The 57,671-nt window shown below is 67.4% G+C and carries 44 protein-coding genes (2 of these 44 running past the window's edge); 26 read left to right on the plus strand and 18 right to left on the minus strand.

Annotated elements, in window-relative coordinates:
• The 5 genes from EV665_RS10305 to EV665_RS10325 all read right to left on the minus strand — a co-directional run.
• Window positions 1-8: the beginning of a PfkB family carbohydrate kinase gene (locus EV665_RS10305; protein WP_133034030.1), read on the minus strand. It extends 916 nt beyond the left edge of the window; only the first 8 of its 924 coding nucleotides appear in the window; its start codon is at window positions 6-8; its stop codon lies off the left edge, out of view.
• The gene (locus EV665_RS10310) at window positions 9-1,025 is read right to left on the minus strand and encodes an SIS domain-containing protein (protein ID WP_133034031.1); all 1,017 of its coding nucleotides are present in this window, start codon (window positions 1,023-1,025) and stop codon (window positions 9-11) included.
• 2 nt (window positions 1,026-1,027) lie between these two features.
• Window positions 1,028-1,873 (minus strand): carbohydrate ABC transporter permease, encoded by an 846-nt coding sequence (locus tag EV665_RS10315; protein ID WP_064333020.1) that lies wholly within the window; start codon window positions 1,871-1,873, stop codon window positions 1,028-1,030.
• Window positions 1,873-2,757 (minus strand): carbohydrate ABC transporter permease, encoded by an 885-nt coding sequence (locus tag EV665_RS10320; RefSeq protein ID WP_133034032.1) that lies wholly within the window; start codon window positions 2,755-2,757, stop codon window positions 1,873-1,875. The genes EV665_RS10315 and EV665_RS10320 overlap by 1 nt, the downstream gene beginning before the upstream one ends.
• Window positions 2,758-2,826: 69 nt before the next feature.
• The gene (locus tag EV665_RS10325; RefSeq protein WP_133034033.1) at window positions 2,827-4,065 is read right to left on the minus strand and encodes an extracellular solute-binding protein; all 1,239 of its coding nucleotides are present in this window, start codon (window positions 4,063-4,065) and stop codon (window positions 2,827-2,829) included.
• A 188-nt stretch (window positions 4,066-4,253) separates the two neighbouring features.
• On the opposite strand from EV665_RS10325, the gene EV665_RS10330 reads away from it, so the two are divergent.
• Window positions 4,254-5,459 (plus strand): ROK family transcriptional regulator, encoded by a 1,206-nt coding sequence (locus EV665_RS10330; RefSeq protein WP_133034034.1) that lies wholly within the window; start codon window positions 4,254-4,256, stop codon window positions 5,457-5,459.
• Between the two features lie 243 nt (window positions 5,460-5,702).
• On the opposite strand, the gene EV665_RS10335 is transcribed toward EV665_RS10330, so the two are convergent.
• From EV665_RS10335 to EV665_RS10345, 3 genes are read right to left on the minus strand one after another with little or no spacing between them, the layout of a single operon-like run.
• The gene (locus EV665_RS10335) at window positions 5,703-6,479 is read right to left on the minus strand and encodes an SDR family oxidoreductase (RefSeq protein ID WP_133034035.1); all 777 of its coding nucleotides are present in this window, start codon (window positions 6,477-6,479) and stop codon (window positions 5,703-5,705) included.
• A gap of 11 nt (window positions 6,480-6,490) precedes the next feature.
• On the minus strand, window positions 6,491-7,639 hold the full coding sequence (dgoD, locus tag EV665_RS10340) for a galactonate dehydratase (RefSeq protein ID WP_133034036.1): 1,149 nt from the start codon (window positions 7,637-7,639) through the stop codon (window positions 6,491-6,493).
• A 35-nt stretch (window positions 7,640-7,674) separates the two neighbouring features.
• Window positions 7,675-8,445, minus strand: a complete 771-nt coding sequence (locus EV665_RS10345; protein ID WP_064333015.1) for a FadR/GntR family transcriptional regulator — start codon at window positions 8,443-8,445, stop codon at window positions 7,675-7,677.
• Window positions 8,446-8,632: 187 nt separating this feature from the next.
• On the opposite strand from EV665_RS10345, the gene EV665_RS10350 reads away from it, so the two are divergent.
• The 8 genes from EV665_RS10350 to EV665_RS10385 all read left to right on the plus strand — a co-directional run bounded on the left by EV665_RS10350 (window position 8,633) and on the right by EV665_RS10385 (window position 21,063).
• Window positions 8,633-9,616: an arabinose ABC transporter substrate-binding protein gene (locus EV665_RS10350; RefSeq protein ID WP_133034037.1), complete on the plus strand. Its 984-nt coding sequence runs from the start codon at window positions 8,633-8,635 to the stop codon at window positions 9,614-9,616.
• 66 nt (window positions 9,617-9,682) lie between these two features.
• Window positions 9,683-11,215, plus strand: coding sequence for an L-arabinose ABC transporter ATP-binding protein AraG (gene araG, locus EV665_RS10355; protein WP_133034038.1), 1,533 nt, complete (start codon window positions 9,683-9,685; stop codon window positions 11,213-11,215).
• Window positions 11,212-12,162, plus strand: a complete 951-nt coding sequence (araH, locus tag EV665_RS10360) for an L-arabinose ABC transporter permease AraH (RefSeq protein WP_064333013.1) — start codon at window positions 11,212-11,214, stop codon at window positions 12,160-12,162. The genes araG and araH overlap by 4 nt, the downstream gene beginning before the upstream one ends.
• A 386-nt stretch (window positions 12,163-12,548) precedes the next feature.
• Window positions 12,549-14,225 carry a heparinase II/III domain-containing protein gene (locus EV665_RS10365; RefSeq protein WP_133034039.1) on the plus strand — a complete coding sequence of 559 codons (1,677 nt, stop codon included), beginning with the start codon at window positions 12,549-12,551 and terminating at the stop codon, window positions 14,223-14,225.
• Window positions 14,226-14,340: 115 nt separating this feature from the next.
• A complete protein-coding gene (locus EV665_RS10370) occupies window positions 14,341-14,781 on the plus strand; it encodes a hypothetical protein (RefSeq protein ID WP_133034040.1) in 441 nt (146 codons plus the stop codon).
• A complete protein-coding gene (locus EV665_RS10375; RefSeq protein WP_133034041.1) occupies window positions 14,778-17,000 on the plus strand; it encodes a glycosyltransferase family protein in 2,223 nt (740 codons plus the stop codon). The genes EV665_RS10370 and EV665_RS10375 overlap by 4 nt, the downstream gene beginning before the upstream one ends.
• Window positions 17,001-17,005: 5 nt before the next feature.
• Window positions 17,006-18,886: a methyltransferase domain-containing protein gene (locus EV665_RS10380; RefSeq protein WP_133034042.1), complete on the plus strand. Its 1,881-nt coding sequence runs from the start codon at window positions 17,006-17,008 to the stop codon at window positions 18,884-18,886.
• Window positions 18,887-18,972: 86 nt separating this feature from the next.
• The gene (locus tag EV665_RS10385; RefSeq protein ID WP_162853023.1) at window positions 18,973-21,063 is read left to right on the plus strand and encodes a caspase family protein; all 2,091 of its coding nucleotides are present in this window, start codon (window positions 18,973-18,975) and stop codon (window positions 21,061-21,063) included.
• A 34-nt stretch (window positions 21,064-21,097) separates the two neighbouring features.
• Here EV665_RS10385 and EV665_RS10390 read toward each other — a convergent pair whose 3' ends face one another.
• The gene (locus EV665_RS10390) at window positions 21,098-21,367 is read right to left on the minus strand and encodes a LexA family transcriptional regulator (RefSeq protein WP_133034044.1); all 270 of its coding nucleotides are present in this window, start codon (window positions 21,365-21,367) and stop codon (window positions 21,098-21,100) included.
• The gene (locus tag EV665_RS10395) at window positions 21,364-23,658 is read right to left on the minus strand and encodes an FdhF/YdeP family oxidoreductase (RefSeq protein ID WP_133034045.1); all 2,295 of its coding nucleotides are present in this window, start codon (window positions 23,656-23,658) and stop codon (window positions 21,364-21,366) included. Before EV665_RS10395 ends, EV665_RS10390 begins: the two co-directional genes overlap by 4 nt.
• 422 nt (window positions 23,659-24,080) lie before the next feature.
• Here EV665_RS10395 and EV665_RS10400 point away from each other — a divergent pair, with 422 nt between their 5' ends.
• Window positions 24,081-30,875, plus strand: a complete 6,795-nt coding sequence (locus EV665_RS10400; RefSeq protein WP_245507682.1) for a beta strand repeat-containing protein — start codon at window positions 24,081-24,083, stop codon at window positions 30,873-30,875.
• A gap of 142 nt (window positions 30,876-31,017) precedes the next feature.
• Here the strand turns inward: EV665_RS10400 and EV665_RS10405 are convergent, their stop codons facing one another.
• Genes EV665_RS10405 through EV665_RS10415 form a run of 3 tightly spaced genes read right to left on the minus strand, consistent with a single transcriptional unit; the run spans window position 31,018 to window position 35,053 of the window.
• Entirely contained in the window at window positions 31,018-32,706 is a 1,689-nt protein-coding gene (locus EV665_RS10405) for a glycerol-3-phosphate dehydrogenase/oxidase (protein WP_245507695.1), read from the minus strand.
• A 38-nt stretch (window positions 32,707-32,744) separates the two neighbouring features.
• The gene (locus EV665_RS10410; RefSeq protein WP_133034047.1) at window positions 32,745-33,521 is read right to left on the minus strand and encodes a DeoR/GlpR family DNA-binding transcription regulator; all 777 of its coding nucleotides are present in this window, start codon (window positions 33,519-33,521) and stop codon (window positions 32,745-32,747) included.
• Window positions 33,518-35,053: an FGGY-family carbohydrate kinase gene (locus EV665_RS10415; RefSeq protein ID WP_133034048.1), complete on the minus strand. Its 1,536-nt coding sequence runs from the start codon at window positions 35,051-35,053 to the stop codon at window positions 33,518-33,520. The genes EV665_RS10410 and EV665_RS10415 overlap by 4 nt, the downstream gene beginning before the upstream one ends.
• Window positions 35,054-35,269: 216 nt before the next feature.
• Here EV665_RS10415 and EV665_RS10420 point away from each other — a divergent pair, with 216 nt between their 5' ends.
• The 15 genes from EV665_RS10420 (at window position 35,270) to EV665_RS10490 (ending at window position 50,986) form a co-directional block, all read left to right on the plus strand.
• Window positions 35,270-36,379: a hypothetical protein gene (locus EV665_RS10420; RefSeq protein ID WP_064333001.1), complete on the plus strand. Its 1,110-nt coding sequence runs from the start codon at window positions 35,270-35,272 to the stop codon at window positions 36,377-36,379.
• A gap of 4 nt (window positions 36,380-36,383) precedes the next feature.
• A complete protein-coding gene (asnB, locus tag EV665_RS10425; RefSeq protein ID WP_133034049.1) occupies window positions 36,384-38,339 on the plus strand; it encodes an asparagine synthase (glutamine-hydrolyzing) in 1,956 nt (651 codons plus the stop codon).
• Between the two features lie 2 nt (window positions 38,340-38,341).
• Complete coding sequence (locus tag EV665_RS10430; RefSeq protein WP_064332999.1) at window positions 38,342-38,596, plus strand: acyl carrier protein; 255 nt, start codon at window positions 38,342-38,344, stop codon at window positions 38,594-38,596.
• Between the two features lie 13 nt (window positions 38,597-38,609).
• Window positions 38,610-40,136 (plus strand): class I adenylate-forming enzyme family protein, encoded by a 1,527-nt coding sequence (locus EV665_RS10435; protein ID WP_133034050.1) that lies wholly within the window; start codon window positions 38,610-38,612, stop codon window positions 40,134-40,136.
• Complete coding sequence (gene nadE / locus EV665_RS10440; RefSeq protein ID WP_064332997.1) at window positions 40,133-41,119, plus strand: NAD(+) synthase; 987 nt, start codon at window positions 40,133-40,135, stop codon at window positions 41,117-41,119. Before EV665_RS10435 ends, nadE begins: the two co-directional genes overlap by 4 nt.
• Window positions 41,120-41,601: 482 nt before the next feature.
• Window positions 41,602-42,870 (plus strand): ABC transporter substrate-binding protein, encoded by a 1,269-nt coding sequence (locus tag EV665_RS10445; protein ID WP_245507683.1) that lies wholly within the window; start codon window positions 41,602-41,604, stop codon window positions 42,868-42,870.
• A 109-nt stretch (window positions 42,871-42,979) separates the two neighbouring features.
• Window positions 42,980-43,855 (plus strand): sugar phosphate isomerase/epimerase family protein, encoded by an 876-nt coding sequence (locus EV665_RS10450; RefSeq protein ID WP_162853024.1) that lies wholly within the window; start codon window positions 42,980-42,982, stop codon window positions 43,853-43,855.
• Complete coding sequence (locus EV665_RS10455; RefSeq protein ID WP_133034052.1) at window positions 43,852-44,637, plus strand: 6-phosphogluconolactonase; 786 nt, start codon at window positions 43,852-43,854, stop codon at window positions 44,635-44,637. Before EV665_RS10450 ends, EV665_RS10455 begins: the two co-directional genes overlap by 4 nt.
• On the plus strand, window positions 44,634-45,578 hold the full coding sequence (locus EV665_RS10460) for an ROK family protein (RefSeq protein WP_162853025.1): 945 nt from the start codon (window positions 44,634-44,636) through the stop codon (window positions 45,576-45,578). Before EV665_RS10455 ends, EV665_RS10460 begins: the two co-directional genes overlap by 4 nt.
• Window positions 45,575-46,648, plus strand: coding sequence for an ABC transporter ATP-binding protein (locus EV665_RS10465; RefSeq protein ID WP_064332993.1), 1,074 nt, complete (start codon window positions 45,575-45,577; stop codon window positions 46,646-46,648). The genes EV665_RS10460 and EV665_RS10465 overlap by 4 nt, the downstream gene beginning before the upstream one ends.
• Window position 46,649: 1 nt before the next feature.
• Window positions 46,650-47,558, plus strand: a complete 909-nt coding sequence (locus EV665_RS10470; RefSeq protein WP_133034054.1) for a carbohydrate ABC transporter permease — start codon at window positions 46,650-46,652, stop codon at window positions 47,556-47,558.
• A gap of 1 nt (window position 47,559) precedes the next feature.
• On the plus strand, window positions 47,560-48,399 hold the full coding sequence (locus EV665_RS10475) for a carbohydrate ABC transporter permease (RefSeq protein WP_133034055.1): 840 nt from the start codon (window positions 47,560-47,562) through the stop codon (window positions 48,397-48,399).
• Between the two features lie 29 nt (window positions 48,400-48,428).
• Window positions 48,429-49,514 carry a Gfo/Idh/MocA family protein gene (locus EV665_RS10480; protein ID WP_133034056.1) on the plus strand — a complete coding sequence of 362 codons (1,086 nt, stop codon included), beginning with the start codon at window positions 48,429-48,431 and terminating at the stop codon, window positions 49,512-49,514.
• Between the two features lie 31 nt (window positions 49,515-49,545).
• Window positions 49,546-50,112, plus strand: coding sequence for a TetR/AcrR family transcriptional regulator (locus EV665_RS10485; RefSeq protein WP_133034057.1), 567 nt, complete (start codon window positions 49,546-49,548; stop codon window positions 50,110-50,112).
• A 28-nt stretch (window positions 50,113-50,140) separates the two neighbouring features.
• Window positions 50,141-50,986 carry a cupin domain-containing protein gene (locus EV665_RS10490; protein WP_064332988.1) on the plus strand — a complete coding sequence of 282 codons (846 nt, stop codon included), beginning with the start codon at window positions 50,141-50,143 and terminating at the stop codon, window positions 50,984-50,986.
• Between the two features lie 203 nt (window positions 50,987-51,189).
• Here the strand turns inward: EV665_RS10490 and EV665_RS10495 are convergent, their stop codons facing one another.
• From EV665_RS10495 to EV665_RS10515, 5 genes are read right to left on the minus strand one after another with little or no spacing between them, the layout of a single operon-like run.
• Window positions 51,190-52,920 (minus strand): acetyl/propionyl/methylcrotonyl-CoA carboxylase subunit alpha, encoded by a 1,731-nt coding sequence (locus EV665_RS10495; protein ID WP_133034058.1) that lies wholly within the window; start codon window positions 52,918-52,920, stop codon window positions 51,190-51,192.
• A gap of 10 nt (window positions 52,921-52,930) precedes the next feature.
• Window positions 52,931-54,523, minus strand: a complete 1,593-nt coding sequence (locus EV665_RS10500) for a 5-oxoprolinase subunit B/C family protein (RefSeq protein WP_133034059.1) — start codon at window positions 54,521-54,523, stop codon at window positions 52,931-52,933.
• A 7-nt stretch (window positions 54,524-54,530) separates the two neighbouring features.
• The gene (locus EV665_RS10505) at window positions 54,531-55,340 is read right to left on the minus strand and encodes a putative hydro-lyase (protein WP_133034060.1); all 810 of its coding nucleotides are present in this window, start codon (window positions 55,338-55,340) and stop codon (window positions 54,531-54,533) included.
• A 9-nt stretch (window positions 55,341-55,349) separates the two neighbouring features.
• On the minus strand, window positions 55,350-56,117 hold the full coding sequence (locus tag EV665_RS10510; protein ID WP_133034061.1) for a LamB/YcsF family protein: 768 nt from the start codon (window positions 56,115-56,117) through the stop codon (window positions 55,350-55,352).
• Window positions 56,118-56,135: 18 nt separating this feature from the next.
• The gene (locus EV665_RS10515; RefSeq protein ID WP_064332983.1) at window positions 56,136-57,401 is read right to left on the minus strand and encodes an NRAMP family divalent metal transporter; all 1,266 of its coding nucleotides are present in this window, start codon (window positions 57,399-57,401) and stop codon (window positions 56,136-56,138) included.
• Between the two features lie 242 nt (window positions 57,402-57,643).
• Here EV665_RS10515 and EV665_RS10520 point away from each other — a divergent pair, with 242 nt between their 5' ends.
• A protein-coding gene (locus EV665_RS10520; protein ID WP_064332982.1) for a GntR family transcriptional regulator crosses the window boundary here: on the plus strand, window positions 57,644-57,671 show its 5' end (the start). It continues 635 nt past the right edge of the window; the window shows 28 of its 663 coding nt (coding positions 1-28); the start codon lies at window positions 57,644-57,646; the stop codon falls past the right edge of the window.

Here is a 57,671-nt window from a genome sequence, read left to right on the forward strand (position 1 = left end):
GGCTTCACTCATTCACTCCGGGTAATCTTCGTCGAGCGCACCGGCGTGCCGGCATCGGCGACGCGCGCGGCGGCGAAGGCGATCATCAGCCGCTGCGCCGTCGGCAGCATGGCGAAGACGGCGGCAAGACCGGTCAACGGCGGGAAGGCGATCGTCGCCGCGCCCTCGACCGGCGGGCGGCCGGACGCATCGAACATGACGAGCTTCGCACCCGCCTCGACCACGGAGGTCGCCATCGCCGTCACGAGGTCCGTCGTCGCGTCGTCGCTGCGGAAGAGAACCACGCCCACATCGGGCGAGAGCATTTCCATCGGCCCGTGGCGCAACTGGCCGCCCTCCAGCGAGAAGCACGGCAGGCGCGACAGTTCCGTGAAGCCGAGCGCGATGGCCTCGGCGAGCCCTTGCAGCCGCCGCCCGGACGTCACGACGGAGCGCACGCCGGAAAGTTCGGCCAGCGCCGCGTCGATGGCCGGCTCCCGCGGATTCTCCAGGGCATGGATCGCCTGCGCGACGTCCTCGCCGAGGGCGGCGAGGATCGCCAGATGCAGCGAGAAGCTCACCGTCAGGCTGCGGGTCGCGGCGAAGGCCTGCTCCGTGCCGCCATGGCCGATGAGAGAGGGTGCGGTGCGGGCGAGGAAGGAGCCGCCTTCGAGCGTGAAGCCGAAGGTTTCGTCATTGCCGCCGGTCTCCTCGAACCAGCGCAGCACCTCGGCGCTTTCCCCGGACTGCGAGGTGACGAAGACCGTGCGCCCGTCGAGGGCGAGCGGCGCGCCGAGCTGCTCGGAGAGCGGCAGGGCGATCGCCTCGATGCCGAGGCGGCGGTAGAGCGGCTCGACGGCGCGGCCGACGGCCTGCGAGCCGCCCATGCCGAGCAGCAGCAGCCGGCCGGTGCGCTTCAGGCTGGCGGCGGCCCTTTCGGCCATCGCGCCATTGTTGCGGAAGGAGGCGAGCGCATCGGCATGCTGGCGCGCCATTTCCCGATCGATCGCCCTGAGGCCTTCCGGCCGGGATACAGTCGTGTTCATCGTCATCCTTTCACACCGCCGCTGGTAAGGCCCGAGATCAGGGCCCGTTGCATGATGAGGCCGACAAGGACCGGCGGTAGCGCGGCAAGCACGCCAGCCGTCGCGATCAGCCCGTAGTCGGAAACCCGGCCGCCCGCGAGATCGGCGATTGCGACCGTCAGCGTGCGGGCGCGCTGGTCCGAGGTGAAGAGCAGCGCATAGAAGAACTCGTCCCAGCCGAGCAGGAAGGCGAAGAGCGCCGCGGTGGCGACGATCGGCATGGCGAGCGGCAGGGTGATGATGCGCAGCGTGGCAAGAAGGCTCGCCCCGTCCATCATCGCCGCCTGCTCGATCTCGCGCGGAATGCCGTCGAAGCCGGACTTCATCAGCCAGGTGGTGAAGGGCGCGAGGATGGTGAGGTAGACGAGCGCCAGGCCGAAGACCGAATTGAGCAGCCCGAAGGCGGCGAGCGCCATGTAGAGCGGCACCGCGAGCGCGACGGGCGGCAGCATGTAGGTGGCGATGACCAGCGAGAGCGACCAGCCGACCGAGGGCGTGCGCGAGACCGCCCAGCCGGCCGGCACGGCAAGCAGGACGGCGGCGACCGTCGCCATGCCCGCCACGAGGATGCTGTTGAGAAGCGAGGCGACGAAATTGGCGCCCGCGCTGTTCGGGATGGTCGACAGCAGCGTGGCATAGCGCGAGAAATCGACCGTGCCCGGCCACCAGCGAAGCGGGCGCGCCACGAGGTCGGCAGCCGGCGAAATGCTCATCACGAAGAGCCAGAAGATCGGCGCGACGATGACGGCGGCGAGCAGCAGCGCGGCGGCGTGGATGAGGATCGAGGCGAGAAGGCTGCGGCGTTCCATCAGGCGGCACTCCCCGCCGTGCGGCGCACGAGCATGCCGTAGCCGATCGCCAGCACCGTCACGATGAGGGTGACGACGAGGGCGAGCGAGGCGCCGGAGCCGGCGCGCTGGAAGGAGAAGGCCTCCTGGTAGACGAGAATCGACAGGGTGCGCGTCGAATTGGCCGGGCCGCCGCGCGTCATCACCCAGATGATGTCGAACACCTTGAAGGCCTCGATGGTGCGCAGCACCAGTGCCACCATCAGGGGGCCGGCGAGATAGGGCAGGATGACGAAGCGGAAGCGCGCGAAGGGGCCGGCGCCATCAACGAGCGAGGCGGAGGTGATGTCGCGCGGCACGGCTTGGAGGGCGGCGAGCGCGATGAGGGCGACGAGCGGAAAGTTCTTCCAGCAATCGGCGATGATCAGCGCCGTCATGGCGGTGCCGGGCTCGCCGAGCCAGGACCGGTAGCTGTCGAGAAGGCCGACCTGCGTCAGCGCCGCGTTCAGCGCGCCGTATTCCGGATTGTAGATGAGCCGCCAGAGCGTCGCGTTGACCACCGTCGGCAGCGCCCAGGGCAGGATCAGCAGCGCACGCAGCACGGTGCGGCCATAGAACCGCTGGTTCAAAAGCAGGGCGGCCAGAACGCCGATCACCATCTCCGCCGTCACGGAGACGACGGCAAACCAGGTCGTGGCGTAGAGCGCCCGCTGGAAATTGTTGTTAGACAGCATTTTCAGATAGTTGTCGAAGCCGACGAAAGCGCCGCCGGAACCGATCAGCTTGGCGTCCGTAAAGGAAAGCCGCACGGTATCGACCATCGGCCAGCCGATCACGGCGAGCATGATCACCAGCAGCGGCAGCATGAGAAGCCATGCCCGGGTCGTCATCCAGGTGCTGGACATAGCGTCCTCTTCATCGATTTCAGCAAGGGCGAGTGTGCGGGCGGCCGGCGCCGCCCGCAAGGCCGAACCTCAAAGGCCGCTGTTGTCCGCCGCCGACTTCAGCGCGTCCTCCGGCGTTGCCTGGTCGAGCAGGGCCTCCTGAATGGCCTGCTGGAGGGCGGTGGAGAGCTCCTGGTATTTCGGCGTGGTCGGCCGCGGATACATGGCGGCGAGGCCGAGCTTTGCGGCGGCGATCAGCTCTTCCTGGCCGGCGGTGACGGCGGCATCCTCGTAGGACGACGCCCAGATCGGCAGGCTGAGCTTGGCATAGGCGTTCTGCGTCTCCTGCGAGGTCATGTGCACGATATACTTCCAGGCCTCGTCCGGGCTCTTGCTGGTCGTGGTGATGCCGAGGCCCATCGAGCCGTTGACCGCCGAGACCTCGCTCTTGCCTTCGACGCCCGGCGCGGGCACGACGCCGACCTTGCCGGCGACCTTGCTGTCCGCTTCGCTATTGGCCATGTTGTACATATAGGTCCAGTTGAGCGCGAAGGCCGCCTCGCCGTTCTGGAAGACGTTGCGCACGTCCTCTTCGAGGAACTCCTTGGAGTTCGGGTTGGTGAGGCCGGACTTGTAGCTGTCGACCATGTATGTCAGCGCATCGAGACCGCCGCCCTCGGCAAAGGCCGGCTTGCCGTCCTTCAGGAATTCGCCGCCATAGGCGCTGACGAGCGTGGTGTAGTCGCAGATCGCCGCCTCGGCCTGCGACCAGCTCCAGGCGATCGGCGTGGCCAGCAGGCCCTTGTCCTTGATGATCTTCGCCTGCTCGTTCAGCTCGGCCCAGGTCTTGGGCGGCGCCGAGATGCCGGCTTTTTCGAGGATTTCCTTGTTGTAGAACAGGTATTTGGTGTCGAGGATCCACGGCATGCCGTAGGACTTGCCGTCATAGTCGACGGTCGTCCAGGCGCCCGGCAGCACGCCCTTCTTCATCTCGTCGGTGATGCGGGACGAGACGTCGACCAAAACGTTGTTCGCCGCATATTCGGCGGGCCAGATCACGTCGAAGAGCACGACGTCATAACCGCTGCCGGAGCCCTGGGCGAGCACGGTCTTGTCGTGCAGGCCCTCGTAGGGAACGAATTCCAGGTTCACCTTGATGTCGGGGTTCGCCTTGGTGAAGGCGTCCGTCATGGCGCGCACATCCGCCTCGCTATAGGCGGCCTGCGCCATGAAGAGTGCGTTGAGCGTCGTCTCCGCGAAGGCATGCGGGGCGGAAACGCCGGCAACCAGCGCCGCGCCGAGCAAGGTCTTCTTTATCGATTTCAACATGATTGCGTCCTCCTGTTTGGTTCATGCATCCGAAAGCGCCCTGCAGGCACCCCGGTCGTTGCGGGTTCATCGTCGGATCATGGCGGGAGACCCGCCGCCGTTCCCCGGAGCTCTTCGGCTCCTTATTAAGTCAAACTTCTTGACTTAAATGTTCTGTATTATTCAAATGGTGTCAAGAGGGGATGTCGATGAACGAACTGCGGACGATCCGCGCCAAGAGCGGGACCAACCAGGAAGGCACCAGCGCCCATAACCGGCGCGTCATCATCGAGGCCATCCGGCTGAACGGACCGCTGTCGCGCGCCGATCTCGCCCGCGCCACGCGGCTGACCAAGCAGACCATTTCCAATCTCGTCGAAGGCCTCGAAGCGGATGGCCTCGTCGCCTCGGAGGAGGTGGTGCGCGGCGGCCGGGGCCAGCCCTCGACCCCCTACCGGCTCGTGCCGGAGGGCGCCTTCGCGCTCGGCGTGCAGATCGATCGGCACCTGACGCGTCTCGTCGCCGTCGACCTGATGGGACAGGAGGTCGCCCGGGCGGTGGCCAACCTTCCGCCGGGCGGGCCGGTCGAGGGCTGCAAGCTGATCCTTCGCCTCATCGAGACGATGCGCGCCGACCTCACGCGGCGCATTCCCGAATCGGCGCACCGGCTGGCCGGGCTGGGCCTTGCCATGCCGGGGCCTTTCGGCCTTGCGCCCTCCGACGACGAGACCTGGATGATGGCCGAGTGGCAAGCCTTTCCGCTCGTCGAAACGCTGGCGGCCGGCACGGGGCTGGCCACCAGCCTGCAGAACGACGCGACCGCCTGCGCGGCGGCGGAGCGCATGAACGGCTCGGCCGACGGCCTCGACCACGCCGTCTGCATCTATTTCGGCTACGGCATCGGCGCCGGCCTCATCCTCGGCGGGGAACTCTATACGGGCAGCAACCGCAATGCCGGGGAGATCGGCATGGTGCTGTTCTCGCGCGGCGGCGCCCCGTCGCCGCTGGAGCATCGTTCGTCGCTCGCCTCGCTGTTCCAGCATCTCGGCCTCGATTCGGCGACCACGGAGGCCTATGCGGAGGTCGAGCGGCGGACGCTCGCGGACGACCCGCGCATCCTCGACTGGCTGGCGGGCGCGGCGGCCGACATGCGGCAGGCCGTGCACATGGTCGAGACCATCTTCGACCCGCAGACCGTCATCCTCTCCGGCAGCGCGCCGGAGCCGCTGGCAAAGCGGCTGTTCGACGCGATGTTCCCGCTCATCCCCTCCAATGCCGACCGGCCTGGCCGCACGTTGCCGCGCCTGCAACTCGGCATGATCGGCCCCTGGGCCGTCGCGCTGGGGGCGGCGGCCGAGCCGATCCGCCGCGCCTTCGACCCGCGCTTTTCCGCGATCCTAAAAACGGCGTCCTGAAGATTGCCTGTTTCGCAGGCAGCTTTCGCCCGCGCCGCGGCCAAAACGGCTGCATCTGCAGTTTATTTGCACGAGCGTACCGGAATCGCCGAATCAGACCTTCCCTGTGTTCCGGCAAAACCCTACTGGGATATCACTCGCGCAACCCGCGAGCTTCCCCGCGTCATTGGGAGCCAACCGTGGCGCTCGCTGCCCCGCTTCGTGCGGGGCCTCTTTTTTTCAGCCGCCGAAAAATCCGCCCGCTCAGGGGTGATGCAGCACGCTCATCCCGCCATCCACCGTCAGGCAGGTGGCGTTCATGAAGGGGCATTCGTCCGAGATCATGAAGAGCGCGGCCTTGGCGATCTCCTCCGGCGAGGCGATGCGCCCGCCGGGATGCAGCGTCATCGTCTGCGCTTCGGCGGCGACGGGATCGGGAAAGCTGTTCCAGTATTCCACGGCCTTCTGCGTGCGCACATAGCCGGGCGCCAGCGCATTCACGCGAACGCCCTGTCCGGCATATTCAAGGCCAAGGGCCTTGGTCATGCCGATCAATGCGTGTTTCGCCACCGGATAGGGGAAGGTGTGCGGGATGATGGTGAAGGCATGGGTCGAGGCGATGTTGAGGATGACGCCGCCGCCATCCTCGATCATGCCCGGCAGCACGGCCCTGCTGCAGTTCCACGCGCCCTTGAGGTTGATGTCGAAGCAGCGCTGCCAGTCGGCATCCGAAAGCGCCAGCGGCTCGAAGAAGACGTTGACGCCGGCATTGTTGACGAGCGCGTTCGGCCGGCCGATCTCGCCCGCTGCTGCAGCCACCGCCCGCGCGATGGCGTCGGCATCGGTGATATCGGCCGCCGCATGGCCGATCCGGCCGCCGTCGGCACGAAGCCGCCCGGCTTCCGCAGCAAGCAGGTCGCCGTCGCGGTCGATGAGGAAGAGGCTCGCCCCTTCGGCAAGGAAGCATTCGGCCATGGCAAGGCCGATGCCCTGCGCCGCGCCGGTGACGACGATCCGTTTTCCGTCAAGACGTCCAGCCATCTGCGTTCTCCTCACCACTCGGCCACGCTGCCGTCTTCATGACGCCAGACGGGATTGCGCCAGCGATGGCCTTCCTTCGCCCGCTCGATGACATAGGCCTCGTCCACCTCGATGCCGAGGCCCGGCCCCTGCGGGATCGACACGAAACCATCGGCGTAGTGGAACACCTCCTTGTTGGAGACGTAGTCGAGGATGTCGTTGCCCGTGTTGTAGTGGATGCCGAGGCTCTGTTCCTGGATGAAGGCATTGTAGGAGACGGCGTCCACCTGCAGGCAGGCGGCCAGCGCGATCGGACCCAGCGGGCAATGCGGCGCCAGCGCCACGTCATAGGCCTCCGCCATCGCCGCGATCTTGCGGCATTCCGTGATACCGCCGGCATGGGAAAGGTCCGGCTGGAGAATGTCGACATAGCCGTCCGACAGCACCGACTTGAAGTCCCAGCGCGAATAGAGCCGTTCCCCGAGCGCGATCGGCGTCGAGCAATGGTTGGCGATCTCCTTCAGCGCCTCACGGTTCTCCGACAGCACCGGCTCCTCGATGAACATCAGGTTGTAGGGCTGAAGTTCCCTGGCCAGTACCTTCGCCATCGGCCGGTGCACGCGGCCGTGGAAATCGACGCCGATGCCGACATGCGGGCCGATCGCCTCGCGGATGACGGCGATGGTCTCCACCGCCTTCTCCACCTTGTCCCAACTGTCGACGATCTGCATCTCCTCGCAGCCGTTGAGCTTGATCGCCTTGAAGCCGCGGGAAACGACCTCGCGGGCATTGTTGGCGACGTCGGATGGCCGGTCGCCGCCGATCCAGGAATAGACCTTGATCCGGTCGCGCACCTGGCCGCCGAGCAGGGCATGGACGGGTTGGCCATAGGCCTTGCCCTTGATGTCCCACAGCGCCTGGTCGATGCCGGCGAGCGCCGACATGTGCACGGCGCCGCCGCGATAGAAGCCGGCGCGGTACATGACCTGCCAATGATCCTCGATGAGCAGCGGGTTCTTGCCGATGAGGTAATCGGAGAGTTCGTGCACGGCCGCTTCCACCGTCAGCGCGCGGCCTTCCACGACAGGCTCGCCCCAGCCGACGATGCCCTCGTCCGTCTCCACCTTCAGGAACAGCCAGCGCGGCGGCACGATATAGGTCGTAAGCTTCGTGATCTTCATGGACAGACTCGTCTGGGAACAGGAAAGGATATGGATCAGGCGCCGGATGGCGCCGGATGGTTCTTGACGGCGATCGCGAGATCGCGCGCGGCCAGATCGAGCATCTGGAGCGAGCATTCGCGTGCCGCCGTCTTGTCGCGCAGGCGCAGCGCTTCCACGAGGCGCTTGTGGATCTCCACCGCCTCGTCGCAGGCCGCGGCCGCCTCGTTCGAGGCATGCAAGGAGAATTCCAGCGCCGCCTGGATGATGCTGGCAAGCTGCATGAAGATCTGGTTGTGGCTGGCCTTCAGCAGCGCGGCATGGAAGGCGACGTCGGCCTGCGTGAAGGCTTCGAGATCGCCCGCCGCATCGCGCATGCGCTCCCAGGCCCGCTCGATTTCCGCGACGTCCTGCACGGTCGCGCGCTCGGCAGCGAATTCGGCGGCGAAGGGCTCGATGGCGCGGCGCGCATCGAGCACGCAGGTGAGCAGATCGAGCTCGAAGATGCGCGGGCCGATCCATTCCAGCACCTGCTGGTCGAGGATGTTCCACTCCTCCTTGGGGCAGACCACCGTGCCGACCCGCGAGCGACCGCGCACCAAACCCTTGGATTCGAGAATCTTCAGCGATTCGCGGATGACGGTGCGGCTGACTCCGTAGCGCAGGCAAAGCTCGTTTTCCGTCGGCAGGAAACCGCCGATGGGAAAGACGTCGGCGCAAATATCCGAGGCGATCGCCCGCGTGACATTCTTCTGCACCCGGGGACGCCGCACGCCCCCCTCGCCATCGGGTCCGCCCGAGCGTTCGTCCTGTTCCTGCACGATCATTCTCCACCCCATTCCGTCCGCGATGCATATCCGGTTTCGCACCCGATGGCGACGGCCGGTCTCGCCTTGTTGCGGCGCCACTATCATACACTGATATTTCATTCATCATACAAAGGCAATTGACGAATATGATGAAAGACACTACACCAAGGCCCACTGCAGGCGCAGTTAACTTGGGAGAGAGACAATGGGCTTTATCAAAGCAGCCATCCTGGCTGGCACCGTCGCCGTATTCGCCGCAACCTCCGCCTATGCTGCCGACGTGAAGATCGGCTTCATCGTGAAGCAGCCGGAAGAACCTTGGTTCCAGGACGAATGGAAGTTCGCCGACATCGCGGCGCAGGAGAAGGGCTTCACCCTCGTCAAGATCGGCGCCGAGGACGGCGAGAAGGTCCAGTCGGCCATCGACAATCTCGGCGCGCAGGGCGCCCAGGGCTTCATCATCTGCACGCCCGACGTGAAACTCGGTCCCGGCATCGTCGCCAAGGCCGCCGCCAACGACCTCAAGCTGATGACCGTCGACGACCGCCTGGTCAACGCGGATGGCAGCCCGATCGAGGACGTGCCGCATATGGGCATCTCGGCCACCAAGATCGGCGAGGCCGTCGGCGAGACGATCGTCGAGGAGATCAAGAAGCGCGGCTGGGACATGAAGGACGTCGGCGCGATCCGCGTCTCCTACGACCAGCTGCCGACCGCCGTCGATCGCGTCGAAGGTGCGCTCTCGGTGCTGAAGGCCGCCGGCTTCCCGGAAGCCAACATCTTCGACGCCCCGCAGGCCAAGACCGACACGGAAGCGGCGCTCAACGCCTCCACCGTCGTGCTCAACAAGAATGCCGGCATCAAGCACTGGGTCGCCGTCGGCCTCAATGACGAAGCCGTGCTCGGCGCGGTGCGCGCCACCGAAAGCGTCGGCATTGCCGCCGACAGCATGATCGGCGTCGGCATCGGCGGCGCGGATTCGGCGATCAACGAGTTCAAGAAGCCCGCGGCCACCGGCTTCTTCGGCACCGTGATCATCTCGCCGAAGCGCCACGGCTACGAGACCGCGCTCAACATGTTCGAGTGGGTCGCCAACGGCAAGGAGCCGGAAAAGCTGATCCTGACCGCCGGCCAGGTCGCACTGCGCGACAATTACGAGCAGGTTCGCAAGGACCTCGGCATCGAATAATCATCCTCCCAGGATGATGTCAGCCCGGCGGCGCTCCGCCGCCGGGCCTCTTTTCGGGGCGGAGAGATGCAGGACTTCCTTCAATTCAAGGCGATATCCAAGGGATATCCCGGCGTGCAGGCGCTCGCCGACGTTTCCTTCTCGGTGAAGAAGGGCGCGGTGCACGGCCTGATGGGTGAAAACGGCGCGGGCAAGTCGACCCTCATCCGCGTGCTCTCGGGCGACCAGTCCGCCGATACCGGCGAAATCCTGATCGACGGCAAGGCGCAGAACTATCGCTCGGTGCGCGACGCCTTCGAGGCCGGCGTCATCGTCATCCACCAGGAATTGCAGCTCGTGCCCGAGCTGACGGTCGCCGAGAACCTCTGGCTCGGCCGCTTCCCCGGCAAGGCCGGCGTCATCGACCGCACGCGCCTCGTCGGCGTGGTGAAGCAGAAGCTCAAGGATATCGGCATCGACATCGATCCGGCCGCCAAGGTCGCCTCGTTGTCGATCGGCGAGCGCCAGATGGTCGAGATCGCCAAGGCCGTGATGGCCGATGCGCGCGTCATCGCCCTCGACGAGCCGACCTCCTCGCTCTCCTCGCGCGAAAGCGAAATCCTTTTCGCGCTGATCGATCGCCTGCGCGCCGAAGGCAAGATCATCCTCTACGTCTCGCACCGCCTCGACGAGATTTTTCGCCTGTGCGACAGTCTCACCGTATTGCGCGACGGCAAGCTTGCCGCCCACCATCCTGATATATCCAAGGTGACGCGCGATCAGATCATCTCCGAAATGGTCGGCCGCGAGATCGCCAATATCTGGGGTTTCCGCCCCCGCGAGCGCGGCGCCGTGCGGCTGGAGGTGAAGGACCTCGCCGGCCGCAAGCTGCGCACTCCGATCAGCTTTTCCGTGCGACAGGGCGAGATTCTCGGTTTCTTCGGCCTCATCGGCGCCGGCCGCAGCGAGATGGCGCGCCTTGTCTACGGCGCGGACAGCCGCTCGCAGGGCACGGTGAGCGTGGACGGCAAGGCCGTCGCGCCGGACAGCCCGCCGCAATCGATCCGCTCCGGCATCGTGCTCTGCCCGGAGGACCGCAAGTTCGACGGCATCGTGCAGGGTCGCAACATCGAGGAGAACATGGCGATCTCCTCGCGCCGGCATTTCTCCCCCTTCGGCATCCTCCAGCCGAAGAAGGAGGCCGAGCTTGCCGACCGCTTCATCGCCAGGCTGCGCGTGCGCACGCCCTCGCGCAAGCAGGAGATCGTCAACCTCTCGGGTGGCAACCAGCAGAAGGTCATTCTCGGCCGGTGGCTGTCCGAGCAGGGCGTCAAGGTCCTCATCATCGACGAGCCGACGCGCGGCATCGATGTCGGCGCCAAGTCGGAAATCTACGAGATCCTCTATGAGCTCGCCGGCCAGGGCATGGCGATCGTCGTCATCTCCAGCGAACTGCCCGAGGTGATGGGCATCACAGACCGCATCATGGTCATGTGCGAAGGCCGGGTCGCTGCGGATATCGAGCGGGCCGATTTCGACGAGCGCCGCATCCTCGCCGCTGCCCTTCCCGATGTAGCCAATGCCAGCGAACTCTCCAACCAGCAGGTCAAGTCCCGATGACGTCCTTGAAAAAACTCCTCCTCGGCGAACAGGGTCTGGTCGTCATCTTCGCCGTCGCCTTCGCCATCGTGGCCCTGACGGTGCCCAACTTCCTGACCGAGCGCAACATGCTCGGCCTGCTGCAGTCGGTCGTCACCATCGGCATCGTCGCCTGCACCATGATGTTCTGCCTCGCCTCGCGTGACTTCGACCTGTCGGTCGGCTCCACCGTCGCCTTTTCCGGCATGGTCGCCGTCATGGCCTCGAACGCCTCGGGCTCGATCCTCGTCGGCCTTGTCGCGGCGCTGATCTGCGGCGGCGCCGTCGGCCTCGTCAATGGCGTGGTGATCGCCCGCTTCCGCATCAATGCGCTGATCACGACGCTCGCCACCATGCAGATCGTGCGCGGCTTCGCGCTGATCGCCTCGGACGGCCGCGCCGTCGGCATCAACGATCCCGGCTTCTACCAGCTCGCCTTGTCGAAATTCCTCGGCATCCCGACGCCGATCTGGGTCATGGTCGTCTTCTTCATCGTCTTCGGCTTCGTGCTGAACCGCACCGTCTTCGGCAAGAACACGCTGGCGATCGGCGGCAATCCGGAAGCCTCGCGCCTTGCCGGCGTCAATGTCTCGAACATGCGCATCTGGATCTTCACGCTGCAGGGCCTCGTCTGCGCCGTCGCCGGCGTGCTGCTGGCCTCGCGCATCACCTCCGGCCAGCCGAATGCCGCGACGGGCCTCGAACTCTCGGTCATCTCGGCCTGCGTGCTTGGCGGCGTGTCGCTGGCCGGCGGGCGCGCGGCCATGACGGGCGTCATCGTCGGCGTGCTCATCATGGGCATCGCCGAGAACGTCATGAACCTCCTCAACATCCAGGCCTTCTACCAATATGTCGTGCGCGGCCTGATCCTGCTGCTCGCCGTGCTGCTCGACAACCTGCGCTCGGCCGCGGCCGGCCGGCGCACCTAGGCGGTCCCCAGCCAGGCAGCAACGCCAAGGCCGCCCCTTGCATGTCACCGAAGCAGGTTCGGTCGGGATCGAGCAGATCCCGGCCGTCCTTGCCGTCCGGCCGCGTGAAAGACCCAGTTTTGGGCAGCGCGCATATTGACTTTGCCCGGCTTGTCGCTTTCCATGAAGACTTGCTAATTTCGGGTGGACACGGCCATGACCAGGTTCGTAATAGCAAGGTGGACTTCCCTCGCGGCTCTCCTGTCGACGGCTGTTTTACTGAGCGGCTGCGAGACGAGTGCGGGTAAACCCACGGTCTGTACGGTCAAGGGCAAGCCGGCGCCGTGCAAAGTCGCCAAGAAGACGCAGATGGATACGTCGAGCGCCACGCGCGGGGCCAGGAATTATTGATCCTATCCCTTGATGCGGGACAGATCCGGTCTTCGGCCCGGTCATCCGCTGCCGGCAGGCGCTATGCCGAGGCGGTCCTGCGGGTCGCCGGGGATATCCACGCCTCTCCCCTGCTTGAACTGGAGCGGGAGGACGGACGCGACGTCATCCTTCCGACAAGCCGCAAGCTGTTCGACCGTGTCGCGACGCTGGCCGTCGCCGATTGCCTGGTCGGCGGCAGCGCCTTTCGCCGGCGGGCGATCCGAGAGCTGCTGAACGCCGCCGCCTTTGCCGACTGGAATCCTGCGCATTTCCTCGACACCGCCGAGATGACGGCCGGCATGGCGCTCGGCCTTTGCTGGACCCGCCCGCTGCTGACCCGCACCGAACACGACACGATCGTCACGGCAATTGTCGAAAAGGGGCTTTCTCCCGGCCTTGCCGCCGCCGCGGCCGGGGCGCCTTGGATGACGGTCTGCAACAACTGGAACATCGTCTGCTGCACCGGCATGATCGCCGGCGCCGCCGCGATGGACGACATCGACAAGGCTCTCTCACGGGATGCCCTGGCATGCTTCCTGCCGGCGTTGCAGCACGGGCTTTCCGCCTTCGGCACCGATGGTGGCTATGGAGAAGGTCCGGACTATTGGGAATATGCCACCCGCTACGCCGTACTCGCCCACGCCCTCCTCGACGGTCTCGGACTTGCAGTGGTTGTGCCAGCCGCGCTCGCGCGCACCTGGCGATACGGCCGCGATCTCACCGGCCCGAGCGGCCGGGTGTTCAATTTCGGCGACGCGACGGAGCGGCCGCGCCGCGCGCCCGTGCTCGGCTGGCTCGCCCACATCGCGGGCGACCCGGATGCCATGGCCTGGCAGCACGCCGCGCCCGGCGACCCGCACCCTTTCGACCTCCTGTGGTGCGCGCCGGAGACGGAGCCCCTGCCCAACGACGACGCACTCTCGGCCTATGAACCGGCGGGCCTTGCCGTACTGCGCGCCGGCACGACCTGGCTGGTGCTGAAAGGCGGGCGCAACGACGTCAACCACGCCCATCTCGACCTCGGCACCTTCGTGCTGGAAATGGCCGGCCGGCGTTTCGTCAGCGAACTCGGCCGGGAAAACTACGCCCTCCCCGGCTATTTCGAGCCCGAGCGGCGGTTCGGCTATTTTCGCACGCAGGCCGCGGCCCACAGCACCTTGCTGATCGATGGCACGCCGCAGTCGACCGCGGCCTTCGCACGGCTCCTCGGCACGGGACGGGAAGCTGGCCGTCGCTTTGCCGCCTATGCGATCGGCGATGACGGATGGCCGATCGGCTGGCGTCGCGGCGTCGTTCTTGAGGACCCGGGCACCGTCTTCATCGTCGATGAACTGGAGCAGGAGGGCGCTGCCACCCCGGCAAGCACCTGGCAGGCCTACACGGAAGCCTCGGCAGCGCTCGACGGCCCCCGTGCCCTGCTCACCCTCGACGGCGCGGACGTGGCGGCGGAGATCCTGGCGCCGGCCGGTCTCGGCTGGTCGTTCGAGCCCGCCCCTTCCCCCGCCGGCGAAAGCAGCAATGCCGCCTTCGGCCGGCTGTTCTTCGCCGTGCCCGCGGCCGCCGGAACGCAATCCGTCATTGTCCGGTTCGCCGCCGGCCGGTCTTCGCAATGGCATCCCTCCGCCATGGCCGACTGGCCGCTCGACGCCTGATCCCTCGCCCCCCGCATTTTCCGCCTGCCCTTCGTTGACAGCGTGCAATCCCGGCAATAGCCTTGATCCATCGGCGCTTTCAGGCCCGCCCCGGCGGGATCGAGGGGGAGGCGAAATGGGGATCTTCGGCTGGTTGCCGCACCGCGGCCCTAAGCCCGCCACACCGGACGACGCGCCGGAGCAAACCCTCGCCATCTACGCCTCTCAGCCCGCGCAGACCGCGATCATCGTCACGCTCATCGGCATCGAGGCCGAGCAGATTGACGAGATCATCGACGTGACCGCCCGCCGCTTCGGCAAGAAGCACAAGATCGTCTATCTCACCGACAGCCTCGACTTCATGCGGTTCCGAGACAGGAACGCCATCTTCGAATACTTGCCCTCCGCTCTCGAACAGAAGCTGCATGCCGCCGAGATCTGCTGGAACGCCTATCTCGCCAGGCGCTGGCGCCTCCTGCTGTCGAAATGGCAGCCGGTGCATGTCATCAGCTACGGCCGGAACATCGACGCCTTCCTTGCCGCAGCGCCCCCGATGACGGTGCGGACCGATCGATGAGCGCGGCCCTCGATGTCCTCTTCGTTGCGGATGTACGCTTCGAGGGAGGAACGTCGACCGCGCTCGCCGTCGAGATCCGCACGGCGGCGCGGGCGGGCCTGCGTACGGGGCTGCTCGCCATCAAGGGACCGCTGCTCGGCCTGCCCTTCCCCATGCATCCGGACCTGCGGCGCCTGATCGACGAGGGGCTGACCGAGCGCATCGACCCCGACATGCGCCTTCATGCCCGCCTCGTGCTGATCCACCATCCGACGATCATCGAGAACCGCCCGACGCGACCGCTGTCGATCACCTCGGACAAACTGCTGGTCGTCCTGCACCACCCGATGTACGACGGATGCGGCCGCCGGCAATACGATCTCGACCGCGTCGTCGCCCATGCCTGCGACGCCTTCGGCAGCGACGTGTTCCTGGCGCCGGTCAGCGCCGTCGTGCGCGACAGCCTTCCGCAGCGCCTGCCACCCTATGCGCACATGCTGGAGGAGGACTGGGGCAATCTCATCGACCTCGACGACTGGGCGGCGAAACCGGCCCGCCAGCCCGCCTATCCCGTCGTCATCGGGCGGCATTCGCGCCCCGACCCGCTGAAATGGCCGACCGCCGAGGAGGTGCTGCTCGCCTATCCGGCCGACGGCGCGCGGTTTCGCGTGCGCGCGCTCGGCGCCGATGCCTTCCTTGCGGAAAAATACGGCACGATCCCGCCCAACTGGGAGCTGGTGCCCTTCACCTGGGACGATGTCCCGGCCTTCCTCGGCACGCTCGATTTCTACGTCTATTTCCATGATCCGGCCTGGTCGGAGGCCTTCGGGCGGACGATCCTCGAAGCGCTCGCGACCGGCCTCGTCGTCATCCTGCCCCCGCATTTCGCGCTGCTGTTCGGCAAGGCCGCGGTCTATGGCGAGCCGGCCGATGTCGAGCGTCTCATCGACGGCTTCGTGCGCGATCCGGAGCGTTACCGGTCACAAAGCGAGCAGGCCCGCCGCTTCGTCGAGAACAACCACGACGCGGCGATCTACGCCGATCGCCTCGCTCGCATCATGGCGGCACCGGACAAGGCGGTAGCGCCGCAGGGCGGCGGGCTTTTCCCCGCCCTGCCGCAGCGCAACGTGCTCTTCGCCTCCAGCAACGGCATCGGCGTCGGGCACCTCGCCCAGCAGCTCGCCGTCGCGCAGCGGTTGCCGCCAGGCCTGACGCCGGTCTTCGCCACCATGTCCTATTCCATGAAGGCGGCCGTGCAGCAGGGTTATCAGGCGCATTTCCTGCCGCACCACCGCATCCTCGACGCCGACCCCGAGGACTGGAACACCTGTCTTGCCGAGGAACTGTTCGAGCTCATCGCCCATCTACGCCCCGCCGTCTTCGCCTATGATGCGACGGCGGTCTTCGAGGGCGTCACCCGGGCGCTCGGCGCGTTTCCCGATATCTTCAAGATCTGGGTGCGCCGGCCGCTCTGGCGGGAATCCCACCGGGTGTTCCTCGACTTCTCCGACCGCTTCGATGCGGTGATCGAACCGGGCGAATTGGCGGAGACCTTCGACCATGGCCCGACGGCGGCCTGCCGCAAGGAAACCTTCCTCGTGCCATCCGTCCTGCATCTCGATCCGGCCGAGCGCATGGCGCGCCAAAGCGCGCGCGCCGCCCTCGACCTGCCCGAGGGCATGACCGTCGTCGCCGTCCAGCTCGGCTCGGGCGCCAATTTCGACATGCGGGACCTACGCAATGCGCTGCTTGCCGAAGTGCTGCGCCGTCCCGACACGATCGCGCTCGAAATCCGCTCGCCGATCACGCCCGAGGCCGCCGGCCTCGAAAGGCTGGGCGAGCGGCACCGGGTCGTCGAGCTCTTCCCGAGCTTCCGCTTCAGCAACGCCTTCGACGCGGCGATCACGGCGGCGGGCTACAACACGTTCCACGAACAGGTGCTCGGCGCCATCCCGACGCTGTTCGTGCCCAACGAGGCCGACGAGATGGACCTGCAGGCGAGCCGCGCCCGCTGGGCGGAACTCACCGGCCGCGGCTGGCTGATGCGTCGCGACTACGACCTCGGCTTCGCCGCCGCCCATGTGGAGCGCCTGCTGGACCCCGTCGAGCGGGAGAACGTGGTGCGCCGCTGCCGGTCGATCGCCTGGACCAATGGCGCGCGGGACATCGCCCGCTATGTCGAGGACCACGCCCGCATCGTCCGGACCGACTGGGACATCACCAAACTCGGCAGCCTGTGAGGACGATGGTGGCCCGGCCAACCTGCAACATCTGCGGCAGTTCGGTCTTCGGGGATACCTATGGCGAGAAGGACAGCGCCTTCCTGCGCCGGAACGTGCGCTGCGAGGGCTGCGGCTCGCTGGAGCGTCACCGGCTGATCTTCGAGGTGCTGCGCCTGCGGGGCCTCCTGTCGGGAAACCGCCGCATCCTGCACCTTGCCCCAGAGGAGTGCCTCGCCACCCTTTTCCGAAGCCGCTTCGGCAGCCGCTATCTCGGCGCCGACATCGACCCGGGCCAGTTCCCCTTCGCCGTCACCCGCCTCGATCTCTGCCGCGATCTTCCGACCCTCGCGCCGGCCTCCTTCGACATCGTTCTGCACAACCATGTGCTCGAACATGTCGCCTGCGACTACCGCACCGTCGCCGCCGGCCTCCACCGGCTGGTGAAGCCCGGCGGCCTGCACATCTTCAGCATCCCCTTCCTCGAAGGCGGCTTCCGGGAGGCGCTGGACGGGCAGACCGGCGCCGAGCGCACGGCGCGCTTCGGCCAGGCGGATCACATGCGCATCTTCTCGCCGGGGGATCTCGCCGCCACGCTCGGCTCGGCCCTGCCGCTGCCCGCAGACTATGATGCAACCCGCCTCGTTCCGGCAGAACGGCTCCGCGCCATCAACGTGCCGGAAGCGGCCTGGCGCGGCTTCAACAACAATGCCGTCTTCCTCATCGAAAGGCAGGAGGACGGGCAGACCCTGGAGGCCCCGACCCCGGCAACGCAACCCGCCAGCCCCGCCCCCCGTCCCGCTCGCCCCGACGGCGTCCTGTTCGTCTCGGCGAACGGCATCGGCCAGGGCCATCTCACGCGCCAGCTCGCCGTCGCGCGCCGGCTGAAGCACCGCCCGTCCGCCTTCCTGACCATGAGCTACAGCGCCGCCATCGTGCGCGACCTCGGCTTTCCCGTGCATTTCGTGCCGCATCACGGCCTGACGGGCGAGGAACCCGCCGCCTGGAACGACCGTCTCGCCGCGGAAATCGGCCTGCTGCTCGAAGCCCACCACGCGACCACCCTCGTCTACGACGTCAACTTCGTCTTCGACGGGGTGATCAAGGCCCTCGGCGAGCATAGCGGCGTGCAGGCCGTCTGGATCCGACGCGGCATGTGGCCGGCCCACCATGCCGGCTATATCGGCGCCGGCGCGCATTTCCCCATCGTCGTCGAGCCGGGCGACTATGCCGGCGAATGCGACGGCGGGCCGACCGTGGCAGACCGGGCGAAGACCCGGCTGGTGCCGCCGATGCTGCTGATCGACCCGTCCGAGCGCCTGGAACGGGCCGCGGCCCGACAGGCGCTCGGCCTGCCACAGGAGGCGACCGTCATCCTCCTCGACCTCTCCCGCTCCGCCAATCCAGACCTCGCACGCCTTCACGCCCGCCTGCTGGACGATCTTCTCGCCCGGCCGGACCTGCATGTGGTGGAATTGCAGTCGCCGCTGACCGGAAGCACCGCCGCACGCCATCCCGAACGGCACCACCGGGTCACGCTCCACCCGGCCTATGCCAATAGCCGCGCCTGGGATGCGGCCATCGTGCGGGCGGGCTACAACACCTTCCACGAAAACATCGCCGGCGGCATTCCGACCCTCTTCGTGCCGGACGAAAGCCCGGACATGGACCGCCAGGTCGACCGGGCCCGCTGGGCCGAGAGCCGCGGCGCTGCCTTGCTGCACCGGATCGGCGACGGGGAAGCGCAACGCGCCGCCGCCCTCGACCGATTGCTTCGCCTTGACATTCGCGCCGGGCTGACCGCCTCTTGCGCCGCCATCGCCGGCGCCGGGGATGGCTGGCGGAACGGCGCGGAAACGCTGGCGCGCATGCTGGAAGGCAGTTTCGACGAGGGCGGCGTAGAATAACACCAGGCCCCATCCCGTCTTGTCCAGTATCGGGCCACGGGACTATGCTAACGTCCCGCCGGGATCTTCATGGGGTGGCGATGCTCATGCAAAGATTGTTTCTCTGTCTCGCGCTTCTTCTTTCGATGGCGACCGCGGCCTTCGCCGCCGGGGACAACCGCGTCGCGCTGGTGATCGGCAACGGCAAATATGCCGATCTTCCGCACCTGCCCAATGCGCAGAGCGATGCGAAGCTGATGGAGAAGGCGCTTTCCGCGGCGGGCTTCAAGATCGTCTCGGTCATCGACGGCGACCGCCAGCAGATGGTCCGCGCGATGAAGAGCCTGGCCGAGGCATTGACGCCGGAAACCAATGTCGTCGTCTATTATGCCGGCCACGGCATCCAGTTCGCCGACGAGAACTACCTGATCCCGACGGACAGCCAGCTCACCTCCTCCTCCGACCTGCCGCTCGAAGCCTTCAGCCTGAAGATGATCACCGAGCAGATCGAGCGCGTGCGCCCGCGCATCGCCGTGTTCATCATCGATGCCTGCCGCAACAATCCCCTGGAGACGAGCCGCTCGGCGGGCGCGGCGGCCAATGACGGCGCCACGCGCGGCCTTGCGCGCGCCACCGGCCCGCTCGGCACCTTCATCGCCTTCGCCACGGCGCCGGGAAAGGTCGCGACGGACGGCACGAAGGGCAACAGCCCCTTCACGCGGGCGCTTGCCGACTTCATCACCGCGCCGGGCCTGCCCATCGAGCAGGTCTTCAAGCGGGTGCGCGAGCGCGTGGTCGAGGAGACCGGCGGCGAGCAGGTGCCGTGGGACAATTCCTCGCTGACCAAGGACTTCTTCTTCACCGAAGCCCTGCCGGACGTGCCGAAATTCTCCGCGGAAGCGACGAAGGATGCGGAAGCCTGGCAGGCCGCATCCGATGGCGATACGACCGCAAGCTACCAGTCCTATCTTGCCGCCTTCCCGCAAGGCCTCTTCGCCGACATCGCCGAAATGCGCGTCGAAGCGCTGGCGGAGGCGAACAGGCCGAAGGAGGAGAAGGAACAGGAGGTGGCGGCCCTGCCGGTCGACCGCAGCATCAATGCCGCCGAGGACCTCCTGATGTGGAACGGCATCCAGGCGAACGGCACCGCCGACCAGTATCGCGGCTATCTCGAAAAATTCCCCGAGGGCGTCTTCGCCAAACTCGCCCGGCTGCGGCTGGAAGATGCGACGAAGGGCTCCGACGAGACCGTGCCGGCGATCTCCGGCCGCGTGACGGCGAACTATGAGGAATTCGCCCAGAACCCGCTCTACCCCGAGATCACCGATTGCGACCGCGAGGCCGGCCATGTGCAGGAGATCGCGGACCCCGCCGTCGGCGTCTATTTCAAGCAGATCAGGCCGGAAACCGCGGTCCCGGCCTGCATGACGGCACTGAAGCAGTTTCCCGACAGCCTGCGCATCCTGATGAACTACGGCCGCGCCATCGATGCCGCCGGCCGGCATGACGAGGCGCGGGAAATCTACCGCACCGGCGCCAGCGCCGGCTTTCCGATCGCCTACCGCTCGCTGGGGGACGTCTATCGCGACGGCCGCGGCATCGAGAAGAACCTGACGGAAGCCCGCTACTGGTATGTGCTGGGGGCGGCGAAGAAGAACGTCTTTGCCGAATTCAACCTCGCCCTGATCTACGAGAACGGCCTCGGCGTGACGGCCGATCCACAGAAGGCGGCCTACTGGCTCTGGCGCGCGGCCAAGCAGGGATTCGCGCCGGCCATGGAGAAGCTCTCGGCCTATTATCTCGACGGCAAGGCCGTGCCGAAGGACGTCGCCCAGGCGGAGATCCTGCTGACGGGCGCGGCGGAGATGGGCCATATCTATGCCGAGCTCCGGCTCGGCGACCTCTATCTCGACGGCAGCGCCCTGAAGAAGGACCCCGCTGCGGGCGCGCAGTGGATCTCGAAGGCGGCCCGGCAGGGCTACAACGAGGCGCAGTTCCGCCTTGCCACGCTCTATCTCGACGGCAACGGCCTCAAGAAGGATGCCGGGCAGGCGCTCAACTGGTTCACGCTGGCAAAGGCCAACGGCGTCGAGCGGGCGGGCGAGATGGTGGCGACGCTCGGCGAAAAGCTCGGCGGCAAGGCGGTCAGGAACGCCGAAAAATTCGCCGCCGACTTCCAGCCCGTCGCCGTCAAGTAGGCGGCAGGTAGAGAGGGTCTTCAGGGGCGTTTGCCTACGAGGCGAGGGAGTAGCGGGTGCGCATCGTGCGCGCGTCCCGGCCGTCGATGCGGATCGCGCCTTGCTCGGCCAGCGCGTTCAACTCCCGCAGCACGAGGGCATGGGCGAGGCCGAGGCGGCGGGCGAAGGTGCGGCTGTCGCTTGCGACGCCCGTGCGCACCGCCGCAAAGAGCGCGGCCTGGATGCCCGTCAGCCGCGGATCCTCGCCCTGCAACCGGGCGACGAGCGCCAGGAAATCCCCGGCCTCCTCCGCTTCGCCGCTCACGCGGCCTCGCGCTTGCGGAACGAGACCATGATCGACTTGGAGGTCGGCGTATCGCTTTGCTCGCCGGCGCTGGAGAGCGGCACCAGCACGTTCAGTTCCGGATAGTAGCCGGCAATGCTGCCGCGCGGGACATCGTAGGGCACGAAACGGAAGTCGCACGCCACGCGCTCGATCCCGTCGTCATGCGCGCCGATGACGTCCACCCGGTCGCCGGCCTCCGCCGCCATCGCCTTCAGGTCCTCGGGATGGATGAAGATGACCTGCCGTTCGCCGTAGACGCCGCGATAGCGGTCGTCGAGGCCGTAGACGGTCGTGTTGTACTGATCGTGCGAGCGGAACGTCTGCAGCGCGAAACGCCCGCCGGCCTTGCGCGCCCGCTGGTGCACGGTCTCCTCCGGCAGCGGGCCGAAGAAGAAGGTGGCCTTGCCGGCCGGCGTATCCCATTCCCGGTGCGCGGCGGCATTGCGCAGGAGGAAGCCGCGCGGCTTGCGCAGCCGCGTGTTGTAATCCGCAAAGCCCGGAATGGTCGCCTCGATATGGTCGCGGATGCGGTCATAGTCCTCCGCAAGCGCGCTCCAGCGCACGATGCCGCTGCCGACCGTCGCCTCGGCGATGCCGGCGATGATCGCCACTTCCGAGAGCAGATGCGGCGAGGCGGGCCGGTTGATGCCGGCCGAGCCATGCACCATGCTCATCGAATCCTCGACGCTGATCAGTTGCGAATTGCCGTTGGGCGCAAGGTCCATCTCCGTGCGGCCGAGGCAGGGCAGGATGAAGGACACCTCCCCCGGCATCAGGTGCGAGTGATTGGGCTTCGTGGCGATGTTCACCGTCAGCTTGAGGCGGCGCAGCGCCGTTTCCACCAGCGCGCTGTCCGGCGTCGCGCGGGCGAAATTGCCGCCGAGGCCGATGAAGGCTTCCGCCGAACCATCCAGCATGGCGCCGATGGCCGACAGCACATTGTGCCCGTGCCTGCGCGGCGGGGAAAAGCCGAACTCGCGCTCCAGCGCATCGAGGAAGGCTTCAGGCGGCTTCTCGTTGATGCCGACCGTGCGGTCGCCCTGCACGTTGGAATGGCCGCGCACCGGGCAGAGGCCCGCCCCCGGGCGGCCGATATTGCCGCGCAGGAACATGAAGTTGGCGATCTCGCGGATCGTCGCGACGGAATGCACATGCTGCGTCACGCCCATCGCCCAGGTGCAGATGACGCGCTCGGCCTGCATGTAGACCGCCGCCGCGCGCTCGATCTCGGACCGCGTCAGGCCGGACTGGTCCTCGATCTCGGCCCAGCCGGTCGCCTCGACCGCGGCACGGTAGGCGGCAAAATCCACGCAATGTTCGGCAAGGAAGGCATGGTCGAGCACCGGCGGCAGACCGGCCGCCACCGCCGCATCCTCCGCCGCGAGCACCGCCTTCGCCATGCCCCGCACGGCCGCCATGTCGCCGCCGAGCTGCGGCTGGAAATAGTGGCTGGCAATGTCGGTCGAGCCGCCGCGCAGCATCTCGATCTTGTCCTGCGGGTCGGAGAAACGCTCCAGGCCGCGCTCGCGGATCGGATTGAAGACGACGATGCGCGCGCCGCGCAATGCCGCCCGGCGCAGGTCGCCCAGCATGCGCGGATGATTGGTGCCGGGGTTCTGGCCGATCACGAAGATCGCATCCGCCGCCTCGAAGTCCTCGAGCAGCACCGTGCCCTTGCCGACGCCGATCGCCTGGCGCAGCGCCACGCCGCTCGCCTCGTGGCACATGTTCGAGCAATCGGGAAAATTGTTCGTGCCGTAGAGGCGCACGAAGAGCTGGTAGAGATAGGCCGCCTCGTTGCTGGCGCGGCCGGACGTGTAGAATTCCGCGCGATCGGGATTGTCGAGGCTCTTCAGGATGTTGCCGATTTCCCTGAAAGCATCGTCCCAGGCGACCGGCAGATAACGGTCGCTCGCCGCGTCATAGCGCATCGGATGGGTGAGACGGCCGTGGAGCTCCAGCTCGTAGTCGGTCAGCTCGCGCAGTTCCGAGACGGTATGGGCGGCGAAGAAGGCGGGCGAGGCGCGCTTTTCCGTCGCCTCCCAGGCGACCGCCTTCACGCCGTTCTCGCAGAATTCGAAGGAGGAGCCGTGCTCGGGATCACCCCAGGCGCAGCCCGGGCAATCGAACCCGTCCGGCTGGTTCGCCTTCAGCATAGTCATGGCGCCCGACAGCGGCGTGCCGCTCTCCAGAAGCCTTTTGCCACAGCTCTTCAACGCCCCCCAGCCACCGGCCGCGGAGGATTTCTTTCCGATGAAACGCGTATCCATGGGTCATGGTATTTGCCATTCGTCAGGATTGATCAAGGGGCCAGTTCGAATGGCTTGATAGAGAATCCCTATCAATGCCGGCCGCGTGAGAACCTGGTGGGCGGCGGGACGGCGCCGCCTCGCCGCCCCTGTCTTTCGGCCGTCGCCGAAACCGGCTGGACCCAGCCGGAACATACATCCCGGAGGCGTTCCAAGGCCTCTTCCGGCCTCTTTGCGGGTGCTCCATGCCGCCCGTGAAACGGCCTGCGGAGGAGCCTCTTCCTCCGCCGTCCTGCGCGCGAAAACACCTCGCTATCCCGCGGAAATCCCGGCTTTCCGGCCCGGCCTGCAGGTACAGGTTCAGGCAAGCTCGCCGCTGTATCGAAAATCAGCCGAATGGTGAATTTGCTGTTCTTCCGATTCCATACTTCAGGACTTTGCCCATGACGTCGATCGTACCCTCCCTGAGCATCGCCCAGATCAAGCAACTCTCCATTTCCGCGATCCTGGCCTGGACGACCGAGGACGTCGCTTCGCTCTCCACCAGCCAGCTCAACGCCTTCTCCGCCAAGCAGATCGCGGCGCTGGAGGTGGAGGACATCGAGGTTCTCAACACGCGGCAACTGAGCGCCATCTCGCAGAGCGCCATCATCGGCCTGTCGCTCGACCAGCTCGGCGCCCTCGACAAATATGCCATCGAAAGCCTGGCGCCCTCCCAGGTCGCCGCCCTCACCACGTCCCAGGTGAAGGGCCTGTCGTCGGAGCAGGCGGAGGCGTTGACGGTCTCGCAGGTCCGCATGCTGAGCGCCGCGCAGCTTGCCGCCCTCGACCCGGAGGATATCGCGACCTTCTCCACCGACGACATGGCGGCCATCAGCTACAAGGCCGTGCAGCTCCTGCGCACTGCGGCCATCGCCGCCCTTTCGCCCGAGCAGATCGGCGCCCTGACGCCGCTCGCCATCGCCGGCTTCACGCCCGCCCAGACCACCGCGCTGACCCCGGAGCAGATCGCAGCGCTCACGACGGCACAGGTCGCGCTCCTCAAGCCGGCACAGATCGCGGCACTCAGCGCCCAGGCGGTCGCCGCCTTCGGCGAGGCCCAGATCGCCGCGCTCAGCACCAGCGCCCTGACCGGCCTCAAGCCGACCCAGATCAACGCGATGAGCACCGCGCAGATCGAGGCGCTGACCCCGACGCAGGTCCGCGCGCTCAGCGGCCAGCAGCTCACGGCCATGGGATCGTCCGGCCTTGCCACCTTCTCCAGCCAGGATATCGCCGCGATCTCCAGCCGCGCGATCCCCGCCCTCGGCATCGGCGTCATCGCGGCGCTTTCCGCCGAGCAGATCGAGGCCCTCAGTCCGTCCGCCATCCAGGCCCTGACGGTGATGCAGGTCAACGCCCTCCGTCCCGACCAGATCGGGCTCTTCTCCTCCGCCCAGGTGCGCGGGATGAACATGGCGCAGATCGGCGCGCTCGGCGCCGACGACATCGCAGCGCTCTCCAGCGACGCCCTTGCCGCCATCAGCAATGCCGCGCTGAAGGGGCTCAACACCACCGCCATCGCCGCCCTTTCGCAGGAGCAGATCGAGGCGCTGTCGACGAGCCAGATCAACGCGCTTTCCGCAAAGCAGATCGCCGCGCTCGGCGCCGCCGGCATCGCCGTGTTCTCCACGCTCCAGATCGCCGCCGTCAGCAGCAGCGCCGTTCCCGGCCTGACGACCGTCCAGATCGCCGCCCTCGATCTCGACCAGGTCGAGGCGTTCTCTCCGCTGCAGGCCAAGGCGCTCACCGCGGCACAGATCGCCGCGCTCGAGGCCGACGACCTCGCGGTGTTCTCGGCCGCCGACATCGCCGCCCTCTCGGCAAGCGCGGTGGCCGGCCTCACCACCGACACGATCGCCAGCTTCTCCACCGACCAGATCGCCGCGCTCAACGTGAAGTCGATCCCCGGCCTCACGACGCAGCAGATCGCCGCCCTCGACGCCGCGCAGGCCGAGGCGTTCACCGTCGCACAGGTCAAGGCGCTGACGGCCCGGCAGGTCGGCGTCGTCTCTCCCGAGGCGCTGGAAACCTTCTCCACCGCCGATATCGCCGCCCTTTCGGTCAGCGCGCTTGCCAGCCTCGGCAGCGACGCCATCGCCAGCCTCTCCCCCGAGCAGATCGCTGCGCTGACGACCGGCCAGATCGCGGCCCTCAAGTCATCGCAGCTCGCCGCGCTCACCACCGAGCAGGTCGAGGCCTTCACCCCCAGCCAGGTCCGCGTCATGAGCGCCGCCCAGCTCGCCGCGCTGGCGCCGGACGCGGTCGCCACCTTCTCGACCGCGGACATGGCGGCGATCAGCAACCGCGGCATTTCCGGCCTCAGCACCGCCGCGATCGCGACCCTTTCCACCGAGCAGATCGCCGCCCTCAGCGCCAGCGCGCTCGGCAGCCTGACGGGCACGCAGATCCGCGCCCTCGACGCGGAGCAGATCGAGGCGCTGTCTACGGCCCAGGTCGCGGCCCTCGGCGCAACGCAGATCGCAGCCCTCGGCCCCGAGGACATGGCTGTTCTCACCGAGGCGCATATCGCCGCGATCAACGCCAAGGCCATATCCGGCCTCAACAGCGAGGCCATCGCCGCGCTCTCCACCGACCAGATCGCCGCCCTCGGCACCAGCGCCATCGCCGCCCTGAAGGCCACGCAGATCGCCGCCCTTTCCCCCGAGCAGGTCGAGGCCTTCTCACCCGTGCAGGTCCGCGTGCTCAGCGCGCAGCAGATCGCGGCCCTCGGCGCGGATGATCTTGCCACCTTCTCCACGGAGGACATGGCGGCGATCAACGCCAAGGCGATGCAGGGCATCACCTCCGATGCCTTTACCGGGCTTTCGGACGAACAGGTCGGCGCACTCTCGACCGCGCAGATCGCCGGCCTCACCGCCAAGCAGTTCTCCACGATGGACGGCGCGTTCCTCGCCTTGCTCACCACCGACCAGATCGCGGCCCTCAGCGCCAGCGTCATCGCCATTCTCTCGCCCGGCCAGATCGAGGCGCTGAGCGCGGAGCAGATCGAGGCCCTCACCCCGGCGCAGGTCAAGGTGCTGACCGCCAACCAGCTTTCCGCATTGACCGCGGAAGACATCGCCACCTTCTCCAGCGCCGACCTCGCGGCGATCAGCAGCCGGGCGATTTCCGGGCTCGACACCGACGTCCTGTCCGGTCTTTCGGCCAGCCAGATCGCCGCCCTCGACCGCTATACGATCGCGGGCATGAGCGCCCGGCAGATCGAGGCCCTCTCCTCCGCCCAGATCGCCGCGCTCACCACCGGGCAGATCGCCAGCCTCACGCCCACCCAGGCCGGCGCCCTCGAGGCGGAAGACATCCGCGCGCTTTCGACCGCCCAGATCGCCGCCCTTTCTTTCCGGGCCATTTCCGGCCTTGGCGCGGGAACCGTCACCGCGCTCTCCTCCGATCAACTCGCCGCCCTCAGCACGAGCAGCATGACGGGCCTCACCAGCAGCCAGCTCGATGCGCTGACCTCCGCACAGGTGAGCCAGCTTTCCACCGCACAGCTCCGGGCCCTCAGCGCCGCGCAGCTCGCCGGGCTTTCCGACGATATCGATGTGCTCTCCACCGCGCAGATCGCCAGCCTCAACCCGGCTTCGATCAGCGGCCTCACCACGGGCCAGATGGCGTCGCTCTCTGCCGACCAGGTCGCAGCCCTGACGACGGCGCAGATCGCAGGGCTCAACGCCGGACAGGTCGGCGCGCTCAGCGTCGCCGACATCGCTTCGCTGACGACCGCGCAGATCAATGCGCTCAGCGGGGTCGGCATTTCCGGCCTGACCGCAAGCCAGATGGCGGCGCTGACCACGGCCCAGATCAACGCCCTCAACAACCGCCAGATGGCGGCATTGTCCTCCGCGCAGATCGCGGCGCTCGGAACCGACAAGGTCGCAGCGCTCACCACGGCGCAGATCGCCGCCCTCAATGCCGGCAGCATCGCGGGCTTCACCTCCCAGCAACTCGCGGCCCTCAGCACCGCCCAGGCCGAAGCCCTGACAAGCGCGCAGGTCGGCTCCCTCAAATCCGACCAGATCAGCGAACTCGGCACCGACGACATCGCCACCTTCTCGCTGAAGGATATCGGCATGATCAGCTCCAGCGCCGTCGCCGGCCTGTCGCCGGCGGTGCTCGCCGCGCTCTCGACCGCACAGATCGCCGCCTTCAGCACCGCCGCCATCGGCGCGATGAGCGCCCAGCAGCTCGCCGCGCTTTCCACCGCGCAGGCCGAGGCGCTGACCAGCCAGCAGGTCGCCGCTCTGAACTCCACCCAACTCAGCGCCTTCGGTGCCGATGACCTCGCCACCTTCTCGACGCGGGATATCGCGGCGATCGGCTCGAACGCCATTGCCGGCCTCTCCACCGAAACGCTCGCGGCCCTTTCGACCGCCCAGATCGCCGCCTTCAGCGCCGCCGGCATCGGCGGCATGACGGCACGGCAGTTCGAGGCGCTCAGCGTCGCCCAGGCCGAGGCGCTCACCAGCACCCAGATCGGCGCGATGAACTCGGCACAGCTTGCGGCACTCGGGGCAGACGATATCGCCACCTTCTCGACCCGCGAGATCGCCGCCATCGGCGCAAACGCCGTTTCCGGCCTTTCGACGGCCGCGATTGCCAACCTCTCCACGGCGCAGATCGCCGCCCTCAGCACCGCCGCCATCGGCGGCCTTGCGACCCGGCAGATCCAGGCCTTCACCAGCGCCCAGCTCGGCGCCCTGTCGTCCGCCCAGGTCCGCGCGCTCGATGCCCGGCAGATCGCGATGCTCGGCACGGAGTATATCGCCGGGCTCTCGACGGATCAGGTCGCCGCCCTCAGCACGGCCGCCATTGCCGGCCTTTCCACCGACCAGATCGCGGCGCTCTCCACCGCCCAGGCCGAGGCGCTGACCAGCCAGCAGGTCGGCGCCCTCACCTCGCGCCAGATCGCGGCCCTCGACCTCGAAGACCTCGACACGTTCTCTGTCGCCGACATGGCGGCGATCAGCTCCAGCGCCATGTCGGGCCTGTCGACCGACATGCTCGCCTCGCTGAGGACGAGCCAGATCGCCGCCCTCGGCCCGGCCGGCCTTGCCGGCATGACGAGCAGCCAGATCGCCGCCCTTTCCACCGACCAGGTTGGCGCGCTCACCACGGCCCAGCTTGCCGCCCTCGGCTCGCGGCAGACCGCGGCGCTCAGCACGGACGACATCGCCGCCCTTTCGCCGGCGCAGATCGCCGCCCTCGGCTCGGCCGGCGTCGCCGGCCTCACCACGAGCCAGATCGCCGCTCTTTCCACCGGCCAGGCCGAAGCGCTGACCAGCACCCAGATCGCCGCGCTCAGCTCCACCCAGATCGCCGCCTTCGGCGCCGATACGCTGGGAACCTTCACTAACGCCGAGATGGCCGTGATCACCTCCGGCGCGGTCTCCGGCCTGTCGCCGGCGACCATCGCCGCCCTGACGACGGCCCAGATCGCCGCGCTGAACGGCGCGGGCCTGACATCCACGCAGATCAATGCCTTCAGCAGCGACCAACTGGAGGCGCTAACCAAGACCCAGCTCGCCGCCTTCGGCTCGGCGCAGGTCGGCGCGCTCGGCACGGACGACATCGCCGTGCTTTCGCCCGAGCAGATCGCCGCCCTCGGCACCGCCGGCATCGCCGCCCTCTCCACCGCGCAGATCGCGGCGCTTTCCAGCAGCCAGGCCGAGGCTTTGACCAGCAAACAGGTCGCCGTGCTGAATTCACACCAGATCGCGGCGCTGGAGGCCGAGGACCTCGAGCTGTTCTCGACCGCCGATCTCGCCGCGATCAATTCGCGGGCCATTTCGGGCCTGTCGACGGCGATGCTCGCCACGCTCAGCCCCGAGCAGATCGCCGCCTTCAGCCCCTCCGGCATTTCCGGCCTGTCGAGCGCGCAGATCGGGGCGCTTACCGCCGATCAGGTCGAGGCGCTGACGAGCGCCCAGGTGGGCGCCCTGACCTCGCAGCAGATCGCCGCGCTCGATGCGGACGATCTCGCGCTGTTCTCGACGGCCGACATGGCCGCGATCGGCTCCAGCGCGATTGCCGGCCTGTCGCCGGCCGTGCTCGCCGGCTTCTCGGCCAGCCAGATCGCCGCGCTCAGCGCCGCCGGGATCGGCGGGCTCACCACCAGCCAGGTCGCCGCCCTGACGTCGGCGCAGGTCGCCGGCCTTTCCACCCAGCAGCTTGGTGCGCTCAGCTCGAAACAGGTGGCCGCGCTCGATGCCATCGACGTCAGCGCGCTGACACCCGCCCAGATCGCGGCGCTCAGCACGAGCGGCGTTGCCGGGCTCACCAGCACGCAGACCGCCGGCCTGACGCTGGAACAGGTCGAGGCCCTCACCACGAGCCAGATCGCCGCTCTCGGTTCGTCGGCCCTTGCCGGCCTTTCGACCGAAGCGCTCGACACGTTCTCGCACGGCAAGCTCGCCGCCATCAGCGCCAGCGCGATCAAGGGCCTGCCGCCGGGCTACATGGCAACGCTCTCCGAGAGCGAGATCGCCGCCCTCAGCACGGCGGCGATCACCGGCCTCAGCAGCGCCCAGATCGCCGCGCTCAGCACCGCGCAGGTGGAAGCCTTCTCGCTTGCCCAGATCGGCGCGCTGAGCCTGCCGGGCATTGCCGGCCTCACCTCCGCGCAAATGCAGACCATCTCCACCGAGGAGCTGGCGGCGATCGGCACGGCGGCCATCCGCGGGCTTTCGAGCGGCACGATCGGCGCGCTGTCGACGGCCTCGATCGCCGCCCTGTCGACGGCCCAGGTCGCCGCCCTCACCTATGGCCAGATGTCGGCGCTCGGTCCCCAGCAGGTGGGGGCGCTCTCGTCCGACCAGATCGGTGCCCTGACGGCGACGCAGGCCGCGGCCCTCGGGGCCGACGATCTCGCCACCTTCTCGACCGAGGACATCATCTCGCTGAGTTCGAACGCGATTTCCGGCCTCAGCACGGCAACGCTCGCCGGTCTTACGCCCGAGCAGGCCGCCGCCTTCACGCCCGGCCAGCTTGCCGCCATGACCTCCGCGCAGATCAATGCCCTGCCGCAGGGCGGCGGTGCGGGCGTGCAGAGCTTCGCCTTCTCCGCCATGGGCGGCGAACCGGCACCGGTCGCGGAAGACACCGGAACAGGCGAGCCGCAGGCCGAGAGCGACGCGCAATCCGAGATCGCGTCGATCATCTCGTCCTACCTCGCGGTCTGACCGATCTGCCGGACCTGAAAACGCGTTCGCCCCGGCAAGCCGGGGCGAAATGCATTTCCACCGACTGTTCGGGTCGCTGCGGTGGCCTTGACGGCCTTCGTCGCGCGGATTCGCGCTCTCTCCTCGCCGGAGCTTTTGGGGATCACGTCAGCTCAACGCCATGATAGGTCTTCAGCCGCGCCCGAACGGCGGCGATCTCATCGGCGCGGCGGGCCGCGTCCCAGCCGAGCGCCTCGCTTGCCTGGAGGGCGAGCGCCTCGACCAGCCGGGCCGTCAGGCGGCCGGTCACGGCCAGCGTCGTGCGGCGGAAGGCAAGGTCAGCAAGGGAACCGACCTGCTCGTGGCGCAGCAGATAGTCCATCTCGCCGGTGCTGTAGTCCGCAGCGTCGGGAAGCGGCGCATCGGCGGGAAACGCCGCGACATGCGCCGCGACGATCCGCGCCGTCGTGCCGTAGTGCGCGAAAAGGTCCGCGATGCGCTTTTCCGCAAGCCCCGTTTCCTGCGCGAGACCGGAGATCCACGCCTGCCTTGCCGCCTCGGTCTTCGGGTAATCGCGCCCGCCGCCGATGGCGAGGTCGCGGGTGGAGACCCTGCGGCTGGCGGACAGGCGCTTCAGCAGCATGTCCGCCACTTCTTCCGCATAACCGCGGAAGGTCGTCCACTTGCCGCCGACGAGCGAATAGACCGGATAGGGCCGGCTGGCGGTAGGTTCGAGGATCGGCGTCGCGTGGTCACGGGTGATGAGGCCCGGATCCTTCGCATCGGAGGCCGGCAGCGGACGGATGCCGCTATAGACATAGACGATCTGGTCGCGGGAAAAGCGAAGCTTCGGCAGGAGCCTGCGCAGGCTTTCGAGCAGGTATTCCACCTCGTCGGGCTCGCAGCGCACCGTGTCGGGATCGGCGGCCTTGATATCGGTGGAGCCGGCAAGGGCGCGGCCGAGATATTCGAAGACCAGGCAGATGCGCCCGTCATCCGCCTCGAAATAGATCATCCGCCCCTTCAATTCCTTCAGCAGGTCCGGATGGTCGAGCAGGATATGCGACCCCTTGGTGCCGCCGATCATGCGCGAGGGTTCGCCGAGGATGGCATTCACCTCGTCGATCCAGGGACCGGCCGCATTGACGACGATCTTCGGCCGCACGGTCGCCGCCGCCTCGCCGGCAAGGCTCTTCACCGTCAGTGCGCCATCCTCGGCGCGTTCCAGCCGGACATGGTTGAGGGCGACGGAGCGCGGGCTGTCGGCAAGGCCGTCGCGCACGAGTTCGAAGATCAGGCGCTCGGGATGGGTGACGGTGGCGTCGTAATAGGTGCCGGTCGCCACGATGTCGGGCGTCAGCGCCGGCAGGTCGCGCAGCGAGGCGGCCCGGCTCGCCGTCGAATGCCGCGGCATGACACGGTGGCGCGCGCCGTAGAAGTCGTAGAGCATCAGGCCGATCTTGACGAGCAACGCGCCGCGGCTGCGCGGGGCGCTCTTCGAGCCGAACAGCGTGCGCAGCGCCGCGCCGACGCCCTTCGTCCAGGAGAAGATCGGGATCAGCGTCGGCAGCGGTTTGACGTAATGCGGCGCATTGGCGAGCAGCAGGTTGCGCTCCAGCGTCGACTGCGCGACGAGGCGGAATTCACCCGTCTCGAGATATTTCAGCCCGCCATGGATGAGGCGGGAGGGCGCGGCGCTGGTGCCGGCGGCATAATCGTTCTTCTCGACCAGCAGGCAGTCGAGCCCCTGCGCCGTCAGGTCGCGGAAAAGGCCCGCGCCGTTGACCCCCGCCCCGACGATGAGCACGTCGAGTGTGCCGCGCGCCGCCATCGCCGCCATTCGTTCGCCCATGCCGCCGGGAAAGGCGGCGGCGCCTGCCGCATTCGCATTCATGTACTCTTGCCCATTTTCACGATTTCGAGATTGACGCCGGCGTCCTTCAGGCGCGCCCTCACCGCTTCATCGACCCGGTCCGTCGTCAGAACGACGTCGAAGGCGACAAGGTCGCCCAGGACGTTGAGGGCGACCTTGCCGAATTTCGAGGAATCGACGAGCAGGATCTTGCGGCTCGACGAGGCCATCATCGCCTGCTTGACCTTGGTGACCTGGGCGTCCTGGATGAAGGCCGTCCCGCCGTCGATGGCGGAGGCGGAACAGAAGAGGACGTTCGCCCGAAGGCTTGCCACCGCCTTCTCGCAGGTGATGCCGATATAGGCGTTGTAGTTGTGGTGGTACTTGCCGCCGAGGCTGATCAGTTCCACCTCCTCGGCCTCGATCAGCTTGCCGGCCGAGATGTAGCTGTTGGTGATGACGGTGAGCGGACGGGCCTCCGGCAGGAGGCCCGCGAGCGCGCAGGCCGTCGAGGAATCGTCCAACATCACCGCCTGCCCGGCCTCGACATAGGCCATGGCGGCGCGGGCGAGCGCCTCCTTCTCCGTCCTGCCCACCGTCTCGCGGTAGCGGAACGTGCTCTCGTAGAGGCCGGAGGGCTGGACGGTGACCATGCCGTGCAGCTTGCGCAGCACGCCCTGCTGGGCAAGCGCATCGATATGCCGGTGGATGGTCATGCGCGAGACGCCGAAATGCTCGACGAGATCCTCGATGCGCGCCTGGCCGGCCCGCATGATGTACTCGGCAATCTCCTCGCGTCGTGCTTCCGCCTTCATCCGTCCGCTTCCCTCGACCGTTTTGCGAGATCCTCGATGGCCTGCCAATGTGGCGCCATGCCGTCTGCAAGCCGTCTATAGACATCGTAGCGCCCGGCGAGCTGCGCGCTCCGCACCCCGTCCGGCCGGTAGGAGCGCAGGATCCGGGTCGTCGCCGCCGCGCCGGCCTCCGGGCTTGCATAAAGCCCCACCGCGGCACCGGCGACGAGCGCCGCGCCCCAGGCAGCCGCCTCGTCGGCGGAAGAGACGTCGACGACGAGCCCCGTCGCATCGGCGAACATCTGCGCCAGAACCGGGCTGCGCGCCCCGCCGCCGCTGATGCGCATGCGCTCCACCGGCACGCGAGACAGGAGGTCGTCGATATGGACCTTGTGGTTGAAGACGATGCCTTCCAGCACGGCCTTCAGGAGATCGCCCCGCTCGTGCCAGCCGTGCACGCCGAAGAAGCCGGCGCTCGCACCACTGCCGAAGGGCGAGCCGAAGAGGAAGGGATGGAAGACGATATCCGACGGCTTTTCCATCGCCCGGTCGAGCTCCGGCCGCAGCAGCGCGTGGATGTCGGCCCCCTCGCGCGCGGCCCTTTCGGTGAGATCCCGGCAGAAATTGTCGAGGAACCAGTCGTAGTTCGCGGTGGAGGCCGGGGAGATGGCCATGGAGTTCCACCAGCCCGTGCGGATGCCGTTGCGGCAAAACCAGCGCGGATCGACCATCGGCTCTTCGGTGACCAGCTCGTTGATCGAATAGGTGCCGGCGACGACGGCAAGCAGGCCCGGCGCATGGCCGCCGATGCCGAGCGCCGAGGCCGTCACGTCATGCAGGCCCGCGGCAACGGGCGTGCCCTCGATGAGGCCTGTCGCTGCCGCCGCGTCGCGCGTCACCGTGCCGATGATCTCGTCCGGCCGGGCGACCGGCGGAAGGGCGGGCCAGAGGTCACCGAGGCCGAAGACCTCCAGCGCCGCCTTGTCGAAGGCCTGCGTGCGCACATTGGTGAAGCTCGTGCTCGCCTCGGTGAGATCCGTGCCGACGACACCGGTCAGGCAGAAGCGCAGCCAGTCCTTGCAGGTGATGACATGGCCGATGGCGCGGTAGCGCTCCGGCTCGTGCTGCCGGATATGGGCGAGCAGGGCCGAGGGCGCGGAAGCGTGTGCGGTCTGGCCGGTCAGCGCCAGCGCGCGCTGCGCCACGCCGTCCTTCCCCCAGGCTTCGACGATCGCGCCGGCGCGGCTGTCGAGCGAGAGGATGCCGGCACCGAGCGGGCGTTTTTCGCTATCGAGCAGGTAGAGGCCGTCGCCATGGGCGGTCGCCGCGACGGCCTTGATGTCGCCCGCCGGGCGGCCGCTCTTCTCGATCGCCTCGCGGATCGCCTCGGCGGTCGCGGTCCACAGGCCCGCCATGTCGCGCTCGACATGGCGCGGCTCGGGAAAGGATTGCGGCACGCGCCGCCGCGCGACGGCGATCGGCGTGCCGTCCTCCTCGAAAATCACCGCCTTGGTGACCGTCAGGCCGTTATCGATGCCCAGAAGCAGCGCCATGGTTCTCTCCGTCCGTTCCGGCTTGCACGCAGGGTGAGACGATCCTGCAGGCGACTTGTAACGTATTATATTGTTATTATATCGTCAATAAATGTTACAAAGGGGCCGCGCCTTGCCCCGCGTTACCACCCTGAAGCGCATTCTTGACCTTTTCTTCACACTCCTCGCGTAAGCAGGGCGGGACGAGGCCCGGAATGGGGGGCCGGGTGGGTATCGATGTCGAGCGTGCGTTCGTTTGAAGCGGGGGATGTGGATGCGGTCGCAGACCTGTTCCAGCGCCTGCTGCGCAAGACAGCCGAGCCGGCGAACGACGACCTGAAAACCTATCTGCGCACCCTCTTCATCGATTTCCCCGCTGCCGAACCGGATTTGCGCTCGCGCGTGCATGTGCGCACGGATGGCAGCGTTTCGGGTTTCCTCGGCGTGCTGCCGGTGGAGATGGAGTTCGAGGGACGCCGACTGAAGGCGGCCAATTGCGGCACATTCGCCTGCGACGACCGCGAGGAAGACCCCTTCGCCGGTGCCCGCCTCCTGCGCGATGTGCTTGCCGGTCCGCAGGACCTCTCCTTCACCGAGACCTCGAACGATGTTTCCACGGATATGTGGCGCTCGATGCGCGCCACGGTCCTCGGCCCTCACAGCCTCGAATGGCTGCGCATGATAAAGCCGGCTTCCTTCGCCCTGAAGGCCGCCGCGGGGCGGCTGTCCGCCTTGAGACTGTTCAATCCCCTGGCTCGCGCCGCGGATGCGATCCTCTGCCGGCGTGGCGAAAAACAGAACTGGTCGCACTATATCCCGCTTGCCGGCAAGGCCGATGCCTTCGTCGACGAGGCGGTGAGCGATGCGGAATTTGCCGACCTGTGCCGGCAGTTCGTGCGCCATTTCCCGCTGCGCCCCGCATGGGACACGCCCGTACTGGAAACCATGCTCGGCCATGCCACCCGCAAGGCGCTGCATGGCGAGCGCATCCAGCATGTCGTCAAGACGCGGACCGGCAAGGCGGTCGGCCTCTATCTCTACTACGGCAATCCCGGCGACATCGGCCGCACGGTGCAGATCATGGCCGCGCCCGGCCAGGAGGCCATCGTCATCGACCGCCTGATGCGCGATGCCCATGCGCGCGGCCTCGTCGCCATTCGCGGACGCACGCAGCCAACCCTGCTGCAGGCGATGATCGGCAAGAAATGCGCCTTCCTGCACACGTCCTCGACCATCGTGCATTCGCGCGACCCCGCGCTGCTCGACGCGATGGCGAACGGCAGGGTGTTCCTCAACGGTCTTGCCGGTGAAGGCTGGACACGCCTCATCGGCGATCGGTTCGGATAAGACCATGTGCGGGATCGCCGGATATTTCGGGGGAAACATCGCGCCGGAACGGGGCGCGGACCATCTGCGCCGCATGGTCGCCGCGCTTCGCCATCGCGGGCCGGACGGTGAAGGCATCCTCCTGCGCGCCGATGCGGGCCTTGCCCATACCCGCCTTTCCATCGTCGGCCTTGCCGACGGCGCCCAGCCGATGGCGACGGAGGACGAGGCGCTCGCACTGTCCTTCAACGGCGAGATCTTCAACTATGTGGAACTGCGCGACGACCTGACGGCGCGCGGCCGCAGCTTCCGCACCACGTCGGATACCGAGGTGCTGCTCGCGGCCTTTGCGGAAAGAGGCCCTGCCTGCCTGCCGGATTTCAACGGCGACTTCGCCTTCGCCATCCATGATGCGAAAAACCGCCGGCTGGTGCTTGCCCGCGACCGCATGGGCGTGCGCCCGCTGTTCTATACGCAGCACGAAGGCGCGCTGTTCTTCGCCTCCGAGATCGCCGCGCTGCTGGCCCTGCCCGGCATGGTGGCCGAAATCGACCCCGTGGCGCTCGACCAGATCTTCACGCTCTGGTGCCCGATCCCGCCGCGCACCGCCTACCGCAACATCTTCGAACTGCCGCCCGGCCATCTGATGACCGTCGAGGACGGCCGCCAGACGGTTCGCCCCTGGTGGCAGCTCTCCTTCCCCGATCGCGGCGACATCCAGCCGGCCGGACGGTTCGAAAGCCAGGTCGAGGAGTTGCGCGCGCTGCTTGCCGATGCCACGCGCCTTCGCCTGCGCGCCGACGTGCCCGTCGGGTCCTATCTGTCGGGCGGTATCGATTCCTCCGTCATCGCCGCCCTTGCCGCACGCACCGTGACGCGCGGCCTGCGAACCTTTTCCCTGACCTTCCGCAGCGAGGAGCACGACGAAAGCGCCTGGCAGCGGCAGATGGCGGCGACGCTCGATGCGCAGGCCGACAGCGTCGAATGCACGGCGGAGGCGATCGCGTGCCACCTGCCCGCGGTGATGGGCCATATCGAGCGGCCGATCCTGCGCACCGCGCCCGTGCCGCTCCACCTGCTCGCCGCCAGAGTGCGCGAGCGCGGCATGAAGGTCGTGCTGACCGGCGAAGGCGCGGACGAGATCTTCGCCGGCTACGATCTTTTCCGCGAGGCCCGCGTCCGGCGCTTCTGCGGCCGGCAACCGGCCTCCGTCCACCGCCCCCGCCTCTTCCAGCGGCTCTATCCCTATCTTCCCGGCCTCAAGCAGCAGACGCCGGAATATCTCGCGCGCTTCTTCGCCTTCGGCTCGGAGGCGCTTGACGATCCGCTCTATTCCCACCGCCCGCGCTTCCGCTCCACCGCCGCGGCGAAACTGTTCTTCTCTCCCGGCCTCAAGGAGGCGCTGGGCGACTACGATGCTGCCGAGGACCTTGCGGCACAACTGCCCGCCGACTTCCGCCGCTGGCATCCCCTGCACCAGGCGCAGTATCTCGAAACGGCCTTCCTCCTGCCGGGCTACATCCTGTCCAGCCAGGGCGACCGGGTGATGATGGCCAATGCCGTCGAGGGGCGGTTCCCCTTCCTCGACCCCCGGGTCGTCTCCTTCGCCGCCGGCCTTGCCCCGGATGCCAAGCTGCTCGGCCTTCGCGAGAAGCACATCCTCAAGGAAGCCGCCCGCGGCCTCGTGCCGGCAGCCATCATCGACCGCCCGAAACAGCCCTACCGCGCGCCGGACAGCGAGAGTTTCGCCGCTCCGCACACGCCTGCCTATCTCGACGCCGTGCTGTCGCCGGAACGCCTTACCGATAACGGCCTGTTCAATGTCCCGGCCGTCGGCAAGCTGAAGGAGAAGGTCCTCAAGGGACAGGTCTCCGGTTTCCGCGACAACGCGGCCTTCATCGGCATCCTGTCGACCCAGCTCCTGCGCGGCACCGACGCCACACGATCCACAGAAACTGCATCCAGCATTAGGATAAGCTGACCATGTCCGACGAGACCAAAGCCGCAATCCGTACCTTCATCGTGGAAAACTTCCTGTTCGGCGACGACAGCCATCCGCTGCCCGCCGACCTGTCGCTGATCGACAACGACCTCATCGATTCCACCGGCATCCTGGAGCTGGTCGGCTTCCTCGAAGAACGCTTCGGCGTGCAGGTCGCCGATGCCGACATCGTGCCGACCAATCTCGACACGATCGAGCGCATCGCCGGCTTCATCGCCCGCAAGCAGGCGGCCTGACGGCAGGCCGGCCATGCGGATCGAGCGTTACCTCCAGGACAGCGCAGCCCGCGACGGCGCCCGGACGGCGATCGTCTCCGGCGAGGTGCGGCTGGACTATGCCCGTTTCCTCGATCTTGCCACCCGCATGGCCACGACGCTGCGCATGCGCGGCGTCGGACGCGGCGACCGCGTTCTCGTCCTCCTCGACAATGGCTGGCAGACGGCCGTCGCCGTCTTCGCCACCTGGATCGCGGGCGCCGTCATCTGCCCCGTCAATCCGGCGACCAGAAGCGCACGGCTCGCGCAGATCGCGCGCGACTGCACCCCTGCGCTGGTCTTCGTGGAAAGCCGCCTTGAGAGGCTGCTCGACGAAACGCCCGAGATCGCCGCGTCACCGCGTATCGTGACAGGCGGCAGCTTCGATGCCGCGCTCGAGGCCGCGCCGCTCGCAGCCGAGCCCCTGCCCGACACCGATCTCGCCGCGCTGATCTACACGTCCGGCTCGACGGGCGAACCGAAGGGCGTGATGCTCGCCCATGACAACGTGGACGCCGCCGCCCGCGCGATCACCGCCTATCTCGAAAACACCGCCGCCGACACCATCCTCGTCGTGCTGCCCATGTCCTTCGGTTATGGGCTCAACCAGCTTGTCACCGCCACGCGCTGCGGGGCGACGCTGATCATCGAGAAATCCTTCGCCTTCCCGCAGGCGATCTTCGAGAAGATCCGCGACGAGCGCGTCACCGGCTTCCCGCTCGTGCCGGCCATGGCGGCCATGATGATGCAGGCACGCGACCTCGACGCGTCGCTCTTTGCGAGCCTGCGCTACGTGACCAGCGCCGCCGCGCCCATGCCGCTCGCCCATCTCGACTGGCTGCGCGCCTTCCTACCGCAGGCGAAGCTCTATTCCATGTACGGCCAGACCGAATGCACCCGCGCTAGTTGGCTGCCGCCGGGCGAGATCGATGCCCGGCGCGGCTCGGTCGGCATCGCCATACCGGGCGGCCGGGCCGAGGTGGTCGACGAGGCCGGCGAGACGGTGGCACCCGGCACGATGGGCGAGCTGGTGATCAGCGGGCCGCATGTCATGCGCGGCTACTGGCAGAACGAGGCCGCGACGCGCCGCGCGCTGCGGCCCGATCCGCACACGGGGATCCTGCGCCTCCACACCGGCGACCTCTTCACCGCGGATGCGGACGGTTATCTCACCTTCGTCTCGCGCATGGACGACATCATCAAGTCGCGCGGCGAGAAGGTCGCACCCAAGGCCGTGGAGGACGTTCTCTGCCGCATGCCGGGCGTGGCGGAAGCGCTCGTCGTCGGCATCGCCCACGAGGTGCTCGGACAGGCCGTCAAGGCGGTGATCGTCGCCTCGGACCCGGCCCTCACCGAGCGCGACGTGCTGCGCTTCTGCGCCCGCCATCTCGAGGACCACATGGTCCCCAAGCAAGTCGAATTCCGGGAATTCCTTCCCAAGACCGATTCCGGCAAGGCAAGCCGCCGGCTCGCCGCCGAACCCGCCACCACGACTGGCCAAAAGACAGGATCGCCTGCATGACCACGCCGAAGTCCCACACGCCCTCCTTCGCCCCGCTCGTACTCGATCCCGCCGCGGAGGTGGAGCGCATCACCGGCTGGATGCGCGACCGGCTGCGCCTCGACCTGCGCAAGCGCGGCCTGGTGCTCGGCCTTTCCGGCGGCATCGATTCCAGCCTCTGCGCGGCGCTGGCCGTCAAGGCGCTCGGCGCGAAGAACGTCTTCGCGCTCTTCATGCCGGAGAACGATTCCGACCCGGAAAGCCTGCGGCTCGGGCGCAGCGTCGCCGAGACCTTCGGCATCGAGAGCATCGTTGAGGATATCGGCCCCTCGCTCGCCGCCATGGGCTGCTATGAGCGCCGCGATGCCTTCATCCGCGAGGCCGTTCCGGAATACGAGGCCGGCTGGGCCTCCAAGATCGTCTTCGACAACCCGATGACCACAGGCGGCTACAACATCTCCTCGCTCGTCGTGCGCTCGCCCGACGGCGAGATGCGCAAGGTGCGGCTTTCGGCGGGCGCCTATCTCGGCATCGTCGCAGCGACGAACATGAAGCAGCGCACCCGCAAGCAGCTCGAATACTACCATGCGGACCGGCTGAACTTCGCCGTGCTCGGCACGCCGAACCGGCTGGAATACGACCAGGGCTTCTTCGTCAAGAACGGCGACGGCGCCGCCGACATCAAGCCGATCGCCCATCTCTACAAGTCGCAGGTCTTCCAGCTCGCCGCCCATCTCGGCGTGCCGGCCGACATCCTCTCACGCCCGCCCACCACCGACACCTATTCCCTGCCGCAGACGCAGGAGGAGTTCTACTTCGCCCTGCCCTACGACAAGATGGACATCTGCCTCTACGGGCTGGAGAACGCCGTGCCGGCGGCCGAGATCGCCACGGCCACGGGCCTCAAGGCAAGCGACGTCGAGCTGGTCTGGACGGACATCGCCGCCAAGCGCAAGGTCGCCCGCTACCTGCATTGCCCCCCGCTCGTCTTCGACGGGGCGTAACCGGCATCTGATCCCGGGCTTTGATGGTGCATTGATCTGTCCGACCTGGAAGGGTGCGGCCGCGCCAGAACGACGGAATCAACCGCCGGCCTGACGGGATGCCGGCGGCCGCGGAGGAGGCTGTCATCGTCGCTTTCCGGCGGCATACGCTACCGCCGCTCGCTGATCGCCCCGCAGCCGGCGACCCCGTTCTCCGTCCGATCCCGCACCATGACCGGCCGGCCCGGCAGCCGGCCCTCCCGTCTAGGCGGTGCGAACCTTCTCGTTCGCCCGCATCGGACAGATCGCGGCGTGGTCGAACCTGATCATAAAGGCCGTCCAAGCCATGGTCGTTCGGGTCGGGCTTGGGCCGTAGGAGCCTTCGTCACGACAGCCCTTCCATTGTCCGCCGCATTCTCTTCAGCGGTTTGCCACCTGCTTTACTTTACCGACCAGACGGTATAGTAATCTCCCGTGCTTAACGCGGTGTGGGAGGAAACACAGTGCAGCTCGATGGATTTCTGAGAACGACGGCCCTTGTCGGCGCCGTCCTGTGGGGCGGCTCGGCGGCAGCGGCGGAGGTATCGATCTTCTGCAGTTCGGCCGGCGCCGAGCTCGAGCTTTGCCAGTCGGCCTCCGAGGCCTGGGCGAAGGAGACCGGCAACACGGTCAAGATCAACAAGATGCCGGCGAACTGGGGCGAGGCCCTGCCGCTCTACCAGCAGCTTCTCGCCGGCAAGTCGGGCGACATCGACGTGCTGACGCTCGACAACATCTGGGTCGGCGCGCTCGCCGCCCACCTCGTCGACCTCAAGGAGAAGGTGCCGGCGGAGGAGCTTTCGGCGCATTTCGAGGCGGCGCTCGCCGACAGCACCATCGAGGGCAAGCTGCTCGCCATGCCCTGGTTCGTCGATGCCGGCCTGATGTTCTACCGCAAGGACCTGCTCGAAAAATACGGCAAGGCCGAACCGAAGACCTGGGCGGAACTGACCGAGACGGCAAAGTCCATCCAGGACCAGGAACGCGCCGCCGGCAACAAGGACATGTGGGGCTATGTCTGGCAGGGCCGCGCCTATGAAGGGCTGACCTGCGATGCGCTCGAATGGGTCGCCTCCTATAGCGGCGGCACCTTCATCTCGCCGGACGGCGAGATCACCGCGAACAATCCGAAGGCCGTCGAGGCGCTGGAGCTCGCCCGCACCTGGATCGGCGGCATCAGCCCGGAAGGCGTGCTCAACTATGACGAGGAAGGCTCGCGCGGCGTCTTCGAGGCCGGCAACTCCATCTTCCACCGCAACTGGGGTTATGTCTGGGGCACCAGCCAGGCGGAAGGCTCCTCGCTGCTCGGCAAGGTCGGCGTGATGGCGCTGCCGGTCGGGGCGGAAGGCGAGAAATCGAGCGGCTGCTACGGCGCCGGTCTTCTGGGTGTGTCGAAATATGCCGACGACGTCGATGCCGCCGTCAGCCTCGTGCAGTACCTCACCAGCGCCAGCGAGCAGAAGCGCCGCGCCTTGCAGGGCTACAGCCCGACGCTGAAAGCGCTCTACCAGGACGGCGAGATCCTCGAAGAGAACCCCTCACTGCGCTTTGCCGAGAAGGCCTATGCGGAAAGCGCCTCGCGACCGTCGCAGGTCACGGGCGCCTCCTACAACCGCGTCTCGCAGCGCATCTTCAACGGCGTGCACAACGTTCTGAGCGGCAAGGAAAGCGCCGCCGACGCCCTCGCCAAGGTGAGCGGCGATCTGGAGCGGCTGAAGAAGCGCGGCTGGTAACGGTCCGGACGCCTTTCCCGGGAAAGCCGGGAAGGCGCCGTCTCTGTTTTATGCGGTTCCGGAAGCGAGATTGCCGCCGGGACTGTTCTGGAAACTCAAGGAAAAGACAGTGAATATCGCGATCGCACCATGCTGCTGGGGCATCTACTGGCCCACCGGCAACGACCTCGGCTGGACCGACTACCTCGACCGCATCGTCGCGGCCGGATACCGGCATACCGAGCTCGGCCCCTACGGCTACTTCTCCACCGATCCCAAGGTGCTTTCGCACGAACTGAACCGCCGCGGCCTCTCCGTGGTCGCGGCGGCCCATGTCCACACGCTGGCGGATGCCGCCACCGCGGACGCCCTGGTCGAACGGACGCACCAGATCTGCACGCTGCTTTCGGCCGTCGGCGGCACGCATTTCATCCTGATGGACGAGTCGGAATTCTACCCGAAGGACCGGATGGGCATCGTCGACGAGGACGGCTGGCGCGCCGTCGTCGAGCAGACCCTGCTTTCCGCCCGGATCGTGCGCGACTACGGCCTGCACTTCAGTTTCCACCCGCATGTCGGCACCTGCGTCGAGCATGAGGACCAGATCGAAGGGCTTCTCGCGGAGACCGATCCGGATCTCGTCGGCCTCTGCCTCGATACCGGGCACCACGCCTATTGGAAGGCCGATCCGAAGGCATTCTTCCTGCACCACAAGGCGCGCATCAACGCCATCCATCTCAAGAACGTCGACGGCGCCTTCCGCGAGAAGGTGCTGGCGCAGAACATCCATTGCGACCGTGCCTTCGAGGAGGGCATCATGACGGATCTCGACCGCGGTGCGGTCGACATCGCCGATTTCATGCGGACGCTGCTGGCGAGCGGTTATGACGGCCCGCTGGTCGTCGAACAGGACCTTGCGCCGAGCCATCCCGAGACGCCGGAGGCGATCGCCGCGCGGAACTTCGCGTTCGTCTCGGCTTTGCTTGCAGAGCAGGCCGGCCGATGAAGACCATGATCCACGACACGCCCGAGGCGATCGGCACGCATCTCGCGACCCGCATCCTCGCGGAAATCGGCGCCGCCAATGCCGCCGGCCGGCCCTATGTGCTCGGCTGCCCGGGCGGGCGCAGCCCGATGCCGGTCTACCAGGCTCTGGAGCGCCAGCTAACCGCCGCTCCCGTCGATTGCTCCCGCCTCGTCATCGCGATGATGGACGAATACCTGCTGTCGGGCGGCGATGGCCTCAGTCCGCCCGCCGCCTCCGCGCATTACTCCTGCCGCGGCTTCGGCGCGCGCGAGATCGTCGAGCGTATCAACCGGGCACTGCCGGATGCCCTGCGCATGCCCGAGACGAATTTCCGCATGCCCTCCCTCACCGATCCCGCGGCCTATGACGGCGAGCTCGCGGCCCTTGGCGGCATCGACCTGTTCCTGCTCGCGTCCGGCGCCGGCGACGGCCATATCGCCTTCAACCCGCCGGGTTCCGCCCGCGACAGCCGCACGCGCATCGTCACGCTCGCCGAGCAGACACGGCGCGACAACCTTGCGACCTTCCCCGACTTCCGCGGCATCGAAGAGGTGCCGACCCACGGCCTCACCATCGGCATCGGCTCCATCGCCACGCTGTCGAAGGCCGTCGCGATGATCGTCTGGAGCGACGGCAAGCGCGAGGCCTTCCGCCGCCTTTCGGCCGCGACGGCCTACGACCCGTCCTGGCCGGCGACCATTCTTGCCGAATGCCGGAACGGCGAGCTCCATGCCGACGCGGCCGCCGGGGCGCGGCCATGACACGGCACGCGATCGGCATCGATGTCGGCGGCACCAAGACGAAGGCCTGCATCATCAGGCTTTCGGACGGCGCGGTCGTCGCCGAGCGCACCGAGGCGACGCTTTGCCAGAACGGCGGCGGCGCCGTGCTCGACCTCGTCGGCGATCTCGCGGCGGCCATGCAGGATCGCGCGAACGCGCAAGACCTCGACATCGCAGCCCTCGGCATCTGCCTGCCGGAACTCGTGACGCGGGACGGCGAGCCGGCCTCAGCCTGGAATTTCGACTGGCGCGGCCTCGATTACCGCGCCCGCCTTGGCGCCTTCGCCCCCTTGCACATCGACAGCGACGTGCGCGCCGCCGCCTTCGCCGAGGGCTGGATGGGCGCCGGCAGGGGTGTCGACCCCTTCGTCTACGCCACCATCTCCACCGGCCTTTCCCATTCGCTGGTCATCGGCGGCGCGCCCTATGAAGGCGCCCGCGGCTTCGCCATCCATTTCTCAGGCAGCGATATCGTCGCCTTCGACGGCGAGGGCCGCGCGGTGCGGCACAATCTGGAGCTCTTTGCCGGCGGCAAGGCGCTCGGCGAGCGTTACGGCGCGCTCACCGGCCGCCCCGACGCCTCGGCGCGCGCGCTGTTCGAGGCGGAGGCGACGGACCCGCGGGCGGCAGCGATGGTCGCCGATGCGCTCCTTTCGCTCGCCTCCTATCTCGGCCAGCTCGTCAACACGCTCGACCCCGCCATGCTCGTCCTCGGCGGCGGCATCGGCAGCGACCCCAAGGTGACGCCGCGGCTTGCGGCGCTGACGCGCGGCTTCATCTGGGCGGAGGGAGCGCGGGACATGCCGATCGTGCCGAGCCTCATCGGGGACACGGCCTGCGCCATCGGCGTTGCGGCGCTCGCGGCCCGGGCGAACGGCACGATCGCGGAAAAGACAATCAGCAAGATGGAACGGCCATGAGCGGTATAGATCTCATCAATGTCGTCAAACGGTTCGGCGCGCTGACGGTCATCGACGGCGTGGACCTTGCGATTGCCGAGGGCGAGTTCGTCGTCTTCGTCGGTCCTTCGGGCTGCGGCAAGTCCACGCTGCTGCGCATGATCGCGGGGCTGGAGGAGATCTCCGACGGCGAGCTGCGCATCGCCGGCAGCCGCATGAACGAGACGCCGCCGGCAAAACGCAACATCGCCATGGTCTTCCAGTCCTACGCGCTCTATCCGCACATGAATGTCGAGCGCAATCTCGGCTTCGCGCTGGAGACCGCCCGTCTTCCCGCCGCCGAAATCCGCGAGCGCGTGACGAAGGCGGCGAAATTCCTCAAGATCGACCACCTGCTCGACCGCCGCCCGGCGCAGCTTTCCGGCGGCCAGCAGCAGCGCGTCGCCATCGGCCGCGCCCTCGTGCGCCAGCAGAAGCTCTTCCTGTTCGACGAGCCGCTGTCCAACCTCGATGCGGACCTGCGCATGGAGATGCGCGTGGAGATCGCCCGCATCCACCGCGAGGTGAAGGCCACCACCGTCTACGTCACGCACGACCAGATGGAGGCGATGACACTCGCCGACCGCATCGTCGTGCTGAAGGACGGCCGCATCGCACAAGTCGGCACGCCCATGGAGCTCTACGAGCGCCCGGCAAACCGCTTCGTCGCGGGCTTCATCGGTTCGCCGCGCATGAATTTCCTGCCGGGCATGCTGGTGCGCGAGGGCGAGGAGAGCGTGCTGTCGCTTGCCGGCGGTCGCCATCGCCTCTCCGCCCACGACTATGCGGGCGATGTCAGCCTCGGCATCCGGCCGGAAGACCTGATCCTCGGCGGGGGCGAAGCAACGCTGGAGGCCGAGGTCCTGCTCGTCGAGCCGCTGGGCGGCGAATCCCTCGTCCATCTCAATGTCGGCGACGGCCGCTCGATCGTCGCCAAGGCGCAGGGCAGGCCGGAGATCCGGCCGGGCGCCACCACGGTCGTCGGCTGGAACCACGCGCGCGCGCATCTCTTCGACAAGGACGAGCGCGCTCTCAACCCGAGGGGGGCGTGACATGGCGACGGGAGCGATACGCATCGGCCTCAATGCCAAGCGGGCGCGCACGGCCTGGCTGTTCCTCGCGCCGAGCCTTCTCGTGCTCTTCGCCGTGGCGCTCTGGCCGCTCGGGCGGACCTTCCTCTTCTCCTTCACCGACGCCTTCCTCACCGAGCCCGACATCTACGCCTATATCGGCCTCGAGAACTATTTCACGCTGTTCGAGGATCCGCTGTGGTGGCAGTCGGTCCGCAACACGCTCTATTTCACGGTCGTCTCGGTCTCCATCGAGACGGCGCTGGGGCTTGCCATCGCGCTGCTGCTGAACGCCCACATGTCCGGCCGCGGTTTCATGCGCGCGGTCATTCTCATTCCCTGGTCCATTCCCGTCGTCGTCAGCGCGCGCATGTGGCAGTGGATGCTGCACGACCAGTTCGGCATCCTCAACCATGTGCTGAAGCTCATGGGCGTCATCGACCACGGCATCGCCTGGACGGCCAATCCCGATCTCGTCATGCCCGTCATCATCGCCGTCGACGTCTGGATCACCACGCCCTTCATGGTGCTGCTCATCCTCGCCGGCCTGCAGATGCTGCCGAAGAGCATCTACGAGGCCGCCTCGATCGACGGCGTGTCGGAATGGCGGCAGTTCACCGCGCTCACCCTGCCACTGCTTGCCCCCAGCATCGCCGTCGCCGTGCTCTTCCGGCTGCTCGATGCGCTGCGCATGTTCGACCTCAGCTTCGTGCTGTCCTCGAACAGCGACGACACGAAGACCGTGTCGATCTATGCCCGCGAGGTGCTGGTCAATTTCCAGGACATGGGCGTCGGCTCGGCGGCGAGCGCCGCGATCTTCCTGATGATCGCCGTGGTGACGGCGATCTACGTGACCGTCTTCCGGCTCAACCGCAAGCTCCTGGGGGTGTGACATGGTGCGCAGTGCAACGGGCAGGCGCCTTCACCGCATCGCGATCTACGGGCTCTTTGCCGTGGTCGCGCTCTACACGCTGTTTCCCTTCTACTGGATGATCGCCTCCTCGCTGAAATCCGGCCAGGCGATCTTCGACGTCACCTTCCTGCCGGACCTGAAGTTCAACAATTACGAGGCGATCCTGTCTGACGGCGTGTTCCTGCGCAGCCTCCTGAATTCCCTCGTCGTCGCGGCTTCCGTCGTGGCGCTCTCGCTGGGGCTGGCGATCGCGGCGGCCTATGCGCTGGGCCGCATCGATTTTCGCGGCCGCTCGCCGATCATGTTCCTCTTCCTCGCCGTCTCGATGTTCCCGCAGATCGCGCTGCTCTCCGGCCTCTTCGAGATGATCCGCTGGCTCGGCCTCTACAACACGCTCGGCTCGCTGATCTTCGCCTACATGATCTTCACGCTGCCCTTCAACATCTGGGTGCTGACCACCTTCATGCGCAGCCTGCCGCGGCAGATCGAGGAAGCGGCGATCATGGACGGCTGCTCGCCGCTGCGCATCGTGCGCTGCATCTTCCTGCCGATGATGGGGCCGGCGCTGATCTCGACGGGCCTGCTCGCCTTCATCGCCTCGTGGAACGAGTTCCTCTTCGCGCTCACCTTCATCCTGACGGACGAGAACCGCACGGTGCCGGTCGCGATCGCCCTCATCTCCGGCTCCAGCCGCTACGAGTTCCCCTATGGCGCGATCATGGCCGCGTCGACCATCGTCACCGTGCCGCTGATCGTGATGGCGCTGCTCTTCCAGAAATACATCGTCTCCGGCCTCACCGCTGGGGCGGTCAAGGGTTAGGCCCCTTTCGGGGCAGAAAGGTCTTTTCCATGCATATCGTCCGTGTCGGCCTCATCGGACTTGGCGAGGTGAGCCAGCTCATGCACCTGCCGATCCTTGCCGATCACCGCCACCTCTTCGAGGTCGCCGGCGTCTTCGACGTCTCGCCGAGCCTCACCGCCCATTGCGCCGGCCGCTATCCGGGCGCGCGCGCCTATGAGAGCGCGGAAGCGCTGCTCGCGGCGTCCGATATCGACGCCGTCTTCATCCTGACGCCCGACCAGACGCACCGCCACTATCTCGCCCTGGCGCTGAAGGCCGGCAAGGACGTCTTCCTCGAAAAGCCCGCCTGCCTGACGCTCGGCGAGATCGACGACGTCCTGCCGCTCGCCGAAAAATCCGGCCGCCTCGTCTTCGTCGCCTATATGCGGCGCTATTCGGCAAGCTTCCTGAAGGCCAAGGAGATGATGCCGGCACAGGAGGCGCTGCGCTATGTGCGCGTGCGCGACCTCATCTGCGAAGGCCCGTTCTTCATCCGCCAGACGCGCAACATCTTCTATCCCGATGATCTCGACGGCGGCTTCCTCGCGCAGTCCCGCGCCGAGACCGAGGCGCTGCTGCGCGACGTCGCCGGCAAGGACGCCTCCCCCAGCCTGATGCGCGCCTACCAGGTGCTGACCGGCCTCTCCTCGCACAGCCTCTCGGCCATGCGCGAGCTGATCGGCCTGCCGCAGCGGGTCATCGCCGCCCACCACAAGCAGAACGGCGAGCAGATCGTCGCGCTCTTCGACTACGGCCATTTCACCGCGATCTACGAGGCGCTGATCGACAATGTCGCGCGCTTCGATGCCCGCATCGAGGTCTATTCCGACCGCCGCCGCCTCAGCTTCGGCTACGACACGCCTTACATCCGCAACCTGCCGACCACGCTGGAGGTCACGGATTCAAACGACACCGAGACCGAGACCCGCACCTTCGGCCCGAACTACACCGATCCCTTCGCCATCGAGCTGCGCGCCTTCCACGACCACCTGGTGAACGGCACGACACCGAAGACGACGCTCGACGACTCCCGCCAGGACCTCGCCCTGATGGCCGAAATCGTCGGTCGCCTGCGCGAAAGTTCGTCGCTATAGCGGGAAGACAGCAACAGCATCGGGGTTCGACATGGCAAGACGTGGTACCGCACGGGAACGCATCCTCAGCGCCGCCGAGGAGATCGTCGTCAACGAGGGCGTCTCCTCGCTCACCTTCGACAAGGTGGCGGAGGTGACAGGGCTCTCCAAGGGCGGCATCCTCTACCACTTCGCCAGCAAGGATGCGCTGGTGCGCGCCATGGTCGAGCGCTTCGTCTATCGCTTCGAGACGGGTCTTTCCGGCATCGAGGGCGAGGACGAGGAGCCGCATGGCCGCTACACCCGCGCCTATGTGAAGGCGACGATGGGCGGGGCCGCCAGCACCGGCGACCAGTACGACCGGCTCGGCGCGAGCATCACGGCGGCGCTGTCGAACTTTCCCGACCTGCTCGAAATCGTCCACCAGCAGAACATCCGCTGCCAAGCCGCCGTCGAGACGGACGGCCTCGATCCCGTCGAAGCGACGATCATCCGCCTCGCCATCGAGGGCATGTGGATGGCCGAGGTGTTCAACGTCATGCATCTCGACCCCGCCATGAAGCAGGCCGTCATCGACCGGCTGATCGCGCGCACCCGTCCCGCGGGCGCCACCCCTTAGCTTGTCATCATCTGAAAAGGAGTTTTCCATGGGCTACAAGCCGTCCCCCCGTCCCGTCTTCGACCGGCCGAGCCACATTCCCTATGCCGGCGTGACGCGCCATCTGTGGGGCGAGGAGAATGCCGGCCTCGTCGACGACTGGATCTATGCTTCCACGGAAAACATCCACCAGATCGTCTTCGGCATGCAGCCGGGCGGCTGCTTCAAGCACACCGATGCCTTCCGCACCATCTTCGGCGCGGACGAGCTGCTTTACGTGATCAGCGGCACGCTCGGCCTTGCCAATCCGGAAACGGGCGAGGTCTGCATCGCCAAGCCCGGCGAGGCGCTGTTCTTCCGCAAGGACACCTGGCACCACGGCTTCAACCTCGGCGAGGAACAGGTGCGCGTGCTCGAATTCTTCGCCCCGCCGCCGGCCAAGGGCACGTCCGGCCCCTACGCCCGCACCAAGCCGCTGCTTTCGGAAAACCGCTACATCCAGGACGAATTTCTCGGCCGCTGGCCGATGGAGGCGGCGGCACAGGAGAAGGCCCGCACCATCCATCCCAAGCGGGATGCGGACATGCTCTGGAGCCTCGATGCCGAGACGCAGGGCGCCTATACCGGCTTCTACTGCGCAACGGACCAGCTGACAGTCGGCAAGACGACGGTGCTCGGCGGCAAGCGCACCCGCATCGAGCGCCACAAGGGCGACGAATGCCTCTATGTCGTCTCCGGCGTGCTCAACATCCACATCCCGGATGCCGAGGGCCAGGCCTGGTTCGAGCTCAATCCACGCGACGGCTTCTACATCCCCGCCGGCTTCGACCACCAGTATTTCAACATGTCGCACACGCCCTGCGAATTCGTCTTCGGCGTGGCGCCGGATTTTTGATTGTAAAGTGGGCTCTCGAAGACCGAGAGCCGTCAACTCGATGATAAACATCTCCCCAAGCACTCCGTCATCCTCGGGCTCGACCCGAGGATCCGCGCGGCACCCGCGGCTGTGGATGGTCGGGTCAAGCCCGACCATGGCGGAGGAGAGGTATGCGGGTTTTGTCACTGACAGGCTGCCGAAAACCGGGAGCCGGCATCCAATCAGCCTTCGAACACCATCAGCACGTCGCCGGCCTGGACGTAGTCGCCTTCCTTCACGCGCAGGCGGAGCCGGCCGGCCTTGGGGGCGAGGACCTGTGTCTCCATCTTCATCGCCTCCATGACGGCCACGAGGTCGCCTTCCACGACGGTGGCGCCGTCGGCGATCTTGAAGGCCTGCAGCGTGCCGGAAACCGGGGCCGTTATGCCGTCCTCGGCGGGCCCTCCGCCCTTGCCCGCGGCCGATGCACTGCCCTGCCCCGCCGCGCCGAGGCCGGCGAGCAGCAGGCTCGGCAGGGCGAGCGACACGCGCCTGCCGTCGATTTCGAGATGGGTGCGGACCAGCGTCGGATCGTCGATCGGCTCCGGCCGGGCCATGGCCTCGGGCATGGCGGCGAAATCGGTCTCGATCCAGCGGGTATGCACCTTGAAGCCGTCCGTGCCGATGAAATCCGCCGTGTCGATGGCGGCGCGGTGGAACGGCAGGACCGTCGCCACGCCCTCGATGCGGAACTCCTTCAGCGCGCGGCGGGCGCGGCGCAGGGCCTCCTCGCGCGTCGCGCCGGTCACGATCAGCTTGGCGACCAGCGAATCGAAGACGCCGGGCACGGTGGAGCCTGTAACGACGCCGCTGTCGAGGCGCACGCCCGGGCCGGAGGGCGGATCGAACACGGTGATGGCGCCGGGCGTCGGCAGGAAGCCGCGGCCGGGGTCTTCCGCGTTGATGCGGAACTCGATGGAATGGCCGCGCGGCTCCGGCGTTTCCAGCACGCGCAGCGGCAAGCCCTCGGCGATGCGGAACTGCTCGATGACGAGGTCGATGCCGGTCGTCTCCTCCGTGACGGGATGCTCGACCTGGAGGCGGGTGTTCACCTCCAGGAAGGAGATCGTGCCGTCGACGCCGAGCAGGAACTCCACCGTGCCGGCGCCCGAATAGCCGGCGGCCGCGCAGATGGCCCTGGCGGCGGCGTGGATCTTCTGGCGCTGCTCGTCCGAGAGGAAGGGCGCCGGGGCCTCCTCGATGAGCTTCTGGTTACGGCGCTGGGCCGAGCAGTCGCGGGTGCCGAGCACCAGCACGTTGCCGTGCTTGTCGGCGATGACCTGCGCCTCGATATGGCGCGGCCGGTCGAGGAAACGCTCCAGGAAGCATTCGCCGCGGCCGAAGGCTGCCGTCGCCTCGCGCACGGCGGATTCATAGAGGTCCGCGACCTCCTCCATCTTCCAGGCCACCTTGAGGCCGCGTCCGCCGCCGCCATGCGCCGCCTTGATGGCGACCGGCAGGCCGTGCCTTTCCGCAAAGGCGACGACCTCGGCCGCCGAGGACACCGGGCCGTCGCTGCCGGCGACCAGCGGCGCGCCGACGCCCTGCGCGATGCGCCGTGCCTCGACCTTGTCGCCGAGCGCTTCGATGACATCAGGATCGGGGCCGATCCAGATGAGGCCGGCGTCCTGCACGGCGCGCGCGAATTCGGCACGCTCGGAAAGGAAGCCGTAGCCCGGATGCACCGCATCCGCGCCGGCGCGCCTTGCGACCGCGATCAGCTTCTCGATGTCCAGATAGGTTTCCGCCGGGCGCACGCCGCCGAGGCCGTAGGCTTCGTCGGCAAGGCGCACGAACAGCGCGTCCGCATCCGGATCCGCATAGACGGCGACCGACTGGAGGCCGTGATCACGGCAGGCGCGCACGATGCGCACGGCGATCTCGCCACGATTGGCAATCAGCACTTTCTTCATGGCAGTCCTCCTAGCGGGTCGCGGCGATGTCGGCGAAGGGGCCGATCGGGCGGAAACGGATTTTTGCATTGATCGGGATCTGGCCGGCAAGGTCCAGATGGTATTCGGCGACGGCGCCGATGACGGGATAGCCGCCGGTCAGCGGGTGGTCGGCCAGGAAGAGCACCGGCTGGCCGCTGTGCGGCACCTGGATGGCGCCCGTCGCCGTGCCTTCGCTCGGCAGTTCCGCGCTGTCCTTGCGCTCCAGCGGCACCTCGCCGGCAAGGCGGATGCCGACGCGGCTCGATTGCGGCGTGACCTGCCAGAGCTGGCTTGTCAGCGTCTCGATGCCCTTCTGCGTGAACCAGTCCGTGCGGGGGCCGAGCACCACGTCGAGCGTCACCACGTCGCCGGCCGAGGGCAGGTCGAAGGCGCGGAGTTCATCCGGCGAGACGCTCGCAAGCCCCTCCTTGCGGCTCTTCAGCGCCAGCACCGCCCCGGCCGTGACCGGCTCGGGGCCGACGACGGCCAGCGTATCGGTCGCCGCGCTGCCGAGGACCGGCGCGACATCGAAGCCGCCGCGCACGGCAAGATAGGCGCGCATGCCCGCCTTCGGATGGCCGATCGTCACGACGTCGCCCGGCTCCAGCGCGATGGGCTGCAGGATCGAAAAGTCGCGGCTGCGGCCGTCCGCATCACGAACCGTCACGGGACAGGCGGCGCCGGCAAGGCCGATCACGGCGCGTGCCGTGCTTTCGAAGGAGAAGCCGCCAAGGGTGAGTTCGAGCGCCGGCGTGTTGGCCGGATTGCCGACGATGCGACCCGCGGCATTGAAGGCGGCGCGGTCCAGCGCGCCGGAGGCCGAGACGCCCTGCCCCGTCTGGCCGAAACGGCCGAGATCCTGGAAGACCGCCGGCATGGGCGCGGCCAGCACCTTGAACTGCGGCGCATCCGCCGCCACGGTGCGATCCGCCTTGGCGACGGGCTCCGGAATGCTGACTGTCCGGCCCGCGGCCTCCATGTCGAAGAAGCGCACGCGATAGCCGGGCTGGAACAGCGCGCCGGGCTCGCGGTCGATATCCCACATCCTGACCGGCGTCGTGCCGATGATCTGCCAGCCGCCGGGACTCGCCTGCGGGTAGACGCCGCTGAAGGCGCCCGCAAGGGCGACAGAGCCGGCCGGAATGCGGGTGCGCGGGCTCTTGCGCCGCGGCACAGCGAGGACCGGATCGCCGCCGACGAGATAGCCGAAGCCCGGCGCAAAACCGCAGAAGGCCACGGTGAATTCGCTTTCCGTGTGCCGGCGCACGACCTCCTCGACGCTGAGGCCGGTCAGGTCGGCGACATCGCGCAGGTCCTCGCCGTCATAGCGTACGGGAATTTCGACCAGATGCTCCGACGGGGCGATCTTCGCCGACAGGTCGCGGGTCCCGATCCGGGCCGCCAGATCCGCAGCCGCCATCCTTTCGGGACGGAAGCGGATCATCAGCGTGCGTGCGGCCGGCACCATCTCCTCGATACCGTCGATGGGATCGGCCTGCAACGCGGCGAAGAGGGCGAGCGTCTCGTCGAGATCGGCAAGCTCGACGAGGATGGTGGTCAGGCTGACGGGAAGAAAGCGCATCGGACCCTCACGCGTGATAGGCGGAATCGGGGATATCGGTGATGAACATGTGGCCCGGCGCATGGGTGATGGCGAAGGGCACGCCGGACGCCATCACGGCCGCCTGCGGGGTGACGCCGCAGGCCCAGAAGACCGGCACCTCGCCGGGCTCGATGCGCACCGCATCGCCGAAATCAGGCTTTGCGAGATCGGCAATACCGATTTCCTCGGGCGCCCCGACATGGACCGGCGCACCATGCACGGCCGGGAAGCGGCCGGAAATGGTGGCGGCGTCGGCGACGCGCGAGGCCGGGATCGGCCGCATGGAGACGACCATGTTGCCCTTGAGCCGGCCGGCGGGCCGGCAGGCCCTGTTGGTCAGGTACATCGGCACATTGGTCTTGTCCGTCATGTGGCGGATCTCGATGCCCGCCTCGACCATCGGCGTCTCGAAGGTGAAGGAGCAGCCGATCAGGAAGGCGACGAGATCGTCGCGCTCCGCCCAGGCGGCTGACGCGTCCGGCGTTTCCTCGGCGAGCCTGCCATCGCGCCAGATGCGGTAGAGCGGCAGGTCGGTGCGCAGGTCCGCGCCGGGCGCAAGCAGCGTCGTCGGCGAGCCGGGATCGGAGACGTCGAGCACCGGGCAGGGTTTCGGATTGCGCTGCGCATAGAGCAGGAAATCGAAGGCCCAGTCGCGCGGCAGCACGATCATGTTGGCCTGGGTGAAGCCCGGCGCGATGCCGGAGGTGGGCGCGACGAGCCCACCCCGATAATCGGCCCGCGCCTTGCGGGCGGCCGTGGCGTCGGCGTGGTCCAGGAAGGCGGTGGGGATCGTCATGGCGCGCCCTTACGACTTGTCGGCGAAGGAGCGGATGGCGATGCCTTCCACCTCGAACCGGCGGCGGATCCCCTCTGCGATGGCGACCGCGCCGGGACTGTCGCCGTGCACGCAGATCGACTGTGCCTCGATGCGGATCGTGCTGCCGTCGATGGCTTCGAGCGTGCCCTCGCGGGCAAGCTGCACCATGCGGTCGGCGATCTTCGCCGCGTCGTGCAGCACCGCGCCGGGCTCACGGCGCGAGACGAGCTCGCCCTTCGGCGTGTAGGCGCGGTCGGCGAAGGCCTCGGCGACGACGGCAAGGCCGGCCTTGCGGGCGAGGTCGAGGATCGGCGCATTGGCAAGGCCCATCAGGACCAGCGCAGGATCGACCGCCTTGATGCCGTCGATGACGGCCTGGCCCTGTCTGGCGTCATAGGCGATGCGGTTGTAGAGCGCGCCGTGCGGCTTGACGTAGCGCACCGTCGTTCCCGCCGAGGCGGCAACGCCCTTGATCGCGCCGATCTGGTAGATCACGTCGGCAATCAGCTCCTCCGACGTGGCGTCGAGATCGCGCCGGCCGAAGCCGACACGGTCCGGATAGGAGACATGGGCGCCGATGACGACGCCGTTCTTCGCGGCCGCCTGGACCGTGCGGTAGATGCCGGCCGGATCGCCCGCATGGAAACCGCAGGCGATGTTGGCGGAGGAGACGACGGCGAGCATCGCCGCATCGTCGCCCATGCGCCAGGCGCCGTAGCTTTCGCCGAGATCGCTGTTGAGATCGATCGCTGCCATTGTTCCCTCCCCTTTTCCTTAGAGACCGAGCAGGCCGAAGATCGTGCCGGCCGACTTGTAGCCCATATACCATGTCAGCGCGCAGACCAGGACGCCAAGGCCGAGCAGCCAGCGTGGATAGTGGTAGCCACCCATCAGGTCCTCGCGCTTCCAGGCAGCGAAGAGGAAGATGCTGAGGCCGATCGGCAGGATGAGACCGTTGAGACCGCCGACGAAGACCAGCATGGCGGCGGGCGGCGTGGTGATCAGAAGGTAGGAGACCAGCGAGATGGCGATGAAGACGACCGTCGCCATGTTGCGGGCGTGTTCGCTGATGTCCTGCTTGAAGACGGTGATGAAGGAGATCGAGGTATAGGCCGCGCCGATGACGCTGGTGATGGCCGCCGCCCAGAAGATGATGCCGAAGAGGCGCAGGCCGACATCGCCGGCAGCGGCCTGGAAGGCCTGGGCGGCCGGGTTCGCCGCCTGGCTCGCCGTGTCGATGACGACGCCGCTGGCAACGACGCCGAGGATGGCGAGGAAGAGCACGTACCGCATCAGGCCGGTCACGGCGATGCCGGTGAGGGCCGCGCGGGAGACCGCCGGCAGGTGCTCCTGGCCGACCATGCCGCGGTCGAGCAGGCGGTGCGCGCCGGAATAGGTGATGTAGCCGCCGACCGTGCCGCCGACGATGGTGGTGATCGTGGCAAAGTCGATCGTATCGGGCAGGACGGTCTGGAACAGCGCGTCACCCACCGGCGGGCCGGACACGAAGGCGACGTAGAGCGTCAGCACGATCATCAGGATGCCGGCGAAGACGATGAAGCGGTCGACCGCAAGGCCGGCGCGCTTCGACAGGAAGATGCCGATCGAGAATACCGCGCTGATCGCCCCGCCGATCTTCGGATCGAGGCCGAAGACCGCATTGAGGCCGAGGCCGGTGCCGCCGATATTGCCGATGTTGAAGAACAGGCCGCCGACGATGACGAGAACGGCCAGCAGGTAGCCCGAGCCGGGAATGGCGGCATTGGCGACGTCCGAAGCGCGCATGCGCGTCAGCGTGACGATGCGCCAGATGTTCAACTGGACGACGAAGTCGATGAGGATGGAGGCGAGGATGCCGAAGGCGAAGGCGGCGCCGAGCTTGGTGGTGAAGGTTGCCGTCTGCGTGATGAAGCCCGGGCCGATGGCGGAGGTCGCCATCAGGAAGATCGCGGCGACCAGCGCCGAACGACGGGATTTGACGGTGTGGATGCCCTGCGCGATCACGCCCGTGCCGGCAGGCACAGCTGCATTCTGTTCCATGAGATTTCTCCGCTCTCACACACCCGCCCCTCGCGAGTGATGCATCGTCAAATGATGAACCGTCACACAAAAATGTCAATATTGTTCAACAATATTTCTATATCGTTCCTTATTATTGCCGTTTTACCAATCACATAGCGCGAGATTCGCCACACTTTTCAGCCCATTGCTCACCCATTCGTGCTATGGCCAGCCTGGAAAGAGGGCACCCGAGGAAACGGAATCGGGCCGGGGAGACGACGATGACGGATGACGGAGAAGGCCTGCCGC

This window comes from Shinella granuli, from assembly GCF_004341885.1.
Taxonomy (GTDB): Bacteria; Pseudomonadota; Alphaproteobacteria; order Rhizobiales; family Rhizobiaceae; genus Shinella; species Shinella granuli.

Coding starts and splice junctions, on each gene's coding strand:
- nadE (WP_064332997.1), top strand. CDS start 40,133: ATGACCACGCCGAAGTCCCACACGCCCTCCTTCGCCCCGCTCGTACTC.
- EV665_RS10510 (WP_133034061.1), bottom strand. CDS start 56,117: ATGGCAGCGATCGATCTCAACAGCGATCTCGGCGAAAGCTACGGCGCC.
- EV665_RS10475 (WP_133034055.1), top strand. CDS start 47,560: ATGGTGCGCAGTGCAACGGGCAGGCGCCTTCACCGCATCGCGATCTAC.
- EV665_RS10480 (WP_133034056.1), top strand. CDS start 48,429: ATGCATATCGTCCGTGTCGGCCTCATCGGACTTGGCGAGGTGAGCCAG.
- EV665_RS10455 (WP_133034052.1), top strand. CDS start 43,852: ATGAAGACCATGATCCACGACACGCCCGAGGCGATCGGCACGCATCTC.
- EV665_RS10490 (WP_064332988.1), top strand. CDS start 50,141: ATGGGCTACAAGCCGTCCCCCCGTCCCGTCTTCGACCGGCCGAGCCAC.
- EV665_RS10345 (WP_064333015.1), bottom strand. CDS start 8,445: ATGATCGTGCAGGAACAGGACGAACGCTCGGGCGGACCCGATGGCGAG.
- EV665_RS10505 (WP_133034060.1), bottom strand. CDS start 55,340: ATGACGATCCCCACCGCCTTCCTGGACCACGCCGACGCCACGGCCGCC.
- EV665_RS10395 (WP_133034045.1), bottom strand. CDS start 23,658: ATGGATACGCGTTTCATCGGAAAGAAATCCTCCGCGGCCGGTGGCTGG.
- EV665_RS10485 (WP_133034057.1), top strand. CDS start 49,546: ATGGCAAGACGTGGTACCGCACGGGAACGCATCCTCAGCGCCGCCGAG.
- EV665_RS10500 (WP_133034059.1), bottom strand. CDS start 54,523: ATGCGCTTTCTTCCCGTCAGCCTGACCACCATCCTCGTCGAGCTTGCC.
- EV665_RS10370 (WP_133034040.1), top strand. CDS start 14,341: ATGGGGATCTTCGGCTGGTTGCCGCACCGCGGCCCTAAGCCCGCCACA.
- EV665_RS10430 (WP_064332999.1), top strand. CDS start 38,342: ATGTCCGACGAGACCAAAGCCGCAATCCGTACCTTCATCGTGGAAAAC.
- EV665_RS10495 (WP_133034058.1), bottom strand. CDS start 52,920: ATGAAGAAAGTGCTGATTGCCAATCGTGGCGAGATCGCCGTGCGCATC.
- EV665_RS10415 (WP_133034048.1), bottom strand. CDS start 35,053: ATGGCGCTGCTTCTGGGCATCGATAACGGCCTGACGGTCACCAAGGCG.
- EV665_RS10465 (WP_064332993.1), top strand. CDS start 45,575: ATGAGCGGTATAGATCTCATCAATGTCGTCAAACGGTTCGGCGCGCTG.
- araH (WP_064333013.1), top strand. CDS start 11,212: ATGACGTCCTTGAAAAAACTCCTCCTCGGCGAACAGGGTCTGGTCGTC.
- EV665_RS10350 (WP_133034037.1), top strand. CDS start 8,633: ATGGGCTTTATCAAAGCAGCCATCCTGGCTGGCACCGTCGCCGTATTC.
- EV665_RS10385 (WP_162853023.1), top strand. CDS start 18,973: ATGCAAAGATTGTTTCTCTGTCTCGCGCTTCTTCTTTCGATGGCGACC.
- EV665_RS10330 (WP_133034034.1), top strand. CDS start 4,254: ATGAACGAACTGCGGACGATCCGCGCCAAGAGCGGGACCAACCAGGAA.
- EV665_RS10400 (WP_245507682.1), top strand. CDS start 24,081: ATGACGTCGATCGTACCCTCCCTGAGCATCGCCCAGATCAAGCAACTC.
- EV665_RS10310 (WP_133034031.1), bottom strand. CDS start 1,025: ATGAACACGACTGTATCCCGGCCGGAAGGCCTCAGGGCGATCGATCGG.
- EV665_RS10380 (WP_133034042.1), top strand. CDS start 17,006: ATGGTGGCCCGGCCAACCTGCAACATCTGCGGCAGTTCGGTCTTCGGG.
- EV665_RS10325 (WP_133034033.1), bottom strand. CDS start 4,065: ATGTTGAAATCGATAAAGAAGACCTTGCTCGGCGCGGCGCTGGTTGCC.
- EV665_RS10435 (WP_133034050.1), top strand. CDS start 38,610: ATGCGGATCGAGCGTTACCTCCAGGACAGCGCAGCCCGCGACGGCGCC.
- EV665_RS10460 (WP_162853025.1), top strand. CDS start 44,634: ATGACACGGCACGCGATCGGCATCGATGTCGGCGGCACCAAGACGAAG.
- EV665_RS10375 (WP_133034041.1), top strand. CDS start 14,778: ATGAGCGCGGCCCTCGATGTCCTCTTCGTTGCGGATGTACGCTTCGAG.
- EV665_RS10515 (WP_064332983.1), bottom strand. CDS start 57,401: ATGGAACAGAATGCAGCTGTGCCTGCCGGCACGGGCGTGATCGCGCAG.
- EV665_RS10320 (WP_133034032.1), bottom strand. CDS start 2,757: ATGTCCAGCACCTGGATGACGACCCGGGCATGGCTTCTCATGCTGCCG.
- dgoD (WP_133034036.1), bottom strand. CDS start 7,639: ATGAAGATCACGAAGCTTACGACCTATATCGTGCCGCCGCGCTGGCTG.
- EV665_RS10470 (WP_133034054.1), top strand. CDS start 46,650: ATGGCGACGGGAGCGATACGCATCGGCCTCAATGCCAAGCGGGCGCGC.
- EV665_RS10405 (WP_245507695.1), bottom strand. CDS start 32,706: ATGGGCGAACGAATGGCGGCGATGGCGGCGCGCGGCACACTCGACGTG.
- araG (WP_133034038.1), top strand. CDS start 9,683: ATGCAGGACTTCCTTCAATTCAAGGCGATATCCAAGGGATATCCCGGC.
- EV665_RS10315 (WP_064333020.1), bottom strand. CDS start 1,873: ATGGAACGCCGCAGCCTTCTCGCCTCGATCCTCATCCACGCCGCCGCG.
- EV665_RS10420 (WP_064333001.1), top strand. CDS start 35,270: ATGTCGAGCGTGCGTTCGTTTGAAGCGGGGGATGTGGATGCGGTCGCA.
- asnB (WP_133034049.1), top strand. CDS start 36,384: ATGTGCGGGATCGCCGGATATTTCGGGGGAAACATCGCGCCGGAACGG.
- EV665_RS10335 (WP_133034035.1), bottom strand. CDS start 6,479: ATGGCTGGACGTCTTGACGGAAAACGGATCGTCGTCACCGGCGCGGCG.
- EV665_RS10410 (WP_133034047.1), bottom strand. CDS start 33,521: ATGAAGGCGGAAGCACGACGCGAGGAGATTGCCGAGTACATCATGCGG.